The sequence below is a fragment of the Leptospira jelokensis genome (genome assembly GCF_004769635.1).
Taxonomy (GTDB): Bacteria; Spirochaetota; Leptospiria; order Leptospirales; family Leptospiraceae; genus Leptospira_A; species Leptospira_A jelokensis.
Genome location: NZ_RQGH01000026.1, coordinates 749730 through 806479, shown reverse-complemented (window position 1 = coordinate 806479; position 56750 = coordinate 749730). Strand labels below are relative to the sequence as shown.

The following is a 56750-nucleotide window of genomic DNA, read 5'->3' as shown; positions in this document are numbered from 1 at the left end:
CAAAACCTAACCATTCGGTTTTCCAATATCAAAGCAAATGAAACAGAAGGTTCAGCAGATTGGGAAGCTGATTATAGTTTTAGCAAAACAGGACGCCTAATCCAAAATAAGATCCATGCAAGGTTTAGTTTCAAGGATGGAAAGATCATCCAACACAGGGATCATTTTTCCATGTGGAAATGGCTGGGAATGGCAATGGGGCCCGTTGGGTATCTACTCGGCTGGTGGCCTGCTCTTGGCAACAAAGTGAAAAAAGAGGCAGTCACTGGATTACAACTCTATATGAAACGCAAACGAATTTAGTGTTTTTGGAAAGGTTGCCAAATCCAATTAAGGATTTGGCATATTTGAAAGTCCACCGGCATTGATCACTTGTTTGAAGCCGATGGATTCTAAAAAGGATTTTGCACTCCCACTCCTTCCACCAGAAGCACAATACAGAATGATGGTTTGGTTTTTATCACCAAACTCATCCATTCGCTTTGCAACTTCATCAACGGGAATGTTTTTAGCATTGGGGTAATGACCCACATTAAATTCTGCAACCGTACGAACATCAACAACGAGTGCACCTGAATCAATTCTCTCTTTGAGTTGTGTTTGGTTCATACCCGAAGCATTTCTCAGTTGGTAAATGATAAATAAAACTGCGATAATTACGATGGCAATGACGATCATGCGATTCAAAGCGACTCCCCCACTTTATTAGAATAGACGAATGAAACCGAATCGTTCCGACCAAGCTCTCGAAAAAAACAGGAATAATACCCCGTGTGACAGGCTGCCCCAATTTGATCTGTGACATACTGTATGAAAAAAGGATCAAAGTGAACATAAATCTGTTTTAATTTCTGAAAATGACCAGACTCTTCACCCTTCACCCATTTTCCATTCCGAGACCGGCTGAAGTAAGTTCCGTTTCCAGTTTCTATCGCATTGCGTAAACTTTCGTTTTTCCCCCAAGCAAGCATCAGATCCTTTCCCGTCGTATCTTGAGCCAAAAATGGTACCAGTGTAGGCATGGTCTGTAAAAAAGTCTCCAATTGTTCTTTGGTAAACATGAGTTTGCCATTTTCCCATAACAATTGTTTAGTGACATTCTCTTTAGAATTAGAAATGACCAAAAAACAATCCTCATCACAATCCACATACAATTGATTCAGTGTAAAATCGAAATTCTGAATCAGTTTCTCTGTTTCTATGGAAGATAGAATTTGTATGGAGACATCGTGAGATAAAAAGTTAGGTTTTGTTAAGAATACAATGTCCTTTTCTTTTGGAATGGGGATCATGTGGGGACCTCAATTCCTATAATTTCTGTGGTTTTAGTTTTGCCACGGAGGGAAAGGGTTCCCAAAGTTTTTATCTTTAAATTTTGTTTTAACTCCGAACGAATTTGATCAAACAATTCTCTTGAGATTAAAAAATTCCGTTTTAACTCTTTACCTAATGCTTCAAGGCGACTTGCCGCATTGACTGTATCACCGATGACAGTGTATTCCAAACGTTTCTCCACTCCAACATTGCCTACGATGACAGAACCAAAATGAATTCCTATTCGGATGGCGATTGCTTGTTCGCCTTTTAATTCTCTTTTTTGATTCCATTCAGCTAATGCCTGCAACATGGCAATTCCAGCTTTTACAGAATTTGTGGCATCATCTGGGGAAGTAGTAGGAGTACCAAAGGTTACCATCATTCCATCACCAATGAATTTATCGAGTGTTCCATGGTTTTGAAAAACAATATCCAACATAAAGTTATGGTATTCAGATAAAAGGGCCATTGTTTTTTCAGGTCCCAAGGATTCGGAAATCTGAGTAAAATTGGCGATATCACAAAACAAAACGGCAACCGTAGATTCCTTTCCACCTGGTTTAAAAAAATCTTCGCCTGCTTGGTCCAGTTCGTCTACTACGTTCGGTGAAAAATAACGGGTAAGTTGGTTCATCTTTACTTCATTTGTCACGGCCGAAAGTACGGTTCGCCTAACACGATAAGTAAGGTATGCTAAAAAGAATCCAAGCACCCCGATGATTGCCATTGAGGTGATGTAATTATTGACATGTGCTGCTGGACCAAGTACGGCTTCTTTAAAGTTTTCCGTTGTGACAAACCGAGGATCTTGTTGGGCATAAACCAAAATCCCAGCTTGGCTAATCACAACTCCCAACGCATACAACATTGGATACATTGGTTGGATACTAAATGCATTCATAATCAATGTTCCAGCGATGATAAAGTGTATGTAGGTTTTGATGAGATACGTTCGTGGAACTTGTAATTCTCCACCAACTGCATTGTACCATATAAATGGCAATACGGTAACAATGAACAAATCAATCACTACACAAAACAATCCCACAAATGCCACAAACTTTCCTTGTTTCAAAAATTTGGAAAGAATGTACAAAACAATATTTAATAAAATCGCTATCGCACTTATGGTAAATAATTCAAAAAGTGTTTGGGCGACAAAGAAGGTAACAATTGTTAAAAGTCCAAAAACAAACATTTTGCCATAGAGACTAAACTTAATCCCTTCGATTTCTTTTTCTCTTAAAATTTGTTCTGACTTTGTTGCCATTTTTTTTTATTTCAAAAGGTCACCTGGATTTGCATCGCGGTCAGGCACAAACAATGATAAGGTTTTGTCTTTCCCTGAAGCAAGTAACATTGCTTCCGACAATCCAAACTTCATTTGGCGAGGTTTCAAATTGGCCACGACGACAACTTTTTTACCTACGAGTTCTTCCGCTGTGTAACTTGCTTTGATGCCTGCAAATACGTTTTTGATCCCTTTTTCTCCTAAATCTACTTTTACAAACAAAAGTTTGTCAGCCCCCTCCACGGGGTTTGCTTCTTTGATGAGACCCACCCGAAGTTCCACTTTTGAAAGTTCGTCAATTGTGATGTAGCCATCCTCTGAAACGGTTGCCGACTTTGTCTCGTTCGTATTGGACTTGGATGGTTCCGCTTTTGATTGGTTAGGGTTGGATTTTTCGAATGATTCTTTTGTTTCCGCGATCATAACTGTAATATTTTTTTCCTCCACACGTTTGGATAACATTTGGTAGGGACCAAGGACTCTGTTCTCTATGGTCTCTGTTAAATTCATAAAACTCAATACTGGAATCTGGAATAACTCTGTGATTGCCTTTGCAATTTTTGGGGTCACTGGTGCCAGATACGTAAAAAGGATTTTTGCACAATTGAGAGATGTTGTGACAACCTCTCTTGCTTTTTCTACATCCGTTTTGATTAAGTTCCAAGGAGCGTAGTCATTCACATATTTATTGACTTTGTCACCGAGGCCCGTAATTTCCCTCATCACCTTAGAATAGTTACGTGACTCATACGCTTCTCGAATTTCGACTTCTTTGTTTAGGAGTTCAGTCACCAAAGATTTCCCTTCGCTAGACAAACTTCCCAGTTTTCGATCCATTTTATCAAGTATGGAAGTTGAAACTCGAGAAACTAAATTCACCAAGTTCCCAATCAAATCAGAGTTCACTCTGGACACAAAATCATCAAAGGATATGTCAACGTCCTCCATTCCAGAACCCAATCTGCATGCCATGTAAAAACGAAAATGTTCCACATCTAAGTATTTTGCAAATGTGGAAGCATTGATAAATGTCCCACGAGACTTGGACATCTTCTCCCCATTGACGGTTAAGAAACCGTGCACATTCAGTTGGCTCGGTGCTTTGTAACCAGAACCCATTAACATCGCTGGCCAAAACAATCCGTGGAAGTACAAAATGTCCTTACCGATGAAGTGGACAATTTCTCCTTTTCCATCTTTCCAAAACTCATTGAATTTTTTTTCATCTTTGAGATGGTTTAAAGAAGATGCCATGTAACCAATTGGTGCATCAAGCCATACATAAAAATATTTGTTTTCCTCTTCTGGGATCGCAAAACCGAAGTAAGGTCCATCACGACTGATATCCCATTCCTGAAGTCCGGAAGTAAACCATTCTTGAAGTTTCTTTTGGGCACCCTCATTCAATCGGTTCCCTTCTTCCATCCAAGTTTTAAGTTGGTTTTGGAAATCTTGGAGTTTAAAAAATAAATGTTTTGATTCTTTAAGAACAGGTGTGGTTCCGCAGATTGAGCAATAAGAATCTTTTAGATCTTTTGGCGAATAACTTGTTCCACAGACTTCGCAGGAATCTCCATACTGGTCTTTTGCTCCACATTTTGGGCAAGTCCCTTTGATGAACCTGTCTGGTAAAAACATTTTATCGTGTTCGCAATACGACTGTTCGATGTTCCGAGAAACAATATGTCCATTTTTTTTAAGGGTTAAGTAAATGGATTCTGAGAACTTTCGGTTCTCTTCCGAGTTGGTTGTGTAATAGTTATCATACTCAACACCAAAGGATGTTAGATCCTTATAATGTTCCTTTTGCACCTCCTCAATCATGGACTCAGGGGTTTTGCCTGCTTTTTTGGCAGCAATCATGATGGGTGTTCCGTGTGTATCATCCGCACAGAAAAAATAACATTCATTTCCAATCAACTTTTGGAATCGCACCCAAATATCTGTTTGGACAGCCTCTAAAATATGGCCCAAATGGATGGAGCCGTTTGCATAAGGCAAAGCACTTGTAACTAAGATGTGTTTCGACATAGATTAGTTCCAGTTTCCAATTGGGATTTTCCAATTCAGCCTATTTTTGAGAAAAATCAAGAAAAGAGTAAAAAAATGAAGTTGAAGGAAGTATGAATGCCCTTAAACTTCCTGTTTGTTATGGCTAAGAAAATCGTTCAAAATTTGAAACAGGTTAAGGGAAATAAAAAGAGTCACCCAGAAACCATCCACAAAACCCTCGATATTGAAAGTGACCTCCATATCGAATATGCAAAAGTTCTTTTGAGTTTATGGTCCTATGCTTGTAATGCGGATGGCCAATTCAAAAAAAAAGAAGGGGAAATTGTGGGAGAACTTGTGAATGTCCTGTTTGAACCTGATTGTTTGCTCAGTGGGTTCCAAACCCAAAAAAAACAAGTCCTAGACATTCTTTCCAAAACGTTCGATAATCCCTTACCGATGAAAACGATTTCTAAGGTTGTCGCAGATAGTGATGAATATGCGTTGAATTTTTTTGAAGATGCGGTTTGTATCGTTGCTTCCGATGGATCTTTAAACCAAGCGGAAATTCAATTTTTAGAGGACTTAGCCAAAGAATTGAAAATCAGCCCGATGGACAAAGTGCGCGTGGAAAAAAAATACCTTGCGTAACATTTTCACTCTCCTTTCCCTACTTGTCTTTTGGCTGAATTCCCTGGAGGCAAGGCCTGGGATGGGAAATTCCTATCGCTCTTCTAGCTCCAGTTCGAGTAGCAGTCGCTCCTCCTATTCAAGTTACAAACCTTCCTCTTCCTCAAGTTCTTCGTCTTCAAAATCAAAAGATTCTTCTTCATCCTATTCAACTTCTAGTGGCCCAGAACCCACTTCCTACTTTGAAACCAAAAATCATACGATATCCATCCATTTCCATGAAGACGGAAGCGCCGACGTAAAAGAAACTTTCCACGTCCTTAAAGACCAATCCAAAATTGGAATTCGGCGGCCTTCCATTTTAATCCAGAAAGAAGCTGAGATCTCAGATTTAGTGATTTTGCCCGAATCAATTTATTCTTCGCATAACGCTGGTACATTAACACTATTTTGGTCAAACAACGAACAGAATCCAGAAATGGACATCAGTGTTAGTTACAAAATCAAAGAAGCCTTTGTTCCTCTGGGAAAACTATCTCTCGTGAATTGGAGAATAACGAAAACAAACCATGCCTCCGAACCTTTCCAATTGGATTTACGTTGGGATCCCAATTCTTTTTCGAAAGATTTACGAATCCAAAAAGAAGTATTCAATTCTTCCCTTTTAGAATACGAGAGGATTAGCATACCAGTTTCATTCGAGGATTTCCATTTTTTTTACCAAACCAAAGAAAAGGACGAGTCTGCCGATTTAATTGTCATTGGTATGCTAAACCAAATCCCAAATCAATCCTCAGAGAAAAATATTTCCAATCATTCAAATTCGCATGACAGTGTTTATACGCTAGAAGAAACAGTTACACTGAAAGCAAACGGTTCTCATTTTTATTCTTCCAAAATCCAAATCCCAAATAAAAACCCAAACCTTGACCAGTTGCAATTCCAACTAGGACTCAATCGATTTCATGAGTCTGGCGAATCAACGTGGAACCAATTTTGGATGCCGGCATTTCAAATTTCCTATGGTTTTGAAGGACTCACCACTTACTTTTGGCATCTCTTTAGTGTGTCCCTTTCAGAGGGAAGTGATGGGCCAAACGAGAAAAAGAACTATCAGTTCTCGTATCATACACTTGGGGAAGGTTCGAATCGGATGGAGAATGGAATCGAACGTTGGATTCGAATTACAAAATTAGAAAGAAGTGAGAATTTAGAACTAGATTCGTTTTCCTTGCGAGTGTTATGCGAAGAAACTTGTGAACCAAACCTCACCGAATTAGAATTGGTTTTCACTGCTTGCGACTATTGTTCTGATTTGTTAGACAAGTCATCCCTTTTTATCCCAGTCCAACCAAAATGGGAGACTGATGGATTTACAATCCTTTGGCAAAATCCACTTCCTTCCCAATATGCTGTTTCTCTTCGGATGAGAGAAAAAAACAAGGAGATCACTTATAATCCATTATTGATTTATTATGCAGTATTAAATGCATTTATGCATTCCCCAGGATCGGGAAACCATACAGGATATTTGTTCTCTATCGGGATTTTTTTCGTCCTGATTGGACTCACCGGTCTTTATGTATGGAAACGAAAGAAAAAACAAAAAAGAGAAAAACAAACTTTTAAATCCTTTGTCTCAGAAATTAAAAAATTCGATGTGAACTTTGATTTCAATCTCTTCAAAGAAAAAGTAACAACGATTACGGAAAAAACTGTTCTCGCTTGGAACAATGGAGATATGGAACCCGTTCGCAATTTTCTCTCAGCAGCGGTCTTCCAAAGGTTCTTTATCCAACTCCACTTAATGAAGGATGTAGATGGAGAAGTGAATCGAATGAAAGACTTTTCAGTGTTATCGGTTCAAATTATCGATTTTTCGATCGAATCTGATTATTTGACATTACACCTTAAACTAAAGTGTAAAACAAAAGACAATACCTTTGCCAAACAAACATCTGAATTAGATATCCAGAAAAATTTAGATCATATAAAATTTTCCACTTATGAAGAAATCCATTCGTATACAAGAAAGGTAAATACAGTTACCAAACCAAAAATCGATTTGATTCATGATTTATGCCCAAGTTGTGGAGCATCGGCAAAGTTTTCTCATAGTACCAATAAATGTGAGTATTGTGGTGGGATTTTTAATTCGGGTGAAGCGGATTGGGTATTAACTGAAATCACCCAAACTGTCGAGTGGGATTCGGCTAAGAATCCAAAACTCAAATCCTTACCAGAAAACGTCGCAAAACAAATATTAGAAGATCGGGCAACTACTATTTTTTGGAAGTGGCTCCATTTCCAATCCATACAAGGAAGCCAAATCTTAAAAAGAGAAAGCACAAATGAAACAAATTCAGAATTAGGAGAACCTGGGAAAGAACCAATGCATTCGCCAGTAGTAGGGTCATGCCATCTTGTGAAATACGAAAATCATCTAGTACCAGAAATGACCTGTGAAATTCGTTGGAGTGTCGCAAGGAAAAAAGGCCTTGTACCAGAACACCGGCGCTCACACATTCGTTTGGTTTTGCCTAAGGAAAGGCCAAAATCCATTGGATTTTCTGAACTTTCTTGTGAGAATTGTGGTGCTCCCCTTCCCGAAGTAGATGTGAATGAGTGCTCTTATTGCCGTAAACCAATTCCAAAAGTAATCTCTGATTGGTTATTCCATTCGATCAAAATGGTTTCGCTCTAAACCGGTTACTTAGGTTTAGAATAACAAATCCAATGCCGATCTGAAATGATTTCTACATTGAGTTTATGATTCATTCGGATGTTTGAGATCATCTCCGTCACTTCATCCAATCGAAAAGCAGCAAGTAAGCTATTCAAAAAATCATTTTTTAGAATCTCGGATTCATTCTTCGCATAACGCTCGACAAGATGATGTGCTTCTGAAATGGAATTGGGTCTTAATAAGTCACAAACAAAAGTAAAACTATCATCATCGATAGACCTTTGGATGGCAGACCAAAATTCGTAAGGATTGTGTACGTGATGCAAAAGAGAATTTGAGAACACTAGTTCATAACTGGATTCGGGAACAAACTCTTGGACAAGTTCGTTTTTAAAAACCATTTTATTGTTTCTTTTTTTCAGATCGAAAGTAGAAAGGCGCTTCTCACAAAAATCTAACATTAATTTGGAGCCATCGAGAAAGGTGAAATTTGCATTGGGAAACATTTGGAACAACCGAGAAGACATATCTCCAGGTCCCGATCCTAAGTCTAACACTGAGTGTGGCGAAAATTTAAGAGGTAACCTATTTTGAAACAGATTCATGATCATCGAATGTGCCGATTCAAAATCGGCATTCGCATAAGAAACAACTTGGTTGGGTTCTTCCATCAATTCCGGTTCGGGGATTCGAGGTTGGTATTGAAGGTATGTTTGTTCCCAATTTTTCATTTGGTTATGAGGTTCAGTATTCTATGAAACAAATCATTTTATCCATTCTTTTCTTATCCTTTTTTACAAATTGTATGATCACGGAAGGGATCGGAATTCCTACCTATGGTGCCGTCAAAGGCTCTGAAGCAAAAAAAAGAATTTCAGATGCCATCTTAGAAGCAGAAGCAACCGCATCCGCATTTTGGTTGGCACAATCAGGTATGAAAGGAGGCCAAGGACCGATTTCTCCCCTGCTCATCATCAATGGATTTTTAGCAAAAACTCTTTTTTCCTTCACATCCAAAATCGAAGATGATGAATCTTTTATGGAATCATCTGTTTTACAATGTGAATCAGACATTCGCACAAAAGGTGCCGTTGCCTTGGGAAGTATTTATGATGGACTAACAACTGTTGGGGGAGTCGCCAGAGATGCTCTCCTTTTACCAGAGTTTGCTTCCTGTGATTTAGAAAAAACAGGCAAAATCATCACTCTCGAACCAATTCGTTTTTAAGGAGAATTTGTATGAAAACAAATCGATTCACACTATTTGTCACCTTTAGCCTTTTTGTCCTTTTCGTCCAATGCCAAAAATCCGTAGAAACAAACAAGGAAGCCCGTTCTATTTTATTTGCTGGGATTCTCGGATCTTGTTTTAGTTTGGATACCTGTTTTGACCAATACGTGAAAACAACTGACGAGGGTGCAAGTTTCCAAGTGTATGACCAAAATGGATCTAGGATTTATGCCAGACAGTCAGTCCTTGACTATAACACTTACAAACCAATTGCATCAGGTTCCAAATGGGTCACCGCGGTTACAGCCATGCGTGCGATTGATTGTAATGCTGGGTCTGCAGGAACCTGTGGGACAGTAACAGCAGGTTCATGTAATAATGGTGCCGTCGCTGGTGCAATCACTCTATCTCGCACGACAGCACAAGTTTTGGGTTGGACAGGCACTTATGCGAACGTCACCTTACGACAGTTACTCTCCTTTACCTCTGGTCTCAATGCTGGTGGTGGGAATGGATCTGGGCAAGCGAGTTGTATTTCTACATTGCCTCTAGGAGCCTCAGACACCCAAAAAAATAATTGTGTGAATGAAATTCGCGACCAATCCACAGGGACACCGGGAGCACTTTACCAATACAATTCCAACCATATGGCAGTCGCACAACGAATGTTAGAAGTTGCATGCAATAAAACTTGGGATACCTTATTCACACAACTCATCGTGACACCACTTGGTTGGGACGCAAGCCAGGCAGTGTGGCGAGGGAATTTTAGAACGGGTGAGGATACCGATGGCAGTTTGTCAGGAGCCTATGGACTTTCCATTTCTCCATCTCATTATGCTGGTATGCTCAATGCCCTGCTTACGAATGGCACTGCAAAAAATTCTTCGGGAGCAAACGTGAACACGTTTTTGACATCTAACTCAGTGACAGAAATTTTAGCCGACCAGTACAATGGAGCAAGGATTGGGTACTCCCAATTCTCGGCCTTTGGGTACCGCTGGCAATATGGTTTAGGCAACTGGAGGTTTTGCACTGTGACCGATGTACCTTCCGAATGTGATAAAGACTTGGTATCCCATAGTATCGGTATCAATGGATTTTTCCCATGGCTTGATAAAAATCGGAATTACATGGCAATCCTTGCAGTGAATAATCTAGGAAGAAAAAATGGATTGAACTTGTTACCACCTTCTTCAACCTCATTATTCTTTGCAGAAACAGTAAGACCACTCATACACGCGCAAATAGGCAGGTAACCATGATCAAAAAACAGACAGCACTCAAATTCCTTTTAGGATGTTTCCTAATCACAAACGTACTTCCACTTTTTTCAGAAGCTACAGAATGGTCTGAATCAAAACGAAAAAAAGGAATCCAAATTCTGACAAGACCAGTGGCAGGTTCCAATATCGAAGAGTTTTTAGGAAAAACAGAAGTAGATGCTTCCATTTCACAAATCATTGCATTGCTTGTAGACCCACAATCATGTAAGAATTTATACCACCAATGTAAGGAACTGACAGTTCTTTCAGGTAGTGAAAAAAAATCCTCAGTGTATTTACGCAATGGTGCTCCTTGGCCAGTGAACGACCGTGATGTGATCATGGATCGAAGTTTCGAACAGAATGAAAAAACACTTACGACCACCATGAAGATGAGACGATTGGATTCAAATGCGAAGGCAACTCCTTCTGGAGTCACTCGTATGCCTGCTTTTGAAGGGTATTGGAAACTGATTCCACTTGCGAATGGGAAAACTAAAATCGAATACCAAGCCCATTTTGAACCAGGTGGATCTGTTCCGCAATCCGTCATCAATATGGTACTTACGGACACTCCTTACGAAACCCTATTAAACTTAAAATCTTTAGTGGAACAAGGGAAACACAAAGATGCAAAGTATGACTGGATCAAGGAACCAGTGACGACAAACACAGGTAACTAATTTTAAAAAATCGCTAAAAGTAAGTGTCCTATAAATTCAATGGAATCCATTGAATTTGTGGGAACTGATCAAACTAAATCGATAAACCTTTTCTCATTTCATTGTAAAAACTTTTGATATCCATTGAGAATTGTTTTGCCTTTTGAACGAAATCAAATGGCGTCAAAAGGAAGTCCTGAATCCATAAGAAACAAAATTAGAACCACAATTGGGATCAGGTGGACAATACAGTCCAAAGATTCCAGACCTGTGGTGGATTCGCAAAAAAACTTCTGTTTTCCGTTCAAAGGGAAGATATGAACTCACTTCGACCATCATATAATTCAAAAGTGCTCTGGATTCGATGGCATCTTTTTGTAGACCAGTTTCTAAATAATAACCTTTCGCTTTATTTTCCAATCGTGGGTTCTCTGAAGCCAAAGACATACCTTCACCCAGTGACAGACTGAATGGGGAATCATAAATGCGATTGATTTTTACGATATAAAAAGCATTCACTTCCCAATGTTTCATTTCGCCAAAATGTTTGGTAACATTTGTTTCCCATAAAAAATCAAACCAGCGAATGCGGTATTCAAGTGGCCGGCTGATTCCAATGGTTCCAATATATGATTCTTTATAATCAGTTTTTTGACGAAAGACAATGGGAATTAAATCCGTAGTGGTAAAGATTCCGCCATACAAAACAACACTCCAATTTTCTTTTGGGATAGTGATGGAATGGACTTTATTTGTCGGAACGATGAATAGACAAACGATAGAGATGGATAGGACGAGAATTTTATAATTCATTTGGAATGGAAAAATGGATTTTTTTTTGGCATCGAATTCGATTCAATTTTGATACAGATTTTAAACATAAATTATGGTTGGAACCAATCTTGGTTTCGTTTTTCCCATTGCGTGAGTTGTAGATGGATGGCTTCATAATTTTGTAAAAACAATCTTCTTAAAAATATTTCGTATTCTTTACAATTTTCAGTTATCGATTGTTCCATCGATTCTCTGAGTTTGGTTGGTTTCTCTTGGATACAATATTTTTGTAAATGAGAAGGATACCTGTTGGAATTGAGAATGGGTGCAACAATACTCGAACCCGTACCAATATAAAATGGCATCGGTGCCCAAATGGTTTCCTGTGTTGCTAAAAAGGAAATTCGGTGTAAATTGTTTTCCCCTGACGTCCATACAAGTTCCGCTTCGGTTTCCATCGTACCATAATACATCATCGTGAGAGCCAACAAACTGATTCCAATACTTTTGAATGGTCTTTGGCTTTCATTTCGGATGACAAGCGTTAAGTTGTCAATATTTGTTAATTCAAATCCTCTGTCCCAACGAGGTAGTTCATTCGGATTCATTGGTTTCGGTTTTTGGATGATTGGAGCATCGTTTGGGTCTGGTGGAGGTAAGAGAACAGTTGATAGGTCTGCAACATTGACCTGGTCATCTAATAAAACAGCTGGTGGAACTGGGAATACATCTAGAAACACTTTCGCAAGGACGGGATCCGTTGTTGTCCATCGAATGGAAATCGTTTTGCTTTTGGAAAGTTTTGCTTCCGAACTAAGTTCTGGCATTGGTGTTTTACATGACACTTGCAAAAACAACAGAAATAAAAAATAAAATAAGAATCGTAACTTCATATAACAGAGATAAGTTCTCAAGCCATAGGTTAGACTTTTAGCAATTCGTTGGAAAGAACATTATGCTTTTTGATTTTAGATTTAGAGATAAAAAAAGCCCGATTTCTCGGGCTTTTTAGTGGATTTTGTCGTATGCTTCATTACATACTAACAAAATTTTTTGCTTCATTATCGAAAAGAGGAACTTTTCGATAATGAACTATTGGTTTTACGATGCAAGTGCTTGGTCAAGAAGGTCTTTTGCGACAACGCGAAGGGCCATTACTTCTTCTGCACCTTCAAAGATTGAGAACACACGAGCATCTACAAAATATCGTGATACTGGATACTCTTCCGCATAACCCATACCACCATGAATTTGCATTGCTTCACGAGTGACCCACTCAGCAATTTTGGATGCATACAATTTTACAAGTGTTGCTTCCATTTGGCCTTTGTGGTCATCGAGTAGTGTTGCTACATAGTTTGTGTATTGGCGAGTTGCTTGTGTGATCATCGCCATCTTCGCAATTTTGAACTTTGTTAACGTATAATCGTAAATAGGTTTTGCGAATACTTTTCTTTCTTGTGAGTAACGAAGTGCAGCTTCAAGAGCCGCTTGCATCACACCATTGGCACGAGCTGCAGTTTGGATCCTTCCACCTGCAAACCCTTCCATTTGGAAGTAAAAACCTTTTCCACGACCAGCGTCACCACCAAGTAAATTTTCTTTTGGAACAAAATAGTCTTCAAAAGAAACTTCGTAGGAGTGCATTCCACGGTAACCAATCGTTCCAATTGCTTTTCCTTGGATGGAACCACCACCTTCTTGTTTGTAACTGAACTCGTGACCTTCGAAGGATGGTTTTTCAGCAAGTAGGATAGAGAGACCTCTATGTTTCAAACTTGGGTCTGCTTCTGTGCGGCAAAGGATGAGAAGTAGGTTTGCATACCCAGCAAATGTACACCAAGTTTTCACACCATTGATGACGAATCCACCTTCCACTTCTTTTGCAGTGACAGAAACTCCCGCTACATCGGAACCATAGTTTGGTTCTGTTACCATGATCCCGGCAAATTTTTCACCAGAAGCAAGCAGTGGTAACCATTTGTTTTTTTGTTCTTCGGTTCCCCCTTTGAGGAGGGCCTTGGACATAATTTCAGGACGTGTGATAAGAGAACCGGCAGCTCCAAGGGAACCACGTGAAAGTTCTTCCGTTACCACTAACATGGAGATGTTGTCTGGACGATCGTTTGGTTGGATCCCACCAAACTGTTCTGGGATACAAAGTCCAAAACATCCCATATCACGAAGGCCATTGATGATCTCTTGTGGGATTAGATCATCATGTCTGTGAACGTGTTCTGCATGAGGGACAACAACGTTCTCAGCGAAGTCTTTGAAAATTCCACGGAAATTTTCATGGTCTTCGGAAAGTCCGTAAGCACCGAAGTGACCAAGATCAACGATCTTGTCTACTATGGCCTCATAGTTTTCCATCTTGGAAGCTGCTTCCACGAAACCATTGATTTCGTCAGAAAACAGTTTAGAGAATAATTCTTGGTAGGTAAGTTCGTATTCAGCAGGACGCGCTGCGAGTTCAGAACGAATGTTAGAAACAGTTTCAGCAACAAAGGTAAGTGCCATTTTCTGTTCCAATTCACCAGTTCCTTTGGAAGCATCCCAAGCATAGACGATAAAGTTTTCAGCTACACGTTGTTGCGCTGTCATCCAAGCAAGTTGGTAAAACACATGTTGCGTTTTGTCCATTTTGCTGATGGAAACTTTACCGTTGTCGGAATTTTTCTGTGCGAGTCGTTTGGTAACTTCATTGAGGAGGGCGGCTTGGGCGTTCAATGCCTTCTCCGCCTGGGATTTTTCGAGTTTCACTGCCGTTGCGGTCATGTGTTTAACGTTCCTGCGGGTGGTTTTCTTCCACTATACGGAAGGAAAGTACCCTGTCATTTTCATTTTTAGACTAGGTTTTGGGTTGGGCCTGCCAAAAATGTCCTTAAGATTCGAATTAGGAAATAAATGATTGAAAATCATCGGAATTGATCCAGGGTCCCACCGAGTTGGGTATGCCATTTTGTCCTTTCCCGAAGGAATGCGCCGAAACCCAGAACTTTTGGCTTATGGCACGATCGAAGTGGCACCAAAGACCCCCTCTCCCGACAATCTATTACAAATTCGGTCCGAACTCCAGGGAATCCTCACCGTATACCAACCGGAATGTGCAGCAGTCGAAGAACTTTTTTTCGTACAAAACACAACCACAGGGATGAAGGTATCCGAATCTCGTGGTGTGATTTTACTCACTTTGGGTGAAAATCAAATTCCGATGGTGTCACTCACTGCCACTCAGATCAAAAAAGGAATTTCTGCCAAAGGCAATGCCACCAAAAAAGAGGTTCGGGCGGCGATCCAAATGATTTTGGGATTTAAAGACTTAAAAGGCCACGACGACTCTTGGGATGCCATCGCTTGCGCGTTTGTAGGTCGGTCTTTGGCTAAAAGTCCAATGCGCAAATGAAATTCAGCCAAGTAAGTCTTAATTCTGAAACTTACCTGTTTTGAAATAGTTTAAAATCGCCTGCTTCACTTCTGGCGCATCCACGATAAAATTGTGAGTCCTTTCCACTAAAAGGAAATCGCTCATATTTTCTAATTTTGAATTTTCAATCGAAACCTTTCCGTCATCATCTCCTGGAATCAAATAAGAGGAAATAGGATCTAACGTTAAGTTTCCCATTATGATTCCAAATTGAAAATTTGGCAGTCCTAATGAATTCACATAACTGTTTTGATCTGTTTTCAGTTGGGACACGACAGGTCCAAGCATTGAATTTATCAATTTAAATTTGGACAAAAAATCGGCCACTTCACTTCCTTTGTTAGGTGGAGCTAACATAACAATTTTTCCAAGATGTTTGATTTGATTTCTCTTTAAATAAGATCGAAGTAGTATTCCGCCAAGTGAATGTGTGACGAAATGAATTTTTTGATTTTGGCAATGGACAGTGAGATTTGAAAGATAGGAATCTGCAATTTCCGGAATGGACATCGAGGTTGATTCATAATCGATTGACACAACATAATATCCGTTCTCAATTAGAAAATTCTTTAAATGTTTTAAGTGATTGGAAGACCTAAGGAAACCATGAATCAATACAACACATTCTTGATGATCAGAAATTTTTGAATTTTGAGATAGTTTTGGATCCGAGCATTCCAATATACTGACAAACAAAGTAATTAATATAAAAAGGTTATTTATTTTCTTCATTTTATGTTTTGGTTTGCATTTATTCACATAACATTTATTTTGTGGAATTTTTCAATGAAAGCAAATCCATTTAATGTATTTTTTGTTGGTTTTCCATCATTTCCAAAAGTTGGTTCATTCGTTTTTCTCTTGTTTCCGGTTTTTTCGCTGTTTGCAATCGCCAAGCCATCGCAAAATGGTTTGATTTATTGAGGGATTGAAAGAATTCATAGGCTTTTTTATTCTTTTTCAATCGTACCAAAAAATCTTTTGGCATTTCCATTTTACTTTGAGACTCATAGGCTTTTTCCCACCGCCCATCTTTTATTGCGGCCTCCATTTCCTTTAATCCATTTGGCTGCATTCGTTTTTCTTGGATCAATGTTTCGACTTTCTCTCGGTTCCGTTTCGACCAAATGCTTTTTGCCCTACGGGGAGTGAATTTTTGGATCCACGATGTTTCATCATAAGTCTTTTTCTGGCTATCAATCCAACCAAAACAGAGGGCTTCGTCTAGAGCTTCCTCATAAGTAATCGTTTTGATTCCTGAGTCCTTTTTATAAATTCGAAGCCAGATTCCATCATCTTTGGAGGAAAAATTTTTCCTAAGCCAATCCTTCCATTCTTTGGAAGAAGAAAATGATTGAATGTTTGCATCACCTTCTAAAGCCATTGCATTTCCATTGATTTAAAGATTCTTTTTTGATCCATCACAATGATATCCATTAGAAACGATGGGAGTGTATCTTTTTTCGAATGGTTTTAGGGTATGTTCAAGCCAATCCCTATATACAAAATACGATAGCAAAGATTTCACCATCGTATTATGCATGTTAGACATTTTTATTTAAGGCCTTGGGCAAACCAAAAGGAAATCTTCAAACACTTGTGAGATCAGTAGTTTGTCTTTGTATACCAGTCCAGTGCTACCTGCCGAAATTTCCGCACCTTCATTGGCATACACTTCCGTTACTTCTTTTGTATTGGGATTGATTTTGAATACACGTGTGGGTGCTAAGTTATTTCGGTTCATCACATGGCGAATGAATTTGTATGTGGAATCATGTGCTGCAAGCCATAACATGCCAGATTCATCTTCCAAGATATTATCCGGACCAGCACCAATCGAAATCGATTCCAAATAAGTTAAATTGATTTTACCGTTCACTCGGTTCACTTCATACACTCGGATTGCCTTTTCAGAAAAAACAGAGCGGTATAGGAGTTCTTGGTTTCCATTTTTACGAATGTAAATTCCATTGCCGAGCATCACTGGAACACCCAAGGTTTGGAATGTTTTTCCATCATAATAAGAAACGTCGGCCCTTCCACTGCGAATGATCATGTCCCAATACTTGCGAAGTGCATTGCTTGTCCCGTTATCATTGGATGAAAATATTTCTCCCGACTCGGTCATAAAAACATCGTTTGGACTTGTAAGGGATGGATCACTCAAAGTTTTGGTATGAGTCCATTTCCCTGATTTGGATCGTTCGAAAATTTCAAGTGTGTGCGGGATTTCGTCTTGGAGTGTGTGCGAAATCACAGCGAGTGTATCCACGCCTTTTACTTTCGCATAACTGATTCCATGTGGACGGAAATTTTCTGGGTAATTGGTTTCAATTTTTTTGGCTTCCAACTTTTCTTTGGGATTGGCAAAGGAAATTTCATATAAGGCACCAATGTCTTTTAATCCATTTCGCCTTTCATGAGAGGAAACGATCACAGTGGATGTTTCTCGGATGAGATCGAAGTCTTCTGGCCCAGGTGTGCCTGAAATTCGTTCACAACCAGCGATGGGTTTTTCTTGGATTTGGCCTCCACAATTGGCCAAAACAGTTAGGACTGCAAAAATAAGGAAAAAATGCCTAGGGAAAGTCAGGTGCATTTCGGTAGTTTACCCTAAGATTTCGCTTTCCTCCACAAAATTCTTTCTCGACATTATTGTGCAGTGCAAAATAATGGATGGAGAAGGGGTCAATCCGATGAGCAACGTGGAAAACAAACTACAAGATATCGTGAATGCCGGAATCGGTGCTGTCAAAACTTCCAAAGAAGTTTGGGAGAAACTGGTGGTAGACCTTAACGAGAAAAAAAGCCAATTTGAAACCAACTTTCAAAAACTGAAAGAACAAGGCGAAAGTGATACAAGTGACAAAGCCCTCAAAGTGAAAATGGGTGTTGCTTGGGGAATCGTTCGCATTGAAGAACTAAGAGATAATGTTGTGAAGTATCTCGACAAAGTGAAAGAAGGCAAAGACAACAAACCTTCTTAAGTTTTATTTTTTCATCTCACCATCCTGAATTTTCTACCGGCAGGTTTGTGCTCAAGCCTGCTGGGTTTTTTGAATCACAACATTTTCACTTCGGAGTGACCGGATTTGAACCGGCGACCCCTTGCCCCCCAGACAAGTGCGCTACCGCTGCGCTACACCCCGTGTTATGAAGTCCAAAAACCTGGCCTTACATACTTGGTCAAGCCTTACTGGTTTTAGACTTTGATTCAAATTAAATTCCGAGATTGTCCGGTGAAATGGCCCAAATGATTTGGCCGTGGTCAAATTTTTCTCGAGCGACGTTGATGGCAATTGTAGATCCGGGTTGGAAAACTAAATTTTCTGCAACGCTGGTATTCCCTAGTAGTTTTGCGGCAAAATATGTGATATCTGGATTATGACCAACTAACAAAACTGTATCGGAGTTTGAAAAGTTGACAAGACACGAAATGATATCGGAGCAACCCCTTCCTGCAGCCAAATCATCTGAAGCAACCATGTCACCTTCGTACTTTAGTTCTTCTGAAAGGATTTCTGCTGTGTGTTTGGTTCGAGTGTAAGGGCTGTAATACACTTGTTTGACAGATAATGACGAGTTTTTGATGAACTTTCCAATTTTATGAATATCACTTTTCCCTTTGTCTGTGAGTTCCCTTTGCGTATCGGAAATGGTAGAGGTAGAGTTCTCAGCCTCACCGTGACGAACCAAAATGATCTTCATACTATCTCCTAATCCCAAGATTGGAACCACGGATTTCCCGAGAAACAAAAAATTAAGGAATTTCTTGCGAAAATGAAAGAGAAAGACATACTAACGATTATGACAGACAAACCCTACCGCAAAAATGTAGGAATGGTAGTTTTTAACTCTAAGGGAATGGTCATTGTTGGTGAAAGGATCCAATTTCCTGGATCTTGGCAATTTCCACAAGGCGGCATTGACGAAGAAGAAGATTATCTTGAAGCCGCTAAACGAGAATTATACGAAGAACTAGGAATCAAAAAGGCAATTTATGTAACGGAATATCCTGATTGGATCCCATACGATTTCCCCAGTTCCTTGGGACTCAACTCCCATCTTCAAAAGTTTCGGGGACAATTACAACGGTGGATTTTGTTTTATTGGGATGGTGCTTTGGATGAGTGTGATTTGGTCCACCATGAACAAGAGTTTTTGACCATTCGCCATATGGAGATTGAGGAAACAATCCAAGCTGTGATTGATTTCAAACGACCCGTTTACGAAAAGTTTGTTCCTCTTTTTAAATCAGCCATTCAAAATTACATTGCAGAGAATGTAAAAACCACATAAGGTAATTGTAGGAGACAATCTTTGGGAAAATCAGAAGAAGCGAGAGCAAGAATTTTAGTGCGGGGAACCGTACAGGGTGTGGGATTTCGGTATTATATCTTACAAAAAGCCCAAGAAATGAGACTCAAAGGTTATACACAAAACTTGCCAAATGGGGAAGTTGAAGCCGTAGTTGAAGGAGACAAACTCTTTATCGAAGATTTATACCGTGCAATGCAACGTGGACCTACTAAGGCAAAGGTTAAGGATCATGTGATTGAATGGAGTGATCCCAAAAACCAATTCAAAACTTTTTTAATTAAAAAATAACATGAAAAAACGAAGACTTGGAAAAACAGGAATGGTGGTTTCCGAAATTTGTATGGGAACCATGACTTTTGGATCTTCATGTAACGAAGATGAGGCGTTTCGGATTTTAGACCGAGCCTATGATGCTGGCATTGATTTTTACGATACGGCAGAAATTTATCCGGTTCCACCACAAAAATCATGGGTACATCGAACAGAAGAGATTTTTGGAAAGTGGCTAAAAACAAAACCTAGAGATGGGATCCTGATCGCCACGAAAGTAGCAGGCCCTGGACATGGATGGTTTAGCCCACCACTCCGTGAAGGGAAAACTGCCCTTGATAAATACCATATCCGTAGAGCAATCGAAGGATCCTTGCAACGGTTAGGTGTTGAAACCATAGACTTGTACCAAACACATTGGCCTGACCATGATGTTTCTTATGACGAAACCATGGAAGCACTCACAGAGTTAAAGGAAGAAGGCAAAATCCGGTATGCAGGTTGTTCCAATGAAACCTCATTCGGACTTATGAAAAGCCTTTGGACATCAGATAAATACAATTTAATCCGATATGACTCCATCCAAAATAATTTTTCCATTTTGAATCGCCGTTTTGAAGATGAGTTGGCTCAGGTTTGCCGAAAGGAAGGTGTATCCTTATTACCTTATTCTCCACTTGCAGGTGGTGTCCTCACAGGAAAATACAATGGAACAACAAAGCCTGAAGGGGCACGTTTTGTTCGTTATATGGTGGAAGGAGAAAGACAAAAAAGGATGTCAAATCGATTCCTAAACGAACAAACATTAGCATCTACAAAAGAATTAATGGAAATTGCGACAAAGTATGGAATGAGTTCGACTGTCATGTCAGTTGCCTGGAGCAAACAACATGATTTCGTAGCTTCCACAATCATTGGTGCCAATACTGTAGAACAGTTAGAAGAATCTTTGAAGGCGACTGATGTCATCCTTTCCGATGAAATTTTGTCCGAGATCAATGCTGTTTCTAAAAAAATTCAATACCCAATGGGTTAAGGACTTTGCCAAACATGAGTTCAAATTCGGAAAATGAAAAGCATACTGAAATGGAAACTAACAACGAAACACAATTAGAAGGGAAAAAAATTTCTAAATGGGAGAAAATCACTTCTGGAGTGTTTCGTAAAATTTTGATTTTACTTTTCGTTACCTATTTGTTCCCTGAATGCTCCAGTTTTGGTCCAAAAAATTCGCAAAGTAGTTTGATCATTGTGCATATGACAATCGTAAAAGATGAAATGATATTGGATGAACTGATTGACCCACGTTTCCAAAAAGTTACCTTACGCAAAGGGGAAAAATCAATCGAATACAGTGAAAGTTCTGGTCACTATTATTACTTTCAAAACTTAAAAGAAGGCCAATACGAAATCTTTGATGCAATTCATTTATTAAATCGTGGCGCTTCTGATTTTGCATTCGGTAGCACTAAACAACCAAATAAAATTGATATCGATTTTGAATTGGATGATATTCGAAAATCAAGAATTGATTTATTACCAGGAACGGTTGTATTTATGGGAAGTTTTCATGTTACCGTAGACTTTAAATTCCAAGAGGAACCAAAAATTACAGTTCGGTATAGCAAAACAAATGAAGAAGAACTGGCAGCCATGGACCATTTGTATAAAAATTATCCTAGGTCAGGTTGGGGGCAAAAAGCAAAAAACCGAGTGAAGTTACTTTCTTCTTTTGCCCAATGATCTAACCATTCGAAAGCTTATACGATCGTTATGAGATCAGGATCTTGTAAATGAGGAGTCCCGTTCCAACTCACAGGTTCCCATCCGTCCGAAACACGACGGAAGACACTAAGAGATGAATTCAAAATGGACTTCATAAAGATTGGATATTCTTTAAGATCCATTTTGCAAGAAAGTCCCATCATAATGGCAATCGGAGTACTGGAAGAAACTACCAAAGTGCTTTTCACATCATTTGGAATTTCCTTTGGACCCTGTTTAACTTTTTGAACATATTCTTTGAATGTGTATGGTTCTACTGGATCCCAAACTCCATTCACCCAATCCGCTAACACAAGTTGTATGAGTTCTTGGAAGTAACTACGAGTTTCTTCCTTTCCTTCTTCCCAGGATTGTTTATAGGATTCGTATAATTTTGCAAAATTTTCGTTAGAATTCCGAATTTTGGCAGCGATACCTAACCACATTCGAGAATCAAATTCGTCCCAAGCAGAATTTTCCAACGGGTCAGGGATACAAAAACGATCTGAGGAAAAACTTTTGATGATTGCTTCCGCGGTTTGTTTTTGTCGGTTCAATGTACCAGTATAAACGGAATCAAATTCAATTCTGTGATTTTTGAAGTATTCACCCAAAAGTTTGCCTTGTTTCCATCCAAGTTCTGTTAGTTGGTCATAATTTTTACCAAGTCGATCCGCCTGTCCATGCCTTACTAAATACAAATACGACATTTAAGTTTGGAACCTCGGATTGGAGACGGATAGGTTTTCTTTTAATTGTGATTTGACCAAATTCCAAACCTGGCTTTTTGGTTTTATATCCAATTCTATTTTGATTTGGGAGGGTTCAAATTGATGAGTTTCTGAAAATTTGGATTTTTTACGAATGAGCAATGCAAGATTTTGGTTCCATTCGCGAAGCACTTTACTTTTTTCTTTTTTGGATAGTTTATGAAAGGTATCCATTGGGTATTTGTTTTCTAAATCGCAAATAGACAAATTTGATTCTAAAATTTCCGACCAGGTGTTTGAAAAATCTGAATGATCAATTTCTCTTGCAATCACACCTAACATATTCCAGGAAACTAAAGTTTTATAAGATAATAAATCATCACCTTCCAATTTTGGAAGTAACTCTTTCATGAGAAAGTCTTGGATCGCTTGGAGTAATTCTTTTGAGTCTGGTCTATACTGCATTGTTTATCTCCTCAATGAGACGCATGGCTTCCCATTCCATTTCTGCCGTCCTCCTTCCAATGGAAGCAAGTTCAATCCCTTTGTCTTTGCCTGACAAATGCCTTTCTGCTTGTTGCGCACTTCCAATTGCCCAACGAATATTTCCCATAATTTCCCAAAAGGTCACTTTGAATGGATCTACTTGGATCCCTGAAGTGGCTTCATATTCTTTATAAAAATCGTTCCTGTCACCAAAGCCACCAACTTCTTTGTTTAGGCGACCAAACCGCCAATCCCGCATACACAACCACGCAATGTCTTCGTGGCGATCCCCCCAGTGTGCAAACTCAAAATCCAATATCCCTTGAAGACCGTCTGGATTCATCATAAAGTTGCCAGTTCGATAATCACCATGTACCAACACAATTTTATCAATGTTAGGTGTATTTGATTCCATCCAATTTAAACACAATTCGATGGCAGGATGAGCTTCTGGTAGTTCATCTAGTGACTTACGTAGATCAGCGATTGCGATTGGTATATAATTTTGAATCGTAACTAACTTTAATTTTTGTTTTAGATCTTCATCATTTACGGATTCAGGAGTGACTGTATGCAGTTTTGCCAAATTGGAAGCAAGGTCAGAAACCATTTTGGTTTTACGATACACATCCAATTCTTTGTCTTTGGTGATGTAGCGACCAGTAGCTTTTCCTGCAATTTTTTCCATCAGGAAAAATGGAGAACCAATGACTGATGCCTCTTCTTCTAAATACACTGGAGTGGGAGTTTTGACACCTGCCTTAAAAACCAGTTCCGCTACTTTGTATTCATCTCGTTTTGATAAAGAAGAGAGCAAACTTCCACCTTTATCCGTTCGCAAAACAACGGACTTTTTGGTAGAATTGGAAACAAGATCCAAAGCATAATTGTCTTGGCATGCGCCTCCACTCAAATGAAAAATCTCAGTTATCTTTACAGGTTCCTTCCAAACTGAACTGAGATGGACTTCTACTTTCGCCTGAAGTTCTTTGATGTCCATAATCAGTTAAAAATCCCACTTCTCTGATACATAGTTTCGACCAATGACCATTTTGTGTACTTCGGAAGGTCCATCGGCAATCCTTGCAGCCCTCGCGTCGCGATAAAACAATTCGAGTGGTAAGTCTCTTGAATACCCTTTCCCACCACAAATTTGAATGGCCGTATCGATCGTGTTACACAAAGACTCACTCACTTTCCACTTTGCCATCGATGTTTCTTGCCTTGCGTCTTTTCCCATTTTTAAGAGCCATGCTGCCTTGAGTGTTAATAGAAAGGCCATTTCAATTTCTGTGGCCCGTTCTGCAAACATCCACTGGATACCTTGGTGGTCTGCTATCCTTGCGCTAAACACTTCTCTTTCTTTCGCATAACTTCTAGCAATCGAAAGGGCGCGCCTTGCCATTCCTGTCCATCGCATACAGTGTGTAAGGCGAGCAGGTCCCAACCTTTCTTGTGACAACCTAAACCCTTCTCCAACCCTTCCGAGAACCATATCCTCGGGAACTTCCACATTTTCAAAATTAAGTTCACAATGACCACCAGGCCCGTGGGAACCCATCAGTTCAATTTCCCGCACCATCGTATACCCTTTGGAATCGGTTGGAACAAGAAACATTGTCGTTTTACGAAAACTTCCATTCACCTTTGCTATAACGATTAAATACTTGGCTCCATTGGCACCGGTACAATACCACTTCCGCCCATTTAAGATGTATTTATCCCCTTGTTTTTCTGCATTGGTTTGGAGTGATGTAGGGTCAGATCCAGCACCAGGAGATGGTTCTGTCATTGCAAATGCGGTACGAAGTTCCCCTTTGATGAGAGGGTGCAGAATTAATTCTTTTTGTTTTTCAGTTGCAGCTAACGAAAGTAAGTGCATATTCCCTTCATCAGGTGCATCACAATTAAAAATATACGGTGCAATTGGTGAACGACCAAGTTCACTAAAAATGATGCATGTCCCAATCAAATCTAACCCCAATCCTCCTTCCGATTTTGGAAGGTGAGGTGTCCAAAAACCAGCTTCCTTTACTTTAGCGCGCGCTTGTTGGTTAATGGCTTCTGGCATTCGACCTTTTTCATAGTCATAATGTTTTTCCAGAGGAATGATTTCTTCAGTGATAAAGTTTTGGATATTTTTACGAAGTGATTCTACTTCTTGGGGAATTTCAAAGTCCATTGTCTCCAAGAAGTAACACAATCAAGAAAGGTCGTAAAATCTTTTTTTAATGTGATTGGAAAATAGGCCTTTGTCTTTTTGAATTTCTTCTAATTTCAAAATGTAAATGTGGACCGGTCGCTCTACCTGTTTGCCCAACTTGTCCAATTTTTTCGCCTTTTTTTACTTTTTGGCCATGTTTTACAAAGAAGTTAAGTAAATGACCATACATAGTTTCATATCCCAAACTATGTTTGATGATGATTAAATTTCCGTAACCTCCCTGTTCTCCCACAAATCTCACTACACCATCCATCGAAGAAAATACATCTGATCCTTGTTTGGCGGCCATATCAAGTCCACCGTGGAAAGTTTCTTTTTTGGTAAAAGGATCCAATCGTTTTCCGAAATTGGAAGATATTCTAGCGGCTGTTAGTGGAAACTGAAAACCAAATCCGTAAAAAAATGATTTTTCTGATTTGCCCATCGAAATCCCAGGCAAAAACCATTTCCCTCGTTCTGCATCAAACTGTAATTTGTTTGGATTGATTTGGTACTGATTGGCCAATGTAAGTTTGGTTTTTTCATTTGCCTCTGTTTCTTCTGGATGGAACGTTCCCCGCATATTGGGAATTTCCAAAACCATACCGGGTGATAAATCATGTGGGGAACTTAACTCATTTACAGAAGATAAAGTTTCCAAATCCATTCCCGTACGAGCCATGATTTTGAAGAAATTATCTTCCTTTTGGACTTTGTATTCGTAATATTTAAGGGGAATTAGGTTTTCACTTTTGGTTCCCGACTTCGAGATTCTTAGATTTTCTTTGATTTCGGAACGAAGATTTTTGAGTATTGGGTTGCTATAGTCTAAATTCGCAAGTGTGAGAGGGCCAGAAAACAACTGGTTTGTGAGACCCAAATTGAGCAAAATCACAGTCCATTTGAGAAAAACGACGGTTTTAGACATAATCTTCTAAACTGATTATCGACCATTTCCCAAAAAAACGATGACGATTCTTGCCGAAATTGAGGAACTGTAAGGCAGATGCAGAATCGATTTTTTGAGATCTTTCGGCTCACAGCCTATTCATTTGGTCTCGTTTATGTTTGTTCTTTTTTTTATTCCGTTTTCTTTTTGGCCTTTGTGAACCATTCGGTTTTGAACCATAGGATTCCCGAAGAACAAATCCAACCGCTCTATGAAGAATACTCGGAAGGTAAGCTTGACTTTTCGGGTTTACTTTCGGAATACCAAAAAGTAATCACTCCGATCAAGGACCAATTCCAAAAAGAAATCACTGAAAATCCCAATGTACTTTTCAGCGAATTTTACGATTTAGTATTTTCTGACAAACCTCATTACTTATTAGGAATTTCAATTCCATGGTTTCTATGTTATGTGGGACTTGGGTACCTATTATACAAAAAGGTTTTACAAATCCCTGTCACTGACTTACAAGATGAACTTTCAATTCCAATTTTATTACGTGGATTTGTAAACGGACTCATTTGTTTTTTTGTAGTGATCCTTTTTGGATCTATCCTGGAGAAGTTATCGGTTCCTTTGGATTCAGGAGTGTTTGCAAAAAAATTATACCTCTCCCTTCAAGGAAATGGTTATTTATTAGCCTGGGGAATTTATGTGGTCGGAATCATCACTGGAATTTTAGAGGAAATTTTCTTTAGAGGATTTTTACTGAAATCATTTATCGATAAAGGGTTAAGCCAAGAAGGACTACTTATCGTCTCTCTTTTGTTTGGTTGGTTGCATTATGGAGAAGGAACTTCAGTTGCCATTCCATTCATCATTTGTGGTGTGGGAATGTTTTTCGGTTATTTATACATCAAAACAGGAAATCTATGGATTGCGATGGCTTGTCATGCAACATACAATTCAATAGGTTTAATCAATGCATATCTTCAATTACCAGTGGTCCAATCATGAAAATTTTTAAAAAGGGAATTCAGATTCACCTGCTCAAGGTTTTATTCTTCTTTGGTTTACTTATTTTTTCTCCAAATTCATTATTTGCTGGTGAAACCGTTGAAATATTGGGTGGCCCAGAAGACGTTAACATTCGATTGTTGGCCGTATTAAATAAACTTGATCCGGATTTTTATGCTGATGAAAAAACACAAGGTTTTGTCTATCGGTATCGTAACAGATGGAACAATCCATATGATTTTAATATCTACGTAGGTAGAGTTGGAAAAACTTCTCCCGATTCGATCATCCGGATAGAATCGCCGCGCAGAGGACAAGAGAAAATGTGGAAACAAATCATGGAACAGGAGTTATTACAAAAACCTCCACATGAGTCAGCCATTCCTTTATCGGAGAAATACCATATTGTTTCTCAAGGTTTAAATTTGATCACACCAATGGCATCCGTTGGATACAATTCTTGGAACTCTCCTCTTTTTACCAACCGTGATACATTTGTGAGTATGAGCATTTATCTTTTATGTGATCTTATTTTGGCCGGTGGTGCCTATTTATATGCTCAGGAAAATTTACCCAAAAAAAATATTTATGAAAACATGTTAAACGTGAAAGGTCCTGGGAGTGTTTGGGAATCACCAAATGCAGTTGGTATCTTTGCAGCTCTCGCTGTCACACGTGCGGTTCGTGTATTTGACGCTTGGGAAGATACTGCCGCTCATAACAAAACGGCTCAATTTGGTTGGTCTTTTAAATTTTAGTTTTTTATCTGAGTTATGATTTAAATAGATCTCTTGCGGCATCGGAAGCACTAGATCTTTCAAAATCTTCTCTTTCGATTAAAGTGAGATCCAATCCTTCTTTATCGATTCTACTTAATATTTTGCCTATGTCTGCCACCTTACTTAATTTAGTTGCTAGGTATTTGAAAGTGATTCCGCAGTCCGGGCATTTTTTGTCTTTTAGATAATTTAATCCAAGTTTTTTACAGTTTCCACAGGTTCCGTAAAGATCATCAATATACAATAACTGTTTTTTTATCTCTTCAACATTGAGTTGTCGCCAAACTCTTATAAATTTAGTATTCTTTCCGGATGCATCTGAAGTCATAGGCAATAGGAAGTATCCAATATGAAACTTGTCAAGAAGCAATCGGATTTAGTTTTAATTCTACTTATATGTTTCTCTGGTTTTTTGGCCGTTGCCATCGGTGCCTTTGGCGCACATGGATTAAAAAAAATAATCACCCCTGAACTAATGGTGGTATTTGAAACAGGGAACAAATATCATTTTTACCATAGTATTGTTTCGCTGCTTACCTTCTTTATCTTGTTAGTTGCAGACTCCAAGGAAGTTTCTTTAAAAACCCAAAAATTTCTCAGAATTTCAAGTTGGATGTTTTTAATCGGAATTTTGATCTTTTCATTTAGTTTGTATGCACTTGCAATCACCGGCATCAAAATACTCGGTGCCATCACTCCTTTTGGAGGAGTGAGTTTTCTTTTAGGTTGGTTATTTTTGGGATTGGGTATGTATTATTTTTTGGTCCCAAAAAAATAATGACCTTGTTTGCTAATTAAATTTCTCGAAATCAGTCCGTCGGCGATGAGGAGGAGTCCTTCCGCTGCGGCTTTTTTCGATTCTTCTGTAGAATCTTTTTGTAAGGCCATCATTTCATGAACGTACTTTCGGCGTTGTACATCTAGTACACCTAACATTGATCCTGCGATTTTTTCATCCATTTGCAAAAATGCCAACGCTAATGTTTGGGGTGGCGTTTCATTACACAAATAGTACAATGCTAAATTATCGAAATAGGAAAGTTGGCTGAGTTTTTCTAATACTTGTTCTGATCCTGACATGGTGATTCCTTTTTTGTTCCAATCAATTGGTAACTGAAACTTCTTTTACTTTATCTTCTAAATATGAAATGAGATATTTTGCGTTTGCTGGCTCCCCAGTTGCTTCTTGAATCAAATTTTCGATAGTGACCATTTTACCTTTTGAATGGATGTGTTTTCGTAACCAATTTAATAAATCTGAAAAATCTCCATTCGCAGAAAACTTGTTATGCGAATCAGGAAATTCTTCTGTAAACTTTTTAAAAAATTGAGCACTAAAAATATTTCCCAATGTATAGGTAGGAAAATAACCGAAGGCTCCCATTGACCAATGGATGTCTTGTAAAACACCTTCCGCATCGTTTTCAACGGTCAAACCAAAACTTTCTTTCATTTTGTGATTCCAAATCTCAGGTAAATCGTTTACTTTGATCTTTCCGTTGATCAAATCCCTTTCGATTTCAAATCGTAATATGATATGGAGGTTGTAAGTGACTTGGTCTGCCTCAACTCGAATTTTTGATTTTTCAGTGCTATTGATATAGTTGAACAATTTTTGAAATGGAAGTTCCACTTCAGTCAGCTCAAAATCTTTCAATAGTATGGGATACATAAATTCCCAAAAAGGTAAGGATCTACCCACTTGGTTTTCCCAAAGACGACTTTGTGATTCGTGAATGCCTAAACTTAAATATTCTGTTAATGGTGTTGGCCAATTTGGCATTTTTGACAAACCAGATTCATACAATGAATGACCGGTTTCATGTAACACACCGAAGATGGAAGAAAGTGGATCTGTTTCCGAATACCTTGTGGTAATTCGTTTATCACCTTTTCCTAAACTGGTAGAAAATGGATGGTTGCTTATATCTAATCTTGATTCTTTTGTTGTGAGTCCCAAAATAGCAGGGAGTCGATTACAAAATTTGGTTTGTTTCGCAACGGAAATTGGTTTTTGGAAAGGACTCTCAAAACGAGGGGCTTTTGCAACTATGGGAATTAGTGAATTTTTTAGATCCAAAAATAAAGATTGAATTTGATTTGCCTTAGCACCTTTTTCATACGAATCTAAAAGTGCATCGTAAGGTTCTGTCGTATAACCAAGGTAATCTGCTTGTTTTTTCGATAATTGAACAAGTTCTTCCAATCGTTTCGAAAAGAGTTTAAAGTTTTTTTCCTTTTTCGCTTCTGCCCATTCTGCGTGTGCTAGGTTTGTGAGTTTTGCAAATTCCGAAACAAATTCAGAAGGTAATTTATCTGCTTTTTCCTTTTCCTCCATAAGGATTTCCAACTCACGATTCCAAACTTTCCTTTCTGATTCAGGAAGGTCATTCACGGCTTGTTTTGCGCTTTGGATTTGTTCCAAAAATGATTTGTCCGTCATCCATTCATGTGTGAGTTCTGCAACAGCCGCAATTTGGCTAGATCTGTATTCACGTCCCTCTTCAGGCATCATCACTTCCGAGTCCCAATGGAGGACTGAGGAAATGTCTTGGAAAAGTTTGATTTTTCGATACTGTTTTCGGTAATTTTCGAGCGCTTGCGGGAGGGCCATAGACTCATTTTCTCCCTGCCTCACATTCTGGAACCAAAAATCATTGACCCTTAACCCTCAGCCAAAACTATGTATATACGTCGCGGGTGTGGTGTAACGGTAGCACAGCAGCCTTCCAAGCTTCTGGCGAGGGTTCGAGTCCCTTCGCCCGCATGACAATCTTTTCAAAATCCAAACATACGATTCAAATCGATTGACTCGAACAGTGGCGCGAGCTGGAACATGAGTGACCCATAGGGAACGAATGTTACAGTAAGAAAGCCTGGATGGCTCGCCTGAGCGACGACGTGCCTCGGAGCGCAGTGAGGACAGGATGTCCGAACAGCGGAGAGGGCTTTGTCCCTTCGCCCGCATGACAATCTTTTCAAAATTCTATCATTCAAAACCAAAAGTAAATAAGGCGAAAGACCAGTGTTTCTTTCCCGATCGTATCTTTTATCGATTGTTTCGGCGTTTTACTTTTTTCGTTCCCTTTTTTTTTTCTTTCAATGAGGTTTCTTTGATTCTAAATTTTACAATCTTTTGGATCAAAGCAAAGGGGATCGGTTCGTCGAACGGAAATTGAATGGAACCTTTCCCCATTTTGTAGTTTGCCAATTCTTTTTGAAATTTTGCATTCCCAGATGGTAGCGCATAGAATCCAATATGATTTCGAAAAGCCGCAAAATGAACTAAATTTCCATTTTGGATGAAGGTTGGGATTGCATACCGGATCGCCTCACTTGCATTTGGTGCAACTTCTCGAATGGATTTTCTCACTTCCTGCAATACCGACTGAACTTCCAAGGGAAAGGTTTGGATATATTCATCTATCGTTTTGGGTGATTTTTTTTCCTTAGCCGGCAATGATCACACCTTTGTTTCTTTCCATTTCCCTTTCGTAAATAACCAGAGTGTATAAATTCCCACTGATGTTTCAGATACCATCATCGCCCAAAATACACCTTGGTAGCCAAAATCAAAGTACTTACCTAAAGTGTATGCCAATGGGATTTGTATGATCCAAAAGAAAATGATATTGATTTTGGTAGGTGTCATTGTATCACCTGCACCATTAAACGCTTGGCTTGCAGCCATCCACCAAGCATAAACAAAATAGGAATAGGACACAATTCGTAACCACTCAGATCCAATCATTATGACAGTTTGATCCTCTGTGAAAATCCCGATGATACTTTCACTGCAAAAATAATAAATGATCGAAACAAGGATGAGATAACCCATATTACAATAACCGGTAAACCAAACAGATTGTTCCGCACGATCAGGTTTACCTGCTCCAAGATTTTGACCTACCAAAGTAGCAACAGCATTTGACATGCCCCAAGATGGCATCATTGTAAACATCATGGTTCGAAGTGCAATTGTTGCACCGGCTACAGTTTGGCTTCCAAATTCAGATAAAATTCTCATGATAAAGATCCAAGATGTCATTCCCACAATCATTTGGCCAATTCCACCAAGTGAAGTTTTTAGAATGCCGAAAATGGTTTCCCAATCAATTTGTAAGTGCCGAAAGAGAATCTTTATGTGTTTGCCACCTTGGAATAATAACCAGAACTGAAACAAGACACCGATACCTCGGCCTAAGGTTGTGGCAATGGCAGCACCTGTAATTCCATACGCAGGGATTGGTCCCCATCCAAAAATAAAAATTGGATCTAAGATTATGTTTAAACCGTTAGAAATCCATAAAACTTTCATTGAAATTGCGGCATCACCAGCTCCGCGAAATACTGCATTAATCAAAAAAAGTAGTATGATAACGATATTTCCACCTAACATCCATTGCATATAGTGGTAACCTTCGTTTAGAACCCAGTCATCGGCTCCCATAAGTGCCAATAGTTCCCTAGAATAAAAAATACCTGCTATTGTAAATGGTAGGGATGCTAAAATAGCAATCCAAACGGATTGCATTGCTGCGATTCCTGCTTTATCTTTTTCTTTTTCACCGATCCTTCTTGCAACGATTGCGGTCACTGAAAATGACAATCCCATCGCCACAGAATACAACAGAAACAGATACGTTTCGGTTAATCCAACGGTCGCAACAGCAGATGCGCCCAAGGTACCAACAAAATAGATGTCAACTACTGCGAAAACAGATTCTAAAACAAGTTCTAGAATCATTGGTACAGATAATAAAAAAATCGCTCTTCTTAAATTGACTTCTGTATAGTCTTCTTCAGAGCCCGATAATGCCTTCTTTAAATCATTCCATAAACTTGCACTTGTCATTGATTTAATCCTATAATTAAAATATCATTTTGTTAAGTAAAAATTTAGTTTACTCAAAGTTTGGTGTGCACCTTCAATTGCTCCAAAATTAACGACTACATTACGTTTTTCTGCACTTGAAAAAATCATTTTCATTTTAATGATGGTTTGGTTGTTTTCTTTGGGAGTAAACCAAATCTTTACTAAAAAATCGTCGTTTGGTGAATCATTTCCTGATCCGTGAAGGTATTCTAAATATTCATTTTCTTTGATGGCCTTGTATTTGATTACATTTGGATACACCTTTCCATCTTCGCTAACCATTTTGAAGATCCATTCTCCTCCTACCTTAAAATCCCTTGACTCTGTTGTGGTAGTGAAACCCTTTGGGCCCCACCAAGATTGAATGTTTATAGAATCTGTAAATGCATGGTACACTAAATCAATTGGATGAGCGAATCGTTTTTCGATGATCAATTCATTAGGAGACGGCAATGCTTCAGATTCTAGTTTTTCAAAACTTTGTGACCAACCTTCCTTCATACCTGATTTTGCGAAGCCATCACGAATTTGATTGTTCATAAATTCAGTGATGAGGATCACTTGGGTAATTTCCTTTTCTTCAACGAATAATACTCTGAGTTTCGAATTGAGAATGGATCGATCCCCGGTAACACCAGCCATTTTTTGTACTTCTTTCACCCACTCTTCAGGGTGTTCCTCAACCAAATCACTCATCACAAAACTTTCATAAGGTGTGATTTCTAAAAATTTTCCGATTACTGGATAATCGATACCTTCTGGAGAACGCATAACGATTCGATAGGAACCACCTACTTTAAAATCAAACTCAACCGTGGGGTTAGTAAACCCTTTTGGTCCCCACCATTTTTCAAGATGGAGTGGATTTGTCCAAACTTCCCAAACAAGTTTTAATGGGGCATTAAATTTACGTTCAATTCGTACGATTTTTTCCTCTAACGTAATGTTGGCATCATGATTCATTCTTTTTAAATTTCCTTTTTGATTTTTGAAGTTCCATTAAGTATTCATCCAGACGATCAAGTCGCTCTTCCCATAGTTTTCGATATTGATCTAACCATGAGCTAGCTTCTTCTAAAGCTTCTACTTTGATCCGGCAAGGCCTGTATTGTGCAGACTTACCTCTTTCGATTAACCCCGCCTTTTCCAATACTTTTATGTGTTTAGAAATACCAGGTAAACTCATCTGGAAAGGTTCTGCTAGTTCCAAGACAGTTGCTTCCCCAGAAACCAATTGCATGAGGATCTTCCGACGGGTGGGATCAGCGAGTGCCTGAAATGTGAAATTCAGGTGTTCTTCCTTTTCATCTAATTTAACCATTCAGCTAATTAACCTTTTGGTTAAATAAAAAATCAAAACAAAAAAGGTCAAGGGAAATAACTGGGGATGGGGGATTTTTACGGGAAGGAGCGTGGTACACAATGGATATTTGTATCCCCACCCGATTGTGGGAGGGGTTTTCCACCCGCCACCCAATACGTCCTCTCTATCACAATCCACTTCTAAAAAGAAGCAGATTCCTAAATTCTCAACTTTTCTTTCCGATTGGTTCACCTTTTCGCACCAAGGGAAGCGAATGGAATTTCTTTATCGGATTCTGAATTAGGAGAGGATGAAAAGAGTGCTTTTGCGCCAGGGATCTGGAGGGCTTGGTCACCTGCCATTGTTAAATGGTAGGTGACGGGAGCGTGAGCGAACCCCGGAAGAGCCCGGTCAGTTTTTAACTTTCCAGTTTGATTTTCGGAACATTTGAGGCGCCCCAACAAATCAAGCTAATGGATAATCGGTATAACCTTTTTCCCCAGGAGTATACAGGGTTGCCTCATCAAAATTGGCAAGAGGTAAATTCTTTTGGAATCGTGTGACCAAATCGGGATTTCCTAAAAATGGTTTACCAAAAGCCACCAAATCAGCGTTACCTGACTCAATGTCTTTATTTGCTCTTGTTGCATCGTAGCCACCACTTAAGATTAATGTACCCTTAAAATGCTTTCGAATGGCTGATACTGTTTTAGGTTCTACTACTGGTGCTCCCATAGATGAATGGTCTACCAAATGAATGTATACGATTCCGATTTCATTTAATTTTTCTGCAAGAAGTGAATATTCGTCATGTGTCTCTGCAAAAGGAAAAAGGTCATTAAATGCTCCGTAGGGAGACAATCGAATTCCAGTTTTTTCTTTGCCAATCGCATCACTAACAGCCTTGGTTACTTCTAATACAAAACGAATTCGATTTTCATTGGATGCGCCGTATTCATCTGTCCTTTGGTTGGAAGAAGGATGTAAAAACTGCTCAAGCAAGTACCCGTTCGCTGCATGAAGTTCGACACCATCAAATCCAGCTTCAATTGCGTTTTTAGATGCCATAACAAATTCTTGGATTGTAGAATGGATTTCTTCTTTTGACATTTCTTTGGGAACTGGATGGTCCAACATACCTTGTTCATCGGTCCACATTTTTCCTTTTGCAAGAATGGCTGATGGACCAATCACTTTCGCTGTTTTGGGTAAATTCAACTCATGGCCTATGCGACCCGTATGCATTAGTTGGACAAAAATTTTACTGCCTTTGTTGTGGACTTTTTCGGTGACCTGTTTCCAGGCAGAGGTTTGTTCTTTGGAAAAAATTCCTGGTATCCTCGCATAACCGAGACCATTCGGAGAAGGAGAAGTTCCTTCTGTAATGATTAACCCGGCTTCCGATCTTTGTTCATAGTATTTGGCAACAATATCGCCAGGTACATTGCCAATGGACCTAGAACGAGTCATGGGTGCCATAACGACATGGTTTTTTAATTCTAAGTTGCCTAATTTTGTTTTTTCGTACAATCGATTCATATAAAATCCTAGTGAGCCTCTTTAAGGAATAGACTTACCCGGCCATCCATTTGATGTAAAATAATTCAATATTAAACCATTACCGGGGAAAAAATACAACTTCTCTTACAAATCGAAACCAAGGATGGTCAAGTCGTCTTGCCGGTCTGGCCCATTTTGGAAATGTTCCAAGGTTTGGAGTAGGTTCTCCTCTACCTGACCTAGTGGCAAATCCTTCGTTGCCATTAAAAATTTGTGTAAATTTTCTTCTCCAAATTCTTCATTTTTACTATTGAAGGCTTCGTATACACCATCGGTAAAAACAAACAAACGATCACCTTCATGAAACTTTGCGAAACTTAGATCATAATGAGTTTGTTTTTTTAATCCTATCATCCTTCCAGTTTTTGTGAGTAATTCTTTTTGGCCGTCATGTAATAGAACCGCTGCGGGATGACCAGCGGATGCAAATTGGATTGTTTTTTCATTAAAGTTTATATCTAAAATCATTGCTGTTAACAAACTATTTAATGAAACAAAATTATCCATAAATTCATCATTAAAGATTTCTAGTATTTGATTAGGTTTTAGTTCAAATTCTTTGATAGGATCGTATAGTCCTTTGATTGCCATTGTAATCATGGCAGCATGTACTCCGTGTCCTGTTGCATCTGCTATTAAGATTCGGTAATTTGCATTTTGTAATCGGATGATATCAAAAAAATCACCTCCCACTTCGGAAACAGGGAGGTAACGATACACTAATTTCAGTTCTTTGAGTAACTTGGGGTCTACTTGGATCGAATTTTCTTGGATATTTTTTGCAACAAAAAGATCTCTTCGCATCGCACTGAGAGTTTGATTTAATTTGAACGTTCTTTCTTTTACTTTTTCTTCTAAATCTAAATTTGATCTTTCTAAATTATGTTTTACTTTGGATTCAGCAATTTCCTTTTCTCGGATGATTGTATTGTATCGATCTGCTAATGCAAAAGCAAGTAACATCATCTCGGCGGCAGAACCATATTGTGGCCCCTCAATGGTAAAAACATTTGTTGGAATATAACCAAGAGCCCTCAAAGTCGAGACGATAAGTGCCAAAAATAAAAATGCAAATGCTAATAGAAAAAAATATGCGATTCTTTGTTTTTTAAGAGAACACATTACCCCAATGATTAAAATCCAAAGGGATGTGATCGAATGACTGATTACCAACCAACGAATAAAAGTATCAAAGGAAAGGATATAAGCAATCGACAATATGATTTGTAATGCGATCAAAACGAGATTGATTGGATCCAATTTTGGAAGAATTTTTTTGGTTTGCAAAAGGTTACGCATGAAAAGAAGGAAAAGGATGAGGACAAGTGAGATAAATAGGTTGATCGCATATTGGTCTAACCATGGAGAATTTTTCCAAATGTATTCAGAGGCAATGCCATTATAAGCAGCAATCGTGATGGCAATACTGAAGACTACAAGGACATACAAAAGATAACTTTCGTCCCTTAAGATAAAAAATAAAAACAAATTAAAAATGATCATCGCAATCGTTATGCCAAAGTAGAGTGCCTGCATTACATGATCATCGATTTCATGTCGGTCATAAAATTTTTGGCGCCAAATTTGAATGGGAAGGTTGATTGCATTTGGTGAGTTTACTTTTAAGAATAGTTCTGTTTCCGAATGTTTGGCAAAACGTAAAGGAAACACAAAAAAACGAGATTGGTAAGGCCTTTTTTCGACTGGCACCGAATAACCAGAAGGGATTCTTTTTATCCCAAGTTTTTCTTTCACATATAAATCTAAGGTTTTGATGCGAGGGTAGGCAATCACCAAATTGGAATGAATTTCCTCTTCTGTTGGATTACTGATATGGACTTTTAGCCAAAATGTAGATTTGGAATAAGAAAAATTAAATGCTTCCTCCGAAGAAGGAAATGTTTGGAATTTGTTTTTATATGTTTCCGATTGGATTTTATCCCAATCTAGATTTAGAGTTTGGTCTTCAAACACTAACATTGATTTTGCTAAGAATATCGGTGTTTCTCCCAAGTTAGAAAGGTTTACAGTAGGAGTTTCGGGGAAAATAGATGTCCCTACACCAAAAATGAGAAAGAGAGACAAAAGTTTCTTAACATACATCTGTCATCACCCTCCGATACCATTTTTCGTTTCCGAAAACAAATTACATTTGTAGAGACGATTCCCTTTTACAAAAACCAAATCTCCTAGAAAACTTACACTGATACCATCTGGGCCTTGGAAAATATTACGAAATACAATCTCTCCTTTTGTTCCAAAAACCATGACTTCCACTTGGTTTTCTTCGCTGTATTCATCATAACAAGATAAAATCGCAACGGTATGTTTGCCATCAAAGGTAAAGGCACTTAAAACTTCCGATTGGATTGGATAATTTGTGAGGACGTTCCCCAAAAGATCCAAACATACGATTGTTTGGTAATCATTTGTGATCAAAATGGTTTCTTCTGTGATGACAACCGGTGATTTACTTGTGCCAAAGGAATGGGGGCTAAGGGTATCCGTCGAAGTTAATTCCAGTTCTTTTTGAATTTCTAACTGATCATTAAGGATATAAGAATGATCACCAGAAAATGGCATCAAAATTCCATTTGCAAACTCGATCGGAGGTGATGCCAAGGTAAATGGCAATTCCACTCCAGAAATCTTTGTATCATAAAATCGTTTTTGTTCACCAGTTTGGATATTGTCGATAATGGAATAATAGTAATAAAAACGTAATTTCGAATCAATGAAGATTGGATGGAAATCAGATTGGTATTGGAAAACAACTTCTGCGTTTGCATCCAAGGCAAAAACACCTTTCAGGGAGTGGAACAAAAGGATATCTGATTCTGTTTCAAAGGTATTGCCAGAATATGGTTCATTGTTAGGTGATTTTATCTTACTTAAAAGTTGTTTTTGATTTAAATCGTAAACATGGATTTCGTTTGCATGTGGGAGGTAAAGTTTTCCTGATACGATCGAAAATTGAAAATTATGGACGATTCGATTTTCTGATACATCTCTTTCTTCTGTTGATAAAATCTCATAACAACGAAAGGCAAGCGGAATGGACAAAAGTAAATTTCCTTGTAAATCGAATACAAGCAGTTCGTTCGGTCGATTGAGTTTCGAAAAATATTCGGATCCTTTTTGAAATCCTTGGTAATAACATAAATATCCAGAATGGTAAAATAAATAAGGGATGTTGATCCCTTCTACGAAGGGTGGTTTTACTGATTGTTTCCAAAGGATGGTTTGTGATTGGGAATGAATCCCATATAAACTGTAATCAGAATTTTTTTTTGTGATGGCAACAAGTTGGTCAATCGTTATCCATTCCGTTCTTAGAATCTCTTCTTCCAAAGGAAAAGAAACGATCGTTTGGCTTGAACTTGGGAATCCCTTTTCTTTTTGTTCGGCATACTCCTTCGGAAATTGATTTTGGTACCATTTGCGAATCCATCGTTTGGCAGAACCAGTCAATCGCATCTCCCTTGTTTCAAAAAGGGATTTTAGTCCAAGTTGCTCTTTTGGTGCGAGTTTTTCCAAAACCTCTTCAAAAAATGAATACGGAAACTGAGATTCAAAATGAGTGATGAGTCCCGATAGATTAGGATTGCGGATGAACTCGGAACGTTCATCGTCCATACATTCGGCAGTTTGTTCGTAGTACTCAGGATAGGTGGAACGAGGATCTCCAGTTCCTCTTACACGGATCCACCAAAAATGGTGGCAGTCTTTGCATTCATAAATTTCCGAATAGGGAGTGAGGGCGGCTCCTACGATTTCGTCAGTGGAAAAATGAGGTGTTTCCCTTTCGTCTTGGACAGGTTCTAACCTAGAAAACGATTTTTCACCTTTTTGACAAAAGAGACAAGCCATAGAAGAAGGAGTTAAGTTAGAACGAATCCTTGGAATTGGTCAAGTGAATTTCCATTTTGTCAATTTCTCCTAAATCGATTACTTAATTCTTGGCAAATTTTTAGTAACTGCTTTAATCTTGTCATATCCTATGTCACTCGGCCAGAAGTCATACGAGGCTCTTTTAGAAGAGATAAAAGAGTTAGAAAAAGAGAACCAGATTCTTAAAAGTACAATCAAAACTGCCGATATCCAACAAACAAAGGTTAGTGATCTATTACAATTCACTCAATATTCTATTGATTCAATTTCTGATTCTATTTTATGGGTGGATCAAAATGGAAAGTATATTTTCGTAAATAATGCCGCTTGCATCAATTTCGGATATACGAAAGAAGAACTTTTATCCATGACTATGTTCCAAGTGGATCCGTTATTTACTAAAGAAATTTGGGATGCACATTGGAAAGAAATCTTAGAAAAAAAGACGTTTACCTTAGAAACAATCAACAAACGAAAAGATGGTTCACTATTTCCAATTGAGGTCACTGTCAATTTAGTAGAATATGGTGGCAAACAATACAATTGTGCCATTGTTCGTGATATCACCGAACAAAAATTAAATGAAGCAAAACTCAAACAAACTGCATCTCGTTTGGAAGAGGTCAATGCCACAAAAGATAAATTTTTTTCCATCATCGCTCATGATTTGCGTGGCCCACTTGGAACCCATCGCGAATTCTCTAAACACTTAAGTGAAAGGATTTCTGATTTTAGTGATGCGGAACTTGAAATCAATTTACAAATATTATCAGAATCATCGGACAATTTGTATTCCTTGATGGAAAATTTATTGAATTGGGCGCGTAACCAAAGTGGACACATCCAATTCCAACCTGTTCGCATCCACATCCATTCATTAGTGGAATCCATTATCGAATTATTAAAATTATCATTCCAAAAAAAACAAATCCAAGTCCAAAACAAAATTCCAGAAACACTCGAAATCATTGCCGATCAATTTATGATCGAAACCGTTTTTCGTAACCTACTCAGCAATGCTTTAAAATATAGTTTTCAGAACCAAACCATCACCATTGGGTATGAACGGATTCGAGACGAAGCAAAAACTCCCCTCTTCACTCATCGTTTTTTTATCAAAGATGAAGGTGTGGGTATGACAAAGGACCAAGTAGGATCACTCTTTCGATTGGACAAAAAGGTTTCTACTTTGGGTACAAATTCAGAAAAGGGAACAGGGCTTGGACTCATTGTCAGTAAAGACTTTGTTGAAAAACATAATGGAAACCTTTGGGTGGAAAGTGAACCGAAAAAAGGAAGTACTTTCTTCATTGAACTAGGACATATCGCAATTGAATGAAATGAATTTCGCATATGAAGGATTTTTTTGATTCCTTTCCCTAGTTGTTTTCTTTTTTGAATGGATCACGAAACGAGAGTTTGCATTTTTGAAGAATGCGAAGTCAGTTTCTTATCCTGTTTATTTTCATCAGTGTTGTTTCCTTTCCTTTGATTGCCGAATCTGAAATCGAAGGAGGTGATCTCTACGTTCCAAAACCAAAACCGCAAGAGAAAAAATCTTTTTTTGGAACTAGACTTGCTGTCCTTGAACTGGCGGGAGAGTTTGTGCAAACACCTTCAGAAGGTGGTCCACAATCTGTTTCTAGCATTTTAAATTCTGCAAGGGTTGCTTCGAGTTTTGCCAATAGCACCGCATCGAATAATTTAAACCCTCCAGGCATCATCACGGAAAGTGCTGAGTCAAGGCCTGCATCTACCATCTCACCTCGGATCAAATATTCTCATCAGTTTGCTGAAGATTTTTTTATCGGTTTTGTTTATGCAAAAGGGGAACAATACAACGATACAAGGACAAGTTTTAGTACTAATGGTCTTTATCTAAATGATAAGATCCACTCGGGTATCAATGAAGTGGGTTTTCGCATTGGAATGGGTCCCCTCAACTACTTAACCGAATCTTCTTCATCAGAATTAAGTTTTAGTTATTCGGAACTTTCTTCCAAAGGCCCATTCCAATCTTTCCAAATCAAATTCCCATTTTTACGGACAGGAGAACAAACGGTAACAGAAGGTTATGCGTTCTCTACTGGTACGGTAGAATTTCGAACCAAAAACTATGGAATGAATTATGGATTTGCCACTTCTATATTGGATTGGCTGAATTTTTATATGATGATGGATTTAACTGTTTTTGCAGGCCAATTAAAACTCCTCAGTTATGGCCTCGAAACCTCATCAACAGGAAGTTTAAACGCAAGTAACCAAGTGGTATTTTCTTCTCCCGTATCAAGGACAGACATTACAGTTTTCCAATCAAAAGAAGGATTATCACGTGGGCTCGGTGGCGCGTCTGTTTCATTTGAACTTGGTCTAGTTTGGAAACTGTTTGATACACTGGGCATCAAATACGGTGGATTTTACCAAATTTCATCCTTTAGTGTTTCGGAAGTGACTGGTTATAACTTTGGTCCTGGTAAAACGCCAGTGGAACTTAGCTCCGTTCCTGATATCAATTCATCCCAAAGTTCCAAAGAATTTGGCGCTTTTGGTGTGAATGTATCTCTTGTGAAAAACTTTTGATCTAGTTTCCTTGTCTTATCATTAGAGGGTGAACCCTTGGTGATAGGACAATCATGAAACACAAATCCATCTTATATGCGCAAAAATTAGATTTCCAATGGCCGACTTCGGACCCATTCCTCTTCTGTGTCCACCACGAAGATTTTTATCCAAATGGGAATGGTAAATTTGGACCGAATGCTTCCTTACAAGGCAGACAAATCGGGCAAGATTTTGTTGGAAAAGATGGCTGGAGGATGTATCACGGCGATACCATCCCAGGATTTCCTGGCCACCCACACCGTGGATTTGAAACTGTCACCGTCGTGCAGCGAGGGTTAGTTGATCATGCGGATTCCCAAGGTGCTGCTGGTCGTTATGGGGATGGAGATGTACAATGGATGACAGCAGGTGCAGGAATCCAACATTCTGAGATGTTTCCACTCATCAATGAATCTAGCGAAAACACCTTAGAACTTTTTCAAATTTGGTTAAACTTACCCGCTAAACATAAGTTTGTTGATCCACATTTCAAAATGTTTTGGAATGAAGACATCCCTGTGAAATTAATAAAAGACCAAAATGGAAAACAGGTAAAAATCAAAACCGTAGCCGGTACATTGTTTGGTGATAAGGCATTAGACCCTCCTCCAAATTCATGGGCGGCCGATCCAAAAAACGAAGTGGGAATTTATATCATCGATTTGGATCCTGAAGTGCAATTTGTACTTCCGAAAACTGCAGTTGGAAACAATCGGAATTTGTACTACTTTCGAGGGGAAGGACTTGTTTTGGATGGAACACAAGTTCCTGGAAAACATATGTACAACCTAAAAAGTGATGAAACTGTAGAAATGCGAAACGGATCTGAAGTGGGAAGGATTCTTATTTTGGAAGGAAAACCAATAGCCGAACCAGTGGTGCAATATGGACCTTTCGTGATGAACAAACAAGAGGAAATCCAACAAGCGTTTGACGACTATCGCAAAACACAGTTTGGTGGTTGGCCTTGGGATTCTTATGATCCCGTCCATGTTGGCAAAGGTAGATTTGCCAAACATGCGAACGGGAAAGAAGAATTCCCTTCAAAAACAAATTAAACTGTATGTAACAGTTCGAATGGTTACAGGACGGACTTCGGTTGTTTACCGGTCCGTCAAACAACCTGTACTTGCATCTTTTACCATTTGGATGTACTTCCAAAGATAACCACTTGTCACTCGGTAAGGTGGTTTGATCCATTTGGCTCTGCGTTTCTCTAATTCTCCTTCGCTGACCTTGAGATCCAATTGGTTGGTGCGCGCATCAATCGAAATCACGTCCCCATCTTGGACAAGGGCTATTTCTCCCCCTTCCATTGCTTCAGGAGTGATGTGACCCACAACAAATCCATGGCTTCCACCAGAGAACCTTCCATCCGTAATGAGTGCGACATTGTCTCCGAGTCCCGCTCCAATGATGGCAGAGGTTGGTTTTAACATCTCTGGCATCCCGGGTCCCCCTTTCGGTCCCACATAACGAATGACAACAACATGGCCTGGTTTCACTTTACCGTCGCGGATCCCTTCGTTTGCCTCCACTTCGGAATCAAAACAAATGGCTTTGCCTTCAAACTTTTCACCTTCGTGGCCTGTGATTTTTGCCACAGCACCTTTTTTTGCAATGTTGCCATATAACACTTGTATATGACCTTCTTTTTTAATTGGGTTACTAACAGGTCGAAGTAAGTCTTGGTCTTTTGGGAGTGCTGGAAGAGATTCTAAATTTTCAGCAATGGTTTTACCAGTGACTGTCATACAAGTTCCATCCAACATACCTTCGCTTAACATGAACTTCATGATAGCAGGTGTGCCACCTATGGCAAACAGATCTTCCATTAGATACTTTCCACTTGGTTTCATATCCGCAAGGAGTGGGGTTGTATCTGTTACCTTTTGGATTTGTTGAAGGTCTAAATCAATTCCCATTGTCCTTGCAATTGCAATCATATGAAGGGCTGCGTTGGTTGACCCACCAAGGATTGTAATCACACGCAAAGCATTTAAGATGGATTTAGGAGTGATGATATCAGAAGGTTTGATGTCTTTTTCCAGGAGATTGTACATATATTTTCCGATCTCTTGGCATTCCTTCTTTTTTTCTTCGCTACGTGCAGGGGAAGAAGAACTATAAGGCAAACTCATTCCCATCACTTCGATGGCGGTTGCCATTGTATTGGCAGTATACATCCCACCACATGCACCAGGGCCAGGGCAGGAATTTCTAATCACTTCTCTGAAATCTTCTTCTGAAATTTTACCGTTAATTTTTTTCCCATAGGCTTCAAAGGCAGATACAATATTTAATTTTTCCCCTTTAAAGTGGCCACCATTGATGGTTCCACCATACACCATAATGGAAGGTCGATTGAGCCTTGCCATTGCCATGATGGCACCCGGCATATTTTTATCACAACCGGCAGTGAAAATGAGTCCGTCATAAAAATGAGCACCTGAAATGGTTTCGATGGAATCAGCGATGATCTCTCGGGAAGGCAATGAATACCGCATCCCATCATTTCCATTCGTAATCCCATCACTCACACCAATGGTATTGAATAATAACCCAACCATTTGTTTTGTATCAGTGACACTTTTCTTTTGTAATGCAGAAAGAGTTGTTAGATGCATATTACAAGGATTCCCATCGAATCCAGTACTTCCAATTCCGACAAAAGGTTTGTTAAGATCTTCATAAGGAACACCTGATCCAATGATCATGGCTTGGGAAGCTGGGAGAGATTCATCTTGGGTTAAAACACGGCTGTATCGATTCAAACTCATAATTTACAATTTCCTTGGGAATAAAGTCAATTTGTATGAGTGGAAGAGAAAGGAAAGCGGATTTTCAAACTTAAGGAAGTGCGATTTCTAGTAGGACTTTGTTTTCAACATTTTCTTTTGCTAAATCTTTTTCCCAATCTAAATACTCTAAACGCAAACAGTTGTTAGCTTTGTCTCGATTCGCCTGAGGTAAAAATCCATTTGCTGTTATGGCATTTGCTGCCTTCGCAATTTTACCCCTAGCGGATTCTAACCATTGGATTTCAGAAAAATTTGCCAGTCTTACGTTGGCAGTTGGTACGAAACCCGATCCCTCACAGGATTCAGTTACTTGGAAGAGATACCGCGATTTCAAATTTTCGCTACTCGCATTGGAAGTGGCTGATAAGGTTAAAATGCCCGACTGTATAATGGATTCTTGGCAATCAGGGGTTCTACTGAGTAAGGCATTTGCTTCAGCGAAATTTAGATTCACTTCGGCTTGGGTCACAATGAGTTGGTTGTGGTTACAGACCCCAAGTGGCCGACGGCTACAGGTCCTAGAATTGGCATTCGTATCCGTTTTGATACAGTTCCCAAAATTCCTTTGCCAGTATAAGGTCGTAAGGATCCAAGTTTGTTTTTCCTCTTGTTTTTTCTGTAAGTCTTTCCCTGATTCAAAACATGAAATTAGGAAAAGGAGGCAAAAAAATAAAATTGATGACTGTTTCAAAATCGAACCTCCATTCCAATGTTGATGAGAGGAATGATGGCCATCTTTCCATTTGGAGTTTGTGAAATGATATAGGGAGAATTCACTGTATCGTAGGTGGGGCTTGGATTTTGGTTCCTTTGGAAATTTTTCGTATTATCAAATTCAAATCCCGCTTGGTTCCTTCGCCCATAAAAATTCACAAACTCAATATAGGTATTGATATAACCCCAAGAAAAATTTTCAATCCGATCGATTCTTAAATCAAATTGATGGAATGGTAAAAAACGATCACTGTTGTAATTGTTGGAATAGTTAGGAAAATACAAATTGAGTCCAAAGGTTGCCGCTTGGTTTGCTCGCGTAGCACCCGTTATGGGAGTATATGGAGTTCCCGAAAAATAACGAAACCTTCCTCCTACCATCCATTCTGCATTAAACTTATATCCAAAAACAAGGTTTAAGATATGGGTTCTGTCGAGATCATATAACTCTTCTTTGTCATTATTATAGATTAGCTCCAAATTGTTATCATCATAATAATTGAGGTAATTGGTTCCCAGTTTGGATTGGGCAAGAAGGCGCCTTGTATTATTTTGTAAGGTACGATTGCGGAATTCTTCACTTGTGAGACGTGACTGGTTGTTGATGCGTTTTGTGATGGAATTCGTGTAAGATATCCATCCGAAAAGACCTGATTGTTCTCTGGGATCCTTGGATTTCTTCAAAAAAATTTCGACTCCTTCCGAATACCCATAACCGGCGTTAGAGTAATTTAGGTTTTTAGGAGTGACGGGATTGGCAAAAACCTTGGCCGTTTCATTCACAAAGATCCGGGTATCATTATTTAGAGCATAAGGATCTACAATATAAGAATCAGGAACAATGATGTTTTGGAAGATGTTACGAAACCCTTCAATTTTGAACTGCCAATGGTTCGCAAATTCTTGGCTTAATCCAAGTGAATTGTGTTCGGATCTTTCCATAAACAAATTGGGATTTCCTGATTTTTTTGATAGGGCTTCCACTGAAACTGGGGCATTGTAGTGGATCCCATGCCCGAGAAGTATGGTTGTTTTTGTTGTATCGAAAACATACCCTGTCGTGATCCTTGGAGCTAAATTACTTTCGTTACTCCCCGAATAATGGTCGATCCTTGCACCTGGTGTTAGGCGAAAACCTCCATATTTAAATTGGAATTCGCTATATGCAGATTTTTCGCGGTATCGAATTCGGTCTCCGTCGATCACAGATCGAAACGCTGCATTTGAATTGAGTAAGTCATTAAAGATATTAAAAAATAATCGATTGTAAGATGATATATTTTCTCCTTTTAATGTTGTTTCTCGAAATCTCCCTTGAACACCTACTTCCAATTTTAAGTGTTCTTCCCACAATTCCCACTCCAAAGCATTTTGAACATAGGTGATTGTGTCTGATGTTCGGTTTTGCAAACCAAAGATATTTTCAGCAGTGAGTGGGTTTGTGAATCTAAGTTCAAAAAATTCATCAAACCAAGTCCGTGAATAGGACAAGGTATTCCGAAATGATTTCCCTTTCCAAATATAACGGAAGGCATCAGTACGAAACATGCGATCAAGACCAGTAGGCGGCCTTGGGTCCTCGCCTCCCCTTTCAAAATCTGCTTGGGCTTTGGTATAGGCTTGCCTATCACGAGTTCCAAATGTTTGCACTGTGAGTCTGTGGTCAGAATTGATGTCCCAAATCATTTTCCATTGGTAATCATGGTATTCGGCATACTTCGCATCTTCTGGAATCCCTTGTGGATAGGTTTGCAAAAGGACTACGTTTGGATAATTTTTACGCCCAGAACTGATCATGGTAAGACCAGGCAAAACCTTTGTTTGGTTGTAGATATCAGATAAAAACAAATTGATATTGATGATGGTTTTGTTTTCATCTACACGGTCTGTGCCTTCAATGGCAATGATCCCACCAGTCGCATAACCATACTTTGCTGGAAAAGCACCAGTATACACATCAAACGATTTGATTAGATTATTGTTGAGGACAGACGATTGGTTTCCCAAATGAAAAGGGTATGGAAGTGGAAATCCATCAAAGTAGTATTGGTTTTGTCTAGTTCCACCTCCTCGTAAAGAAAGATCACCTCTTTCGCTATTCGAATAAGGATTCCCTGTGATCAAATTGGTTCCAATGTTTGTAAAAACTGATGGCAAAATCCCAACAGGTGCTCCTATCACAACACCCGGAACGGTTTGTAAGGCTTTTAAGGAATCTCCGGAAACACCTGGCAATCGTTTGATTTCTTCTTGGACAAGCCCATACCGAGAAAGTGGGGTTTTATCCCTTTCACCGCTCACCAAAATTCCCGTTAGGTTTGTTTCGGAAATCGTAACAAGGATCACTTGGCCTTTGTATCGCACTTCTCGAAACATTGATTCCGTTTTGTCGGCTGTGGAAACTTTGATCTCGTAATACCCTGGCTCGGGAAACGTTAGTTTGGCGATCCCTTCAGAATTTGAGATCCCACTTGATTTTCCTTTTTTGGAAATGACAACAGCATTGGGAACTGGTTTCCCTGAGTTGGATTTCACGATTTGGAAAATGACTTCGAGATTCCCCTCTCCCCATATTGGATTAACCTGTAATAGGAATAACAAAAAGTAACTGGAGAGAAACGAGAAGGAAAATCGAAATGAGTTTTGTTTCATTCTACGGTAGGAATCAAATTCTCTGCAATTTTATACAGTTCATCTAGTGATTTTTTATCATCTAGTAAACGGTAACTTTGTAAAACACCTTCATAGACAATGAACAACTGTTTAGCGAGTGATTGGCAATCTACATTTGGCTTTGTAAATCCATTTTGGATGGATTCTTTTAAAAATTCAGACAAACAATTGATGGTTTCATTTGCTATTCTTTCAATTTCAGAAAGGATGTGTGTTTCTCCAGGATGGATTTGGGCACGAAAATTTGCCATCCCACAACCATACAATTGTGACATCCTCGCTTCCCTAGAAAGGATTCGTACCCAAGCCTTGATAAAGTCCAATGGTTTTGGATTACGTTTCATCAAGGTTTTCAGAAGGTTTAAATTTTCATCGGAATAAAGTTTTAAAACTTCTTTGCCCAACTCCTCTTTGGATGAAAAATGTTGGTACAAACTCGCCTTAACCGTTTTTGCTTCCTCTACGATTTGGTTTAAGCCAGTCTCCGCATAGCCTTGTTTTAAAAAAAGGTTACGGCTTACCGTAAGCAGGCGGAGTTTCGTCGGTTCCTTTTTCATTTCTGTCCCAGGATGCGAAAAAACAAAATCCGAGCAAGAAATACACCAACTGGTCTGTATGATTTTTTTTCTAAATAATATTTTTCCCTTGTTCGGGTCGGTAAAAAAGTTCTTGCAAATACATACCGACCGGTATGTATGTTTTTTAGAAGGTGAACGATGAACGAAGAACTAATTCCCATCCATGAAGTGGCAAATACAGTGAGTGAGGCAATCGAGACTCGCCATAGCATCCGGGAGTATGAACAAACACCCATCCCGGAAGAAGTTTTACAACGTATCTTTGCAAAGGCACTTCGAAGCCCAAGTTGGAAAAACTCACAACCTTGGAAAGTCCACATTCTCAGTGGTGAAAAACGAAAGGAACTTGCAGAATCTCTCACCAATGCCGCCAAAACTTCCAACCCAATTCCAGAAACCAATTGGCCCGAATCCTATCCGAGTGATGCCAAAAAACGGATGTTTGATTTGGGTATGAAAATTTATGGAGTCGCAGGCATCGACAGAAAAGACAAAGAGGCTCGAGACCAATTTATGCTTCGAAATTTTAGTTTTTTTGGAGCCCCTACTGCTGTTTTCATCACATCCAAATTTGATCTGAATTTTTTTGTGGGAATCGACCTTGGGTGTTTTTTACAATCGGTTTTACTTTTAGCCAGAGAAGAAGGCCTTGGCACTTTTCCCCAAGCAGCCCTCGGCGCGTTTCCAGACGTTGTACGAAATGCACTCAACCTTCCTAAGGAAGAAAAAGTGATCATGGGACTAAGTATCGGTTATCCAAAAGCAAATTCAGAACTAAATCGCTACCACACTCCAAGAGAAGGAGCCGACGATTTAATTCGATTCTATTAAAAAATCATTTCTGATTTGGAAACTTTGGTATAAGATACTCCAACCAACAAAAGGTTAGGTCACGATGTACGACAAAGATTTCTGGAACGAACGTTATGCGAGTGAAGAGTATGTTTATGGGAAGGATCCAAATGCGTTTTTACATTCTCGACTTCCCAATTTAAAAAAAGGAAGGATCCTTTTCCCTTGTGAAGGAGAAGGCAGGAATGCGGTGTTTGCGGCAGGACTTGGTTGGGATGTGTTTGCCTTTGACCAATCAGAGTCAGGTAGGCAAAAAGCCTTGCAGTTGGCGAAGGAAAAAAATGTAAATATCCATTACGAAATTTCAGATGTCCTCGGTTACCCTTATGCTCCAGAACAAATGGATATGGTGGCACTCATCTTTTGTCATTTCCATAAATCCATTCGAACAACTGTCCATCGAAATTGTGTTCGCACCTTAAAACCAGGTGGGCTTTTGTTGCTGGAAGCCTTTTCTCCAGACCAGTTGCAGTACAGCTCAGGTGGCCCAAAAGATCCTGATATGTTATGCCATTTAAAAGACCTACGAATGGACTTCGCGGAAATGAATGTAGAATACGAAGAAGCTTTAGAAGTGGAACTCAACGAAAGTCCGTTTCACAAAGGCAAAGCGGCGATTGTTCGATTGGTGTTACGAAAGGTTTAAACATAGGAAGTAAATCCAATCTAGGAAACATGACCAAAGATTTTTATTACCTAGCATAACACGATGAATGCGAAGGAGTGGTTCATAGAGAATTTAGGTATCTCAGGATTCCATCTTCTCCCCGCTCTTCCGCAAGATCAGAGATGCTCACACCACCTACTGTTTTTGCCTTGGTTTCAGCACCTGCCTTTACCAAAAGTTTCACCAGTTCTAAATTGCCACGATACACAGCACGATACAAAGCAGTTTCTCCCATGGTGTTTCGAAGGTTGACGTTGGCACCTTTTTGCAGGAGGAATTTGGTGAGTTCAATTTCTTCTTCATCCACTGCTTTGATGAGGGAGGAATTTCCAAGAGAGTCCTTCGCGTTCACCGATACTCCCTGGGCCAAAAGGGATTTTACCATTTCTAAGTCCGCTTTGTCGACGGCTTGGAAGAGACGTAATTCCAAACTGGGAGGTGTCTTCACGACAGTTTCGTCCTCGGCACACCCAAATCCCATCAATGTAGTCAGAAAAATGATGACAAAAGGAATTAATTTTTTGAAAAATCGGCTCGATACAAAAGGCAACATCGGATTTAGTCTAATAGTTTAACTATGAAACGTCGATCCATTTTTCAAACCAGTTTCCAGTTCGTTCCCGTTTTAATATTCGGGATCTTGTCTGTCTCGTGTATCTCCATCATCAATCCGGGGGAAGTGGGTCTGATGTGGCGACCCTATAGCACGGGCCTTAGCCAAAAACCTTTGGAGTCTCGGGTACAAACCTATATGCCTTGGAATAGTGTGTACATTTACTCAATCCAATGGAGTAGTTTCCAAGAAAAGGTTGAGGTGTTAACTCGTGATGATTTGACGATAACAGTCACAGCTGACATCATCATTCGACCCATTCAAAATGAAATTTATGAATTGGAAATGGAGATAGGGCGGGACTATTATGAAAAGGTTGTGAAACCACAATTTCGCACAGCCATTCGAAATATATTATCAGCATACAATATGGTCTCGATTTCAAAAGAGACACCTAACGTTTCTGCCCAGATCAAAAAATCACTTACCGAAAAATTAAAATACAAACATATAGAAATAGATGATGTGATTGTCGATGATGTGGAATACAGTCCGTCAATCCTAAAGGCGATTGAAAGCAAACTCACCAAACAACAAGAACAAGAGCAGATGAAATTTGAGATTAATATCGCGAAACGTGATGCAGAAATCCAACAGATTTCGGCGGAAGGAAAGGCCAAAGCAGTGTTAATCGAAGCAGAAGCTCAAGCAAAAGCTCAAAAAATGATTTCGGATTCACTCACACCAAAATACATCCAACTGAAAGCCATGGAAAATCCGAATAATAAATTGATATTTGTTCCCAATGGCAAAGATGGATTGCCCATCATTGTGAATCCAGATAACAAATAAATGATGCTTTAACGACCAATCATATTCGTTTCCGTTTGGAGGAAAAAAGATCGTAAACCACAAGAAGGTTCCAAAAGGAACCATCTTGTGAATTCGTTTGAGCCTTCCCTCAGCATTTTAGTTATCCCAGTCTATAGCGAAACCAAATCGCAAAACTGGTTGGTGGTTGATAACCATTGGATTGAATTTTAGATCATTCAGAATACTCTTATGTTAAATTCAAAAATGTTTTTGTAAATAACAGTAAGTACATTAATAAAACAAATAAGAATCCCACCAAACAACCGATTGAAATCAAAGAACTTTTTAAATTTAGCATCATCATTTTCACCTCAAAAACCATTCACATGAATGTTTCCACTAATTCCATTAAGGTTTTCCTATATCAATTTTCTACAAACCAATCGTCAATTGATTTTATCAGGATCCCATCTTTGCCATATCCAATTAGAATTTCCTAATATTGATTGTAGTTTAACAAAGATTTGCCTTAGATTTGTTAGAAACTTCGGATTTTTAGATGGATACAATCTGTTCGGTTAGGGATTTCGATGGTGGATACAGCTAAGAAGTAACGAAGGAGACGAGCAATGCATTTTGCAAACAGAAGTCGAGAGCTGTATAGCACAAGACTAGATGGTGTATAAGAGAAGAGAAGGGGTTGGTTCTTTTGTGCAAGAATGGAGGGGGAAAGAAGAGGAGGAGGTTTTGGGGAAATGATGGGAGAATTTGGAGAGAGGGAGAGAGAGAAACTCTAACCCCACTTAGATGGGGTTAGAACATAGATAAAGGTTAGAACTTGTAACTTGCTGACATGGAAAAGGAAACCCCTTCTCTGTAAGAACGGAAGAGACGCTCTTCATTCAAGAGTTCATCTTTGACGTAGATTTTAAACCTTTGGTCTGTTACGTTTTTAGCCGCAAATTTAAAGTCTAACTTTTCATCCATTCTATGTGAGAAAACGATATCTGTTAACCCAACTCCCCTTTCATACGCATCTGGTGTTCCGTTAGCACCAACGATGAAAATTCTATCTCCAAAGTAGTTATAATACAATCCAATCGTTGTAGTTTTTAATTTGTTGAGATAAACATCAAATTTTAAATTTGCAACGAAGTCAGATTGCCCTTGGAGAGGACGGCGAATGTTCGTTGGATCATAGGAGAATCCGCGATCATTTTGATCTAATAGTCCCGCCTTACCAACTGTGAATTGTTCCCAAGATATCACATTTACGAGCGATTTGATAAAAAATACATTGGTTTCAAATCGAAATCGATCAAAAAATTCTCGCCTAAAATCTAATTCAATTCCTCTTATCGTTGCTTTACTAGCATTTGCATAGGTAAAGAATGGTGAAATCTGACCTGCAACTGGTTGTCCAATTAACTCAATTGGATTGGATAAATCTTTATGAAAAAGACCAGCTCCAACATAATTTGCACCACCCATAAAATACTCATAACGGAAATCAAAGTTATGTATGTAAGTCCGTTGCAAATTTGGATTACCTCTAATTCGATCACCACCAAAATAAGGAGTGAATGCAAATGGTGACATCTCTCTAAAATCTGGTCTTGTAAGTGTTTGTGAATATCCAAAACGGAGGTTTTGGTCTTGTAAAAATTCATAAACAAAGTTTACGCTCGGTAACACATCGCGAGTTTTAATCACTCCGATACCATTGTTATCTGCAGGACAAACTTTGTTATTGATTAAAGCAATTCGCTCATATTCACTACCATAATCACAACCATAACCAGGTCTTCTTACATCAAATTGCTCTTTTAAGACGAAGGTCTTTACTTTTTGGAATGAGTCTTCGTAACGAGCACCACCAATGAATCTCACTTTAGGAATAAGTGGGATGTCAACCTGACCAAAATATGAGTGGAGTTTTTGGTTTGCATCATAAGCATTTGGTTCCACTTGGCGTTCGGAAAATGTTTTGTTTGCAACACCATTGGAGTTAGTTCTTACATATTCAAGTGGATTAAAAACAATTTCTCCAGGTACTAAATACAAATCAGCATTAGTTGCACCAACATTGGATTTGGAACCAAACTCCCTAAAGGTAAAACTTTTGGAACGGTCTAGTGCGCTACCTCCAATCTTAAGGTTCGATTTCAATCCATTCCACTGGTCAAAAGGGATTTCATACGATAAACTAAAACTTCTGACGTAATCACCAGAAGTTGAGTAAAAGCGAGAACCATCTGGGTTATTACCAAGCCTTGTTGGAAGGGTGGTTACAGATGCACCTTGTGTCCTTCTCCAGACTTGTTGTGTTAGGTTAGGTTCATCTCTTTTGGCTTCTCCATAATTGAATTGCCAGTCAAATGTATGAGCCCTACCCAATCCCCCTAAGTTTAACGCGTGTTTCCCGCCAAGACTTGAATTAAACAATTGGCGACTAATAAAATCGTTTGTAATACTGAAAAAGTCAAAATTGTCGCGGTTGTTTGTTCCGCTAGCTTCTCGAACAGATTTTTCAGATGAAATTGAGTAAAAATTCTTAAAGAAAAACTGTTGTCCAGCTTTTGGCTCAAAAGCAAAATTTAAATTGTTACCAAATAATCGTTCTTCTACATATAAATCAGCATCCTGTGTTTGGATTGCATTTAAAGTAGTGGCCTCATTTACAGTAGGTGCCAGCTGATTGATTGGCACGTATCGAGCATCTTTTTGTCTTCGGAATCGATAATCGACTGAATGTGTTGTACCGAAGATTACCCCAAATCTTTCGCCTGTTTCTGAAGCTTTGAATGTTTTTCCAATGGTAAAGTTGAAATTCTTATCGTATGGTGCTTTGGTTTGATCAGGAGTCCATTGTGAAGGAAAGGTAATCGCACCTAAGCTAATCAAACTTGGGTTAATGCCGCCGAATCGACTTCCAGGTTCAAATGGAAGGTAATTAGGGACAGCTTTCACAATATCAGGCAAACTTTGATCAGCTGTAGTTCTACCGATAAAGTCACCACCTTTGAAGGTTAACCATTTGTTTCGCGTGGTATTGGAATTATAACCTACACCCAAACCCAAACTCATAATAAAATCATCGGGGTATTCTTTCGTTTCAATTTTCACAAGTCCACCTGAGAATTCTGCGGATTCTTCAGGCACGAATGTTTTTATGATACGAATGTTTTTAATTAACGAGGCTGGAAATAAATCCAATGGAACCACTCGTTTATCTGGTTCAGTTGATGGTATGTAAGCATCATTTAAATAGGTAGATGAATATCGTTCTCCAAGGCCTCGAACAAATACATATTTTCCACCGATGATTGTGATACCAGTGACCCTTTTGACTACTTCATTAGCAGAGGAGTCAGGTGATTTTTTGATCGACTCAGCACCAATCGAATCTGATACGGATGCCGCCTTTTTTTGAAGTTGTAATAATGCCGCGTCAGATTCATTTACAGCACGATCTTTTACTTCAACGGTTTGTAACACTTGTGCACCGAATGTAACATTCATTTGGCTTGGTTTGCCAGCAGAAACTACTATGGTTCTATTTTGAGGACCATACCCATACATTTGGTATTCCACTTGGTAGGTGCCTGGAGGAAGCTCTAAATTGTATTTCCCATCAAAATCAGTTTTAGCAAACTTTTTTTCGGATCTTACAACGATTGTGGCTCCAAACACTGGTTCGCCGTTTTCAGAGTCAATGATTGTTCCCCTAATAGATCCTAATGATTGGGCATTAGTAAAAGTGGGTATCGATAATAAAAATGGTATAATACAAAGTATTATTTTCTTTGAAAGTTTCATAACTTGCCTGTTATCGGCAAGCTTTTCAATGAAAGATCTTAGGTAAACGAAAAGGACTTTGAGTTACGTTACGTTACCATGAATCATTTGTTACAAACATGTTACAAAAATTCAGGGTTAGGGGCCAAGCACTCCCACGATGAACTTACCTTCAACATCATACACCATCTTAATTTGTGTGATTTCAAATTTACCTTTCTTTGTTACGATCATGACTTTTGGTTTATGACCAATGATTTGGCCGAGCCTTCTAGGTGATTCCCAATCGATTGACTCTATTTTAAAACCGCTAGAAATCATAGAGTAAATTGATTCGATCGCAACGGCTTCTCTGGAAGACAAAAGTTTTTGATACTCATCTAATGGAGTATGGTCCAAAGTTGTTCCCAAACCATAGGTATTGGGAAAAATGATTTCAAGTTGTTCGTCCCAGCTTATAAAGCCATTTTTTGGAAACTGATATGTTTTGATTTCAGCAAGAAAGTTTTCAATCGCCTCATTCTTAGATTTGTAACCGCGATCTAAAACGTATTTCTCCTTTTTCTTTGAGAGGATTAGTTTTTGAGATTCTAATAATTTTGTATTTTGTTCTTTGTTCTGAAATTTTGGATCATCTCGCCAATCATTTTCTTTGCAAACATTAAGATTGATTGTGATAAAGATTGCTATGTACAATAAAATTTTTGATTTCATATTCTAAAAATAGGAAACCCCAGCATTTCTGCCAGGGTTTATTTTTTAATTCACTTTGATGTGATTATCGAGCTCTAAAGACTGCCCAATTTTCCCACCATTTCCCATCGGCTGCACCACCAATTCCAGCAGCGAATCCAGACCTCAAAGTGTAATCAGGTTTGGTTGACGCAAACCCACAATTTGACTCAGTATTGATTCCACCATCGGAAGTGATTGGTAAAGAAGTGATATCATATGTCACTGTATTCAGAGTTCCAGTAGTAGATTGCCCAGATTGTCCTCTTACTGTTGTTGCAGTTGCTGCGGTCACAGCGGTCGCAGTATCTACTCGGAAGCCTGAAGCATGTCCATAAGCAACTCCATTTGTGAGCGTCGCTTGCGCACCTTCTCTAATTCTTCCAGCAGTTCCTCCGGCGATTCCTGCACCTATCAAAGTGAACTTATTGAGAGTCACAGTAGTACAGCGAGCCAACAATGGCGCAGAAGGAGAATTACATGCGACGCCACCGTCACTGTGAATTCCATCCCATTCTAAACCATGAGGATCTGTGGAAGCAGATCCACCACATGCTGCAATGTATTTGTGTGAAATAAAGTTTGTGATTGTTGCTCCTGAACCAAGAGTAGATCCGCCAAAACC

56 protein-coding genes and 2 tRNA genes (2 of these 58 cut by a window edge) are annotated in these 56750 nt (G+C 38.9%); 22 read left to right on the top strand and 36 right to left on the bottom strand.

The annotated features are described in order from the left end of the window. Positions 1-303 carry the 3' portion of a nuclear transport factor 2 family protein gene (locus EHQ62_RS13795; protein WP_135643657.1) on the top strand. 171 nt of this gene lie to the left of the window's left edge, so 303 of the gene's 474 nt are visible here — the last part of the coding sequence; the start codon falls outside the window, past its left edge; the stop codon is at positions 301-303. Positions 304-330: 27 nt separating this feature from the next. Here the strand turns inward: EHQ62_RS13795 and EHQ62_RS13790 are convergent, their stop codons facing one another. The 4 genes from EHQ62_RS13790 to metG are packed head-to-tail and all read right to left on the bottom strand — an operon-like array spanning position 331 to position 4639. Beyond that, on the bottom strand, positions 331-687 hold the full coding sequence (locus EHQ62_RS13790; RefSeq protein ID WP_135643655.1) for a rhodanese-like domain-containing protein: 357 nt from the start codon (positions 685-687) through the stop codon (positions 331-333). Further along, the gene (locus tag EHQ62_RS13785; RefSeq protein WP_135643653.1) at positions 684-1292 is read right to left on the bottom strand and encodes a phosphoribosyl-AMP cyclohydrolase; all 609 of its coding nucleotides are present in this window, start codon (positions 1290-1292) and stop codon (positions 684-686) included. The genes EHQ62_RS13790 and EHQ62_RS13785 overlap by 4 nt, the downstream gene beginning before the upstream one ends. Next, positions 1289-2587 (bottom strand): adenylate/guanylate cyclase domain-containing protein, encoded by a 1299-nt coding sequence (locus EHQ62_RS13780; RefSeq protein ID WP_135643651.1) that lies wholly within the window; start codon positions 2585-2587, stop codon positions 1289-1291. The genes EHQ62_RS13785 and EHQ62_RS13780 overlap by 4 nt, the downstream gene beginning before the upstream one ends. A gap of 6 nt (positions 2588-2593) precedes the next feature. Further along, complete coding sequence (gene metG, locus EHQ62_RS13775) at positions 2594-4639, bottom strand: methionine--tRNA ligase (RefSeq protein ID WP_135643649.1); 2046 nt, start codon at positions 4637-4639, stop codon at positions 2594-2596. 120 nt (positions 4640-4759) lie between these two features. On the opposite strand from metG, the gene EHQ62_RS13770 reads away from it, so the two are divergent. Continuing rightward, complete coding sequence (locus tag EHQ62_RS13770; protein ID WP_208720697.1) at positions 4760-5251, top strand: tellurite resistance TerB family protein; 492 nt, start codon at positions 4760-4762, stop codon at positions 5249-5251. Then, positions 5244-7934 (top strand): TIM44-like domain-containing protein, encoded by a 2691-nt coding sequence (locus EHQ62_RS13765; RefSeq protein ID WP_135643646.1) that lies wholly within the window; start codon positions 5244-5246, stop codon positions 7932-7934. The genes EHQ62_RS13770 and EHQ62_RS13765 overlap by 8 nt, the downstream gene beginning before the upstream one ends. Positions 7935-7939: 5 nt before the next feature. On the opposite strand, the gene EHQ62_RS13760 is transcribed toward EHQ62_RS13765, so the two are convergent. Further along, the gene (locus EHQ62_RS13760; RefSeq protein WP_135643644.1) at positions 7940-8647 is read right to left on the bottom strand and encodes a class I SAM-dependent methyltransferase; all 708 of its coding nucleotides are present in this window, start codon (positions 8645-8647) and stop codon (positions 7940-7942) included. Between the two features lie 23 nt (positions 8648-8670). Here EHQ62_RS13760 and EHQ62_RS13755 point away from each other — a divergent pair, with 23 nt between their 5' ends. The 3 genes from EHQ62_RS13755 to EHQ62_RS13745 are packed head-to-tail and all read left to right on the top strand — an operon-like array spanning position 8671 to position 11095. Next, on the top strand, positions 8671-9144 hold the full coding sequence (locus tag EHQ62_RS13755) for a TIGR04452 family lipoprotein (RefSeq protein ID WP_135643642.1): 474 nt from the start codon (positions 8671-8673) through the stop codon (positions 9142-9144). An 11-nt stretch (positions 9145-9155) separates the two neighbouring features. Next, positions 9156-10406 carry a serine hydrolase domain-containing protein gene (locus EHQ62_RS13750; RefSeq protein WP_135643640.1) on the top strand — a complete coding sequence of 417 codons (1251 nt, stop codon included), beginning with the start codon at positions 9156-9158 and terminating at the stop codon, positions 10404-10406. Positions 10407-10408: 2 nt separating this feature from the next. Continuing rightward, entirely contained in the window at positions 10409-11095 is a 687-nt protein-coding gene (locus EHQ62_RS13745; RefSeq protein WP_135643638.1) for an START domain-containing protein, read from the top strand. 162 nt (positions 11096-11257) lie between these two features. On the opposite strand, the gene EHQ62_RS13740 is transcribed toward EHQ62_RS13745, so the two are convergent. The 3 genes from EHQ62_RS13740 to EHQ62_RS13730 all read right to left on the bottom strand — a co-directional run bounded on the left by EHQ62_RS13740 (position 11258) and on the right by EHQ62_RS13730 (position 14626). Further along, positions 11258-11887, bottom strand: coding sequence for a hypothetical protein (locus tag EHQ62_RS13740; protein WP_135643636.1), 630 nt, complete (start codon positions 11885-11887; stop codon positions 11258-11260). Positions 11888-11958: 71 nt separating this feature from the next. Next, entirely contained in the window at positions 11959-12741 is a 783-nt protein-coding gene (locus tag EHQ62_RS13735; RefSeq protein WP_208720682.1) for a hypothetical protein, read from the bottom strand. Positions 12742-12949: 208 nt separating this feature from the next. Next, positions 12950-14626, bottom strand: a complete 1677-nt coding sequence (locus EHQ62_RS13730; RefSeq protein WP_135643632.1) for an acyl-CoA dehydrogenase family protein — start codon at positions 14624-14626, stop codon at positions 12950-12952. 133 nt (positions 14627-14759) lie between these two features. Here EHQ62_RS13730 and EHQ62_RS13725 point away from each other — a divergent pair, with 133 nt between their 5' ends. After that, positions 14760-15254 carry a crossover junction endodeoxyribonuclease RuvC gene (locus EHQ62_RS13725; protein WP_135643630.1) on the top strand — a complete coding sequence of 165 codons (495 nt, stop codon included), beginning with the start codon at positions 14760-14762 and terminating at the stop codon, positions 15252-15254. An 18-nt stretch (positions 15255-15272) separates the two neighbouring features. Here the strand turns inward: EHQ62_RS13725 and EHQ62_RS13720 are convergent, their stop codons facing one another. The 3 genes from EHQ62_RS13720 to EHQ62_RS13710 form a co-directional block, all read right to left on the bottom strand. After that, positions 15273-16007, bottom strand: coding sequence for an esterase/lipase family protein (locus EHQ62_RS13720; protein ID WP_135643629.1), 735 nt, complete (start codon positions 16005-16007; stop codon positions 15273-15275). Positions 16008-16077: 70 nt separating this feature from the next. Then, complete coding sequence (locus EHQ62_RS13715) at positions 16078-16659, bottom strand: YdeI/OmpD-associated family protein (RefSeq protein ID WP_135643627.1); 582 nt, start codon at positions 16657-16659, stop codon at positions 16078-16080. 174 nt (positions 16660-16833) lie between these two features. Then, complete coding sequence (locus tag EHQ62_RS13710) at positions 16834-17874, bottom strand: arylesterase (RefSeq protein WP_135643625.1); 1041 nt, start codon at positions 17872-17874, stop codon at positions 16834-16836. A 97-nt stretch (positions 17875-17971) separates the two neighbouring features. Between EHQ62_RS13710 and EHQ62_RS13705 the strand changes: the two genes are divergently transcribed. Further along, a complete protein-coding gene (locus EHQ62_RS13705; protein WP_039928576.1) occupies positions 17972-18262 on the top strand; it encodes an LIMLP_16025 family protein in 291 nt (96 codons plus the stop codon). Between the two features lie 90 nt (positions 18263-18352). Here EHQ62_RS13705 and EHQ62_RS13700 read toward each other — a convergent pair. Both EHQ62_RS13700 and sixA read right to left on the bottom strand, forming a co-directional pair. Further along, a tRNA-Pro gene (locus tag EHQ62_RS13700) sits at positions 18353-18424 on the bottom strand. Positions 18425-18494: 70 nt separating this feature from the next. Next, positions 18495-18983: a phosphohistidine phosphatase SixA gene (gene sixA / locus EHQ62_RS13695; RefSeq protein WP_135643623.1), complete on the bottom strand. Its 489-nt coding sequence runs from the start codon at positions 18981-18983 to the stop codon at positions 18495-18497. A 72-nt stretch (positions 18984-19055) separates the two neighbouring features. On the opposite strand from sixA, the gene EHQ62_RS13690 reads away from it, so the two are divergent. The 4 genes from EHQ62_RS13690 to EHQ62_RS13675 are packed head-to-tail and all read left to right on the top strand — an operon-like array spanning position 19056 to position 21608. Then, positions 19056-19574: an RNA pyrophosphohydrolase gene (locus EHQ62_RS13690; RefSeq protein ID WP_135643621.1), complete on the top strand. Its 519-nt coding sequence runs from the start codon at positions 19056-19058 to the stop codon at positions 19572-19574. Between the two features lie 21 nt (positions 19575-19595). Further along, on the top strand, positions 19596-19883 hold the full coding sequence (locus tag EHQ62_RS13685; RefSeq protein ID WP_015677089.1) for an acylphosphatase: 288 nt from the start codon (positions 19596-19598) through the stop codon (positions 19881-19883). A gap of 1 nt (position 19884) precedes the next feature. Continuing rightward, positions 19885-20901 carry an aldo/keto reductase gene (locus EHQ62_RS13680; protein ID WP_135633137.1) on the top strand — a complete coding sequence of 339 codons (1017 nt, stop codon included), beginning with the start codon at positions 19885-19887 and terminating at the stop codon, positions 20899-20901. Between the two features lie 14 nt (positions 20902-20915). Continuing rightward, positions 20916-21608, top strand: coding sequence for a hypothetical protein (locus EHQ62_RS13675; RefSeq protein ID WP_135643619.1), 693 nt, complete (start codon positions 20916-20918; stop codon positions 21606-21608). Positions 21609-21625: 17 nt separating this feature from the next. Here EHQ62_RS13675 and EHQ62_RS13670 read toward each other — a convergent pair whose 3' ends face one another. Genes EHQ62_RS13670 through EHQ62_RS13650 form a run of 5 tightly spaced genes read right to left on the bottom strand, consistent with a single transcriptional unit; the run spans position 21626 to position 25956 of the window. Then, positions 21626-22339 carry a histidine phosphatase family protein gene (locus EHQ62_RS13670; RefSeq protein ID WP_135643617.1) on the bottom strand — a complete coding sequence of 238 codons (714 nt, stop codon included), beginning with the start codon at positions 22337-22339 and terminating at the stop codon, positions 21626-21628. Next, entirely contained in the window at positions 22340-22804 is a 465-nt protein-coding gene (locus tag EHQ62_RS13665) for a hypothetical protein (RefSeq protein WP_135643616.1), read from the bottom strand. Next, positions 22794-23825, bottom strand: coding sequence for a phosphotransferase family protein (locus tag EHQ62_RS13660; RefSeq protein WP_135643614.1), 1032 nt, complete (start codon positions 23823-23825; stop codon positions 22794-22796). Before EHQ62_RS13660 ends, EHQ62_RS13665 begins: the two co-directional genes overlap by 11 nt. A gap of 6 nt (positions 23826-23831) precedes the next feature. After that, positions 23832-25007, bottom strand: a complete 1176-nt coding sequence (locus EHQ62_RS13655) for an acyl-CoA dehydrogenase family protein (protein WP_135643612.1) — start codon at positions 25005-25007, stop codon at positions 23832-23834. A gap of 46 nt (positions 25008-25053) precedes the next feature. Beyond that, complete coding sequence (locus EHQ62_RS13650; RefSeq protein WP_135643611.1) at positions 25054-25956, bottom strand: LysM peptidoglycan-binding domain-containing M23 family metallopeptidase; 903 nt, start codon at positions 25954-25956, stop codon at positions 25054-25056. Positions 25957-26034: 78 nt separating this feature from the next. Here EHQ62_RS13650 and EHQ62_RS13645 point away from each other — a divergent pair, with 78 nt between their 5' ends. Both EHQ62_RS13645 and EHQ62_RS13640 read left to right on the top strand, forming a co-directional pair. Beyond that, complete coding sequence (locus tag EHQ62_RS13645; protein ID WP_135643609.1) at positions 26035-26934, top strand: CPBP family intramembrane glutamic endopeptidase; 900 nt, start codon at positions 26035-26037, stop codon at positions 26932-26934. Continuing rightward, positions 26931-27692 (top strand): hypothetical protein, encoded by a 762-nt coding sequence (locus EHQ62_RS13640; RefSeq protein WP_135643607.1) that lies wholly within the window; start codon positions 26931-26933, stop codon positions 27690-27692. Before EHQ62_RS13645 ends, EHQ62_RS13640 begins: the two co-directional genes overlap by 4 nt. Positions 27693-27705: 13 nt before the next feature. On the opposite strand, the gene EHQ62_RS13635 is transcribed toward EHQ62_RS13640, so the two are convergent. After that, entirely contained in the window at positions 27706-28041 is a 336-nt protein-coding gene (locus tag EHQ62_RS13635) for a hypothetical protein (protein WP_135633152.1), read from the bottom strand. A 21-nt stretch (positions 28042-28062) separates the two neighbouring features. Here EHQ62_RS13635 and EHQ62_RS13630 point away from each other — a divergent pair, with 21 nt between their 5' ends. Then, on the top strand, positions 28063-28491 hold the full coding sequence (locus tag EHQ62_RS13630) for a DUF423 domain-containing protein (protein ID WP_135643605.1): 429 nt from the start codon (positions 28063-28065) through the stop codon (positions 28489-28491). Here the strand turns inward: EHQ62_RS13630 and EHQ62_RS13625 are convergent. Together EHQ62_RS13625 and EHQ62_RS13620 are read right to left on the bottom strand one after the other, a co-directional pair. Continuing rightward, the gene (locus EHQ62_RS13625) at positions 28467-28793 is read right to left on the bottom strand and encodes a hypothetical protein (protein WP_015676596.1); all 327 of its coding nucleotides are present in this window, start codon (positions 28791-28793) and stop codon (positions 28467-28469) included. The genes EHQ62_RS13630 and EHQ62_RS13625 overlap by 25 nt on opposite strands. A 22-nt stretch (positions 28794-28815) precedes the next feature. Then, positions 28816-30327 (bottom strand): carboxypeptidase M32, encoded by a 1512-nt coding sequence (locus tag EHQ62_RS13620; RefSeq protein ID WP_135643603.1) that lies wholly within the window; start codon positions 30325-30327, stop codon positions 28816-28818. A gap of 82 nt (positions 30328-30409) precedes the next feature. On the opposite strand from EHQ62_RS13620, the gene EHQ62_RS13615 reads away from it, so the two are divergent. Continuing rightward, a tRNA-Gly gene (locus EHQ62_RS13615) sits at positions 30410-30480 on the top strand. Between the two features lie 282 nt (positions 30481-30762). On the opposite strand, the gene EHQ62_RS13610 is transcribed toward EHQ62_RS13615, so the two are convergent. From EHQ62_RS13610 to EHQ62_RS13580, 7 genes are all read right to left on the bottom strand, one after another. Continuing rightward, a complete protein-coding gene (locus EHQ62_RS13610) occupies positions 30763-31173 on the bottom strand; it encodes an iron chaperone (RefSeq protein WP_135643601.1) in 411 nt (136 codons plus the stop codon). A 3-nt stretch (positions 31174-31176) separates the two neighbouring features. Then, entirely contained in the window at positions 31177-32568 is a 1392-nt protein-coding gene (locus tag EHQ62_RS13605) for an MATE family efflux transporter (RefSeq protein WP_135643599.1), read from the bottom strand. Between the two features lie 24 nt (positions 32569-32592). After that, positions 32593-33552: an SRPBCC family protein gene (locus EHQ62_RS13600; RefSeq protein WP_135643597.1), complete on the bottom strand. Its 960-nt coding sequence runs from the start codon at positions 33550-33552 to the stop codon at positions 32593-32595. Next, positions 33542-33910, bottom strand: coding sequence for an ArsR/SmtB family transcription factor (locus EHQ62_RS13595; RefSeq protein ID WP_135643595.1), 369 nt, complete (start codon positions 33908-33910; stop codon positions 33542-33544). Before EHQ62_RS13595 ends, EHQ62_RS13600 begins: the two co-directional genes overlap by 11 nt. Before the next feature lie 447 nt (positions 33911-34357). Continuing rightward, the gene (locus EHQ62_RS13590) at positions 34358-35431 is read right to left on the bottom strand and encodes an alkene reductase (protein ID WP_135643593.1); all 1074 of its coding nucleotides are present in this window, start codon (positions 35429-35431) and stop codon (positions 34358-34360) included. A 105-nt stretch (positions 35432-35536) separates the two neighbouring features. Then, positions 35537-37555 carry a 7TM diverse intracellular signaling domain-containing protein gene (locus EHQ62_RS13585; protein WP_135643591.1) on the bottom strand — a complete coding sequence of 673 codons (2019 nt, stop codon included), beginning with the start codon at positions 37553-37555 and terminating at the stop codon, positions 35537-35539. A 6-nt stretch (positions 37556-37561) separates the two neighbouring features. Then, positions 37562-39322: a hypothetical protein gene (locus tag EHQ62_RS13580; protein ID WP_135643590.1), complete on the bottom strand. Its 1761-nt coding sequence runs from the start codon at positions 39320-39322 to the stop codon at positions 37562-37564. Between the two features lie 130 nt (positions 39323-39452). Between EHQ62_RS13580 and EHQ62_RS13575 the strand changes: the two genes are divergently transcribed. The 3 genes from EHQ62_RS13575 to EHQ62_RS13565 all read left to right on the top strand — a co-directional run bounded on the left by EHQ62_RS13575 (position 39453) and on the right by EHQ62_RS13565 (position 43002). After that, complete coding sequence (locus tag EHQ62_RS13575; protein WP_167482877.1) at positions 39453-40682, top strand: PAS domain-containing sensor histidine kinase; 1230 nt, start codon at positions 39453-39455, stop codon at positions 40680-40682. Positions 40683-40777: 95 nt separating this feature from the next. Then, entirely contained in the window at positions 40778-41923 is a 1146-nt protein-coding gene (locus tag EHQ62_RS13570) for a hypothetical protein (RefSeq protein ID WP_135643586.1), read from the top strand. Positions 41924-41976: 53 nt separating this feature from the next. Beyond that, positions 41977-43002 carry a pirin family protein gene (locus tag EHQ62_RS13565; protein ID WP_135643584.1) on the top strand — a complete coding sequence of 342 codons (1026 nt, stop codon included), beginning with the start codon at positions 41977-41979 and terminating at the stop codon, positions 43000-43002. Positions 43003-43047: 45 nt separating this feature from the next. Here the strand turns inward: EHQ62_RS13565 and ilvD are convergent, their stop codons facing one another. The 4 genes from ilvD to EHQ62_RS13545 form a co-directional block, all read right to left on the bottom strand. Further along, positions 43048-44724, bottom strand: a complete 1677-nt coding sequence (gene ilvD, locus EHQ62_RS13560; protein ID WP_135643582.1) for a dihydroxy-acid dehydratase — start codon at positions 44722-44724, stop codon at positions 43048-43050. A 70-nt stretch (positions 44725-44794) separates the two neighbouring features. Continuing rightward, complete coding sequence (locus EHQ62_RS13555; protein ID WP_135643580.1) at positions 44795-45436, bottom strand: hypothetical protein; 642 nt, start codon at positions 45434-45436, stop codon at positions 44795-44797. Next, positions 45433-48111 carry a TonB-dependent receptor plug domain-containing protein gene (locus tag EHQ62_RS13550; RefSeq protein WP_208720681.1) on the bottom strand — a complete coding sequence of 893 codons (2679 nt, stop codon included), beginning with the start codon at positions 48109-48111 and terminating at the stop codon, positions 45433-45435. Before EHQ62_RS13550 ends, EHQ62_RS13555 begins: the two co-directional genes overlap by 4 nt. Continuing rightward, positions 48108-48689: a TetR/AcrR family transcriptional regulator gene (locus EHQ62_RS13545; RefSeq protein WP_135643578.1), complete on the bottom strand. Its 582-nt coding sequence runs from the start codon at positions 48687-48689 to the stop codon at positions 48108-48110. Before EHQ62_RS13545 ends, EHQ62_RS13550 begins: the two co-directional genes overlap by 4 nt. 159 nt (positions 48690-48848) lie before the next feature. Here EHQ62_RS13545 and EHQ62_RS13540 point away from each other — a divergent pair, with 159 nt between their 5' ends. Together EHQ62_RS13540 and EHQ62_RS13535 are read left to right on the top strand one after the other, a co-directional pair. Beyond that, on the top strand, positions 48849-49541 hold the full coding sequence (locus tag EHQ62_RS13540) for a nitroreductase (RefSeq protein ID WP_135643576.1): 693 nt from the start codon (positions 48849-48851) through the stop codon (positions 49539-49541). Between the two features lie 64 nt (positions 49542-49605). After that, complete coding sequence (locus EHQ62_RS13535) at positions 49606-50208, top strand: class I SAM-dependent methyltransferase (protein WP_135643574.1); 603 nt, start codon at positions 49606-49608, stop codon at positions 50206-50208. 82 nt (positions 50209-50290) lie between these two features. Here EHQ62_RS13535 and EHQ62_RS13530 read toward each other — a convergent pair whose 3' ends face one another. Then, the gene (locus EHQ62_RS13530) at positions 50291-50782 is read right to left on the bottom strand and encodes an ankyrin repeat domain-containing protein (protein WP_135643572.1); all 492 of its coding nucleotides are present in this window, start codon (positions 50780-50782) and stop codon (positions 50291-50293) included. A 24-nt stretch (positions 50783-50806) separates the two neighbouring features. Between EHQ62_RS13530 and EHQ62_RS13525 the strand changes: the two genes are divergently transcribed. Continuing rightward, the gene (locus EHQ62_RS13525; RefSeq protein ID WP_135643571.1) at positions 50807-51634 is read left to right on the top strand and encodes a prohibitin family protein; all 828 of its coding nucleotides are present in this window, start codon (positions 50807-50809) and stop codon (positions 51632-51634) included. Positions 51635-52426: 792 nt separating this feature from the next. On the opposite strand, the gene EHQ62_RS13520 is transcribed toward EHQ62_RS13525, so the two are convergent. The 3 genes from EHQ62_RS13520 to EHQ62_RS13510 form a co-directional block, all read right to left on the bottom strand. Continuing rightward, on the bottom strand, positions 52427-55414 hold the full coding sequence (locus EHQ62_RS13520; protein ID WP_135643569.1) for a TonB-dependent receptor: 2988 nt from the start codon (positions 55412-55414) through the stop codon (positions 52427-52429). 117 nt (positions 55415-55531) lie between these two features. Continuing rightward, positions 55532-56107, bottom strand: a complete 576-nt coding sequence (locus EHQ62_RS13515) for a hypothetical protein (RefSeq protein ID WP_135643567.1) — start codon at positions 56105-56107, stop codon at positions 55532-55534. A 64-nt stretch (positions 56108-56171) separates the two neighbouring features. Beyond that, on the bottom strand, positions 56172-56750 hold the end of the coding sequence (locus EHQ62_RS13510; RefSeq protein WP_135643565.1) for a hypothetical protein. Its footprint extends 1218 nt past the window's final position; only the last 579 of its 1797 coding nucleotides appear in the window; its start codon lies off the right edge, out of view; it ends in the stop codon at positions 56172-56174.

Excerpts from the sequence above, each read along its gene's own strand:
- EHQ62_RS13575 (WP_167482877.1), top strand. The coding sequence starts at position 39,453 with ATGTCACTCGGCCAGAAGTCATACGAGGCTCTTTTAGAAGAGATAAAA.
- EHQ62_RS13780 (WP_135643651.1), bottom strand. The coding sequence starts at position 2,587 with ATGGCAACAAAGTCAGAACAAATTTTAAGAGAAAAAGAAATCGAAGGG.
- EHQ62_RS13550 (WP_208720681.1), bottom strand. The coding sequence starts at position 48,111 with ATGAAACAAAACTCATTTCGATTTTCCTTCTCGTTTCTCTCCAGTTAC.
- EHQ62_RS13745 (WP_135643638.1), top strand. The coding sequence starts at position 10,409 with ATGATCAAAAAACAGACAGCACTCAAATTCCTTTTAGGATGTTTCCTA.
- EHQ62_RS13660 (WP_135643614.1), bottom strand. The coding sequence starts at position 23,825 with ATGGACATCAAAGAACTTCAGGCGAAAGTAGAAGTCCATCTCAGTTCA.
- EHQ62_RS13785 (WP_135643653.1), bottom strand. The coding sequence starts at position 1,292 with ATGATCCCCATTCCAAAAGAAAAGGACATTGTATTCTTAACAAAACCT.
- EHQ62_RS13570 (WP_135643586.1), top strand. The coding sequence starts at position 40,778 with ATGCGAAGTCAGTTTCTTATCCTGTTTATTTTCATCAGTGTTGTTTCC.
- EHQ62_RS13640 (WP_135643607.1), top strand. The coding sequence starts at position 26,931 with ATGAAAATTTTTAAAAAGGGAATTCAGATTCACCTGCTCAAGGTTTTA.
- EHQ62_RS13520 (WP_135643569.1), bottom strand. The coding sequence starts at position 55,414 with ATGAAACTTTCAAAGAAAATAATACTTTGTATTATACCATTTTTATTA.
- EHQ62_RS13590 (WP_135643593.1), bottom strand. The coding sequence starts at position 35,431 with ATGAATCGATTGTACGAAAAAACAAAATTAGGCAACTTAGAATTAAAA.
- EHQ62_RS13535 (WP_135643574.1), top strand. The coding sequence starts at position 49,606 with ATGTACGACAAAGATTTCTGGAACGAACGTTATGCGAGTGAAGAGTAT.
- EHQ62_RS13690 (WP_135643621.1), top strand. The coding sequence starts at position 19,056 with ATGAAAGAGAAAGACATACTAACGATTATGACAGACAAACCCTACCGC.
- EHQ62_RS13645 (WP_135643609.1), top strand. The coding sequence starts at position 26,035 with ATGCAGAATCGATTTTTTGAGATCTTTCGGCTCACAGCCTATTCATTT.
- EHQ62_RS13715 (WP_135643627.1), bottom strand. The coding sequence starts at position 16,659 with ATGGCTTTAGAAGGTGATGCAAACATTCAATCATTTTCTTCTTCCAAA.
- EHQ62_RS13655 (WP_135643612.1), bottom strand. The coding sequence starts at position 25,007 with ATGGACTTTGAAATTCCCCAAGAAGTAGAATCACTTCGTAAAAATATC.
- EHQ62_RS13675 (WP_135643619.1), top strand. The coding sequence starts at position 20,916 with ATGAGTTCAAATTCGGAAAATGAAAAGCATACTGAAATGGAAACTAAC.
- EHQ62_RS13625 (WP_015676596.1), bottom strand. The coding sequence starts at position 28,793 with ATGTCAGGATCAGAACAAGTATTAGAAAAACTCAGCCAACTTTCCTAT.
- EHQ62_RS13710 (WP_135643625.1), bottom strand. The coding sequence starts at position 17,874 with ATGCACCTGACTTTCCCTAGGCATTTTTTCCTTATTTTTGCAGTCCTA.
- EHQ62_RS13585 (WP_135643591.1), bottom strand. The coding sequence starts at position 37,555 with ATGTATGTTAAGAAACTTTTGTCTCTCTTTCTCATTTTTGGTGTAGGG.
- EHQ62_RS13565 (WP_135643584.1), top strand. The coding sequence starts at position 41,977 with ATGAAACACAAATCCATCTTATATGCGCAAAAATTAGATTTCCAATGG.
- EHQ62_RS13515 (WP_135643567.1), bottom strand. The coding sequence starts at position 56,107 with ATGAAATCAAAAATTTTATTGTACATAGCAATCTTTATCACAATCAAT.
- EHQ62_RS13750 (WP_135643640.1), top strand. The coding sequence starts at position 9,156 with ATGAAAACAAATCGATTCACACTATTTGTCACCTTTAGCCTTTTTGTC.
- ilvD (WP_135643582.1), bottom strand. The coding sequence starts at position 44,724 with ATGAGTTTGAATCGATACAGCCGTGTTTTAACCCAAGATGAATCTCTC.
- EHQ62_RS13740 (WP_135643636.1), bottom strand. The coding sequence starts at position 11,887 with ATGAATTATAAAATTCTCGTCCTATCCATCTCTATCGTTTGTCTATTC.
- EHQ62_RS13620 (WP_135643603.1), bottom strand. The coding sequence starts at position 30,327 with ATGGCCCTCCCGCAAGCGCTCGAAAATTACCGAAAACAGTATCGAAAA.
- EHQ62_RS13680 (WP_135633137.1), top strand. The coding sequence starts at position 19,885 with ATGAAAAAACGAAGACTTGGAAAAACAGGAATGGTGGTTTCCGAAATT.
- EHQ62_RS13545 (WP_135643578.1), bottom strand. The coding sequence starts at position 48,689 with ATGAAAAAGGAACCGACGAAACTCCGCCTGCTTACGGTAAGCCGTAAC.
- EHQ62_RS13530 (WP_135643572.1), bottom strand. The coding sequence starts at position 50,782 with ATGTTGCCTTTTGTATCGAGCCGATTTTTCAAAAAATTAATTCCTTTT.
- EHQ62_RS13735 (WP_208720682.1), bottom strand. The coding sequence starts at position 12,741 with ATGAAGTTACGATTCTTATTTTATTTTTTATTTCTGTTGTTTTTGCAA.
- EHQ62_RS13755 (WP_135643642.1), top strand. The coding sequence starts at position 8,671 with ATGAAACAAATCATTTTATCCATTCTTTTCTTATCCTTTTTTACAAAT.
- EHQ62_RS13760 (WP_135643644.1), bottom strand. The coding sequence starts at position 8,647 with ATGAAAAATTGGGAACAAACATACCTTCAATACCAACCTCGAATCCCC.
- EHQ62_RS13635 (WP_135633152.1), bottom strand. The coding sequence starts at position 28,041 with ATGACTTCAGATGCATCCGGAAAGAATACTAAATTTATAAGAGTTTGG.
- EHQ62_RS13770 (WP_208720697.1), top strand. The coding sequence starts at position 4,760 with ATGGCTAAGAAAATCGTTCAAAATTTGAAACAGGTTAAGGGAAATAAA.
- EHQ62_RS13730 (WP_135643632.1), bottom strand. The coding sequence starts at position 14,626 with ATGACCGCAACGGCAGTGAAACTCGAAAAATCCCAGGCGGAGAAGGCA.
- EHQ62_RS13605 (WP_135643599.1), bottom strand. The coding sequence starts at position 32,568 with ATGACAAGTGCAAGTTTATGGAATGATTTAAAGAAGGCATTATCGGGC.
- EHQ62_RS13650 (WP_135643611.1), bottom strand. The coding sequence starts at position 25,956 with ATGTCTAAAACCGTCGTTTTTCTCAAATGGACTGTGATTTTGCTCAAT.
- sixA (WP_135643623.1), bottom strand. The coding sequence starts at position 18,983 with ATGAAGATCATTTTGGTTCGTCACGGTGAGGCTGAGAACTCTACCTCT.
- EHQ62_RS13665 (WP_135643616.1), bottom strand. The coding sequence starts at position 22,804 with ATGCAGTATAGACCAGACTCAAAAGAATTACTCCAAGCGATCCAAGAC.
- metG (WP_135643649.1), bottom strand. The coding sequence starts at position 4,639 with ATGTCGAAACACATCTTAGTTACAAGTGCTTTGCCTTATGCAAACGGC.
- EHQ62_RS13525 (WP_135643571.1), top strand. The coding sequence starts at position 50,807 with ATGAAACGTCGATCCATTTTTCAAACCAGTTTCCAGTTCGTTCCCGTT.
- EHQ62_RS13670 (WP_135643617.1), bottom strand. The coding sequence starts at position 22,339 with ATGTCGTATTTGTATTTAGTAAGGCATGGACAGGCGGATCGACTTGGT.
- EHQ62_RS13540 (WP_135643576.1), top strand. The coding sequence starts at position 48,849 with ATGAACGAAGAACTAATTCCCATCCATGAAGTGGCAAATACAGTGAGT.
- EHQ62_RS13630 (WP_135643605.1), top strand. The coding sequence starts at position 28,063 with ATGAAACTTGTCAAGAAGCAATCGGATTTAGTTTTAATTCTACTTATA.
- EHQ62_RS13595 (WP_135643595.1), bottom strand. The coding sequence starts at position 33,910 with ATGGTTAAATTAGATGAAAAGGAAGAACACCTGAATTTCACATTTCAG.
- EHQ62_RS13600 (WP_135643597.1), bottom strand. The coding sequence starts at position 33,552 with ATGAATCATGATGCCAACATTACGTTAGAGGAAAAAATCGTACGAATT.
- EHQ62_RS13720 (WP_135643629.1), bottom strand. The coding sequence starts at position 16,007 with ATGAAGAAAATAAATAACCTTTTTATATTAATTACTTTGTTTGTCAGT.
- EHQ62_RS13705 (WP_039928576.1), top strand. The coding sequence starts at position 17,972 with ATGAGCAACGTGGAAAACAAACTACAAGATATCGTGAATGCCGGAATC.
- EHQ62_RS13580 (WP_135643590.1), bottom strand. The coding sequence starts at position 39,322 with ATGGCTTGTCTCTTTTGTCAAAAAGGTGAAAAATCGTTTTCTAGGTTA.